The sequence below is a fragment of the Streptomyces sp. SID3212 genome (assembly GCF_009865405.1).
Classification (GTDB): Bacteria; Actinomycetota; Actinomycetes; order Streptomycetales; family Streptomycetaceae; genus Streptomyces.
Genome location: NZ_WWJY01000454.1, coordinates 1 through 57,671, shown reverse-complemented (window position 1 = coordinate 57,671; position 57,671 = coordinate 1). Strand labels below are relative to the sequence as shown.

Annotated in this window: 49 protein-coding genes (1 of these 49 running past the window's edge); 15 read left to right on the top strand and 34 right to left on the bottom strand. The window is 72.2% G+C overall.

Annotated elements, in window-relative coordinates; translation table 11 throughout:
- A protein-coding gene (locus tag GT042_RS13365) for a CoA-transferase (RefSeq protein WP_161308914.1) crosses the window boundary here: on the bottom strand, positions 1-380 show its 5' portion. Its footprint begins 277 nt before the window's first position; the window shows 380 of its 657 coding nt (coding positions 1-380); its start codon is at positions 378-380; the stop codon falls past the left edge of the window.
- Positions 381-484: 104 nt separating this feature from the next.
- Here GT042_RS13365 and GT042_RS13360 point away from each other — a divergent pair, with 104 nt between their 5' ends.
- Entirely contained in the window at positions 485-1,063 is a 579-nt protein-coding gene (locus tag GT042_RS13360) for a hypothetical protein (protein WP_161308913.1), read from the top strand.
- 98 nt (positions 1,064-1,161) lie between these two features.
- On the opposite strand, the gene GT042_RS13355 is transcribed toward GT042_RS13360, so the two are convergent.
- From GT042_RS13355 to GT042_RS13340, 4 genes are all read right to left on the bottom strand, one after another.
- Entirely contained in the window at positions 1,162-1,581 is a 420-nt protein-coding gene (locus GT042_RS13355) for a peptidase inhibitor family I36 protein (protein ID WP_161308912.1), read from the bottom strand.
- A 94-nt stretch (positions 1,582-1,675) separates the two neighbouring features.
- Complete coding sequence (locus GT042_RS13350) at positions 1,676-2,980, bottom strand: MFS transporter (RefSeq protein ID WP_161308911.1); 1,305 nt, start codon at positions 2,978-2,980, stop codon at positions 1,676-1,678.
- 92 nt (positions 2,981-3,072) lie between these two features.
- Complete coding sequence (locus GT042_RS13345; RefSeq protein WP_161308910.1) at positions 3,073-4,257, bottom strand: glycosyltransferase; 1,185 nt, start codon at positions 4,255-4,257, stop codon at positions 3,073-3,075.
- 122 nt (positions 4,258-4,379) lie between these two features.
- Complete coding sequence (locus tag GT042_RS13340) at positions 4,380-5,297, bottom strand: aminoglycoside phosphotransferase family protein (protein ID WP_345943762.1); 918 nt, start codon at positions 5,295-5,297, stop codon at positions 4,380-4,382.
- A gap of 176 nt (positions 5,298-5,473) precedes the next feature.
- Here GT042_RS13340 and GT042_RS13335 point away from each other — a divergent pair, with 176 nt between their 5' ends.
- From GT042_RS13335 to GT042_RS13325, 3 genes are all read left to right on the top strand, one after another.
- Positions 5,474-8,665, top strand: coding sequence for a non-ribosomal peptide synthetase (locus tag GT042_RS13335; RefSeq protein ID WP_161308909.1), 3,192 nt, complete (start codon positions 5,474-5,476; stop codon positions 8,663-8,665).
- A gap of 126 nt (positions 8,666-8,791) precedes the next feature.
- A complete protein-coding gene (locus tag GT042_RS13330) occupies positions 8,792-9,217 on the top strand; it encodes a RidA family protein (protein ID WP_161308908.1) in 426 nt (141 codons plus the stop codon).
- A gap of 44 nt (positions 9,218-9,261) precedes the next feature.
- Positions 9,262-10,269 carry an alpha/beta hydrolase fold domain-containing protein gene (locus GT042_RS13325; protein WP_161308907.1) on the top strand — a complete coding sequence of 336 codons (1,008 nt, stop codon included), beginning with the start codon at positions 9,262-9,264 and terminating at the stop codon, positions 10,267-10,269.
- A gap of 101 nt (positions 10,270-10,370) precedes the next feature.
- Here GT042_RS13325 and GT042_RS13320 read toward each other — a convergent pair whose 3' ends face one another.
- Positions 10,371-11,606 (bottom strand): helix-turn-helix domain-containing protein, encoded by a 1,236-nt coding sequence (locus GT042_RS13320; protein WP_237530769.1) that lies wholly within the window; start codon positions 11,604-11,606, stop codon positions 10,371-10,373.
- A gap of 324 nt (positions 11,607-11,930) precedes the next feature.
- On the opposite strand from GT042_RS13320, the gene GT042_RS13315 reads away from it, so the two are divergent.
- The 5 genes from GT042_RS13315 to GT042_RS13295 all read left to right on the top strand — a co-directional run bounded on the left by GT042_RS13315 (position 11,931) and on the right by GT042_RS13295 (position 16,955).
- The gene (locus tag GT042_RS13315) at positions 11,931-12,173 is read left to right on the top strand and encodes a hypothetical protein (RefSeq protein WP_161308906.1); all 243 of its coding nucleotides are present in this window, start codon (positions 11,931-11,933) and stop codon (positions 12,171-12,173) included.
- Between the two features lie 262 nt (positions 12,174-12,435).
- Complete coding sequence (locus GT042_RS13310; RefSeq protein WP_161308905.1) at positions 12,436-13,500, top strand: glycosyltransferase family 2 protein; 1,065 nt, start codon at positions 12,436-12,438, stop codon at positions 13,498-13,500.
- A gap of 121 nt (positions 13,501-13,621) precedes the next feature.
- The gene (locus GT042_RS13305; protein ID WP_161308904.1) at positions 13,622-14,425 is read left to right on the top strand and encodes a phytanoyl-CoA dioxygenase family protein; all 804 of its coding nucleotides are present in this window, start codon (positions 13,622-13,624) and stop codon (positions 14,423-14,425) included.
- A 25-nt stretch (positions 14,426-14,450) separates the two neighbouring features.
- Entirely contained in the window at positions 14,451-15,485 is a 1,035-nt protein-coding gene (locus tag GT042_RS13300; RefSeq protein WP_161308903.1) for a polysaccharide deacetylase family protein, read from the top strand.
- A 186-nt stretch (positions 15,486-15,671) separates the two neighbouring features.
- Positions 15,672-16,955 (top strand): D-arabinono-1,4-lactone oxidase, encoded by a 1,284-nt coding sequence (locus GT042_RS13295; RefSeq protein WP_161308902.1) that lies wholly within the window; start codon positions 15,672-15,674, stop codon positions 16,953-16,955.
- 26 nt (positions 16,956-16,981) lie between these two features.
- Here the strand turns inward: GT042_RS13295 and GT042_RS13290 are convergent, their stop codons facing one another.
- The 10 genes from GT042_RS13290 to GT042_RS13245 form a co-directional block, all read right to left on the bottom strand.
- Complete coding sequence (locus tag GT042_RS13290; RefSeq protein ID WP_161308901.1) at positions 16,982-17,773, bottom strand: SDR family NAD(P)-dependent oxidoreductase; 792 nt, start codon at positions 17,771-17,773, stop codon at positions 16,982-16,984.
- 221 nt (positions 17,774-17,994) lie between these two features.
- Positions 17,995-19,161: an MFS transporter gene (locus tag GT042_RS13285; protein ID WP_161308922.1), complete on the bottom strand. Its 1,167-nt coding sequence runs from the start codon at positions 19,159-19,161 to the stop codon at positions 17,995-17,997.
- Between the two features lie 64 nt (positions 19,162-19,225).
- Complete coding sequence (locus GT042_RS13280; protein WP_161308900.1) at positions 19,226-20,728, bottom strand: FAD-dependent oxidoreductase; 1,503 nt, start codon at positions 20,726-20,728, stop codon at positions 19,226-19,228.
- Positions 20,725-21,162, bottom strand: coding sequence for a hypothetical protein (locus GT042_RS13275; protein ID WP_161308899.1), 438 nt, complete (start codon positions 21,160-21,162; stop codon positions 20,725-20,727). The genes GT042_RS13280 and GT042_RS13275 overlap by 4 nt, the downstream gene beginning before the upstream one ends.
- Entirely contained in the window at positions 21,162-22,598 is a 1,437-nt protein-coding gene (locus GT042_RS13270; protein ID WP_161308898.1) for an aminotransferase class III-fold pyridoxal phosphate-dependent enzyme, read from the bottom strand. Before GT042_RS13270 ends, GT042_RS13275 begins: the two co-directional genes overlap by 1 nt.
- The gene (locus GT042_RS13265) at positions 22,591-24,033 is read right to left on the bottom strand and encodes an NAD(P)/FAD-dependent oxidoreductase (RefSeq protein WP_202532715.1); all 1,443 of its coding nucleotides are present in this window, start codon (positions 24,031-24,033) and stop codon (positions 22,591-22,593) included. Before GT042_RS13265 ends, GT042_RS13270 begins: the two co-directional genes overlap by 8 nt.
- Positions 24,030-25,004, bottom strand: a complete 975-nt coding sequence (locus GT042_RS13260) for a glycosyltransferase family 2 protein (RefSeq protein ID WP_161308897.1) — start codon at positions 25,002-25,004, stop codon at positions 24,030-24,032. The genes GT042_RS13265 and GT042_RS13260 overlap by 4 nt, the downstream gene beginning before the upstream one ends.
- A gap of 23 nt (positions 25,005-25,027) precedes the next feature.
- The gene (locus tag GT042_RS13255) at positions 25,028-25,783 is read right to left on the bottom strand and encodes an alpha/beta fold hydrolase (protein WP_161308896.1); all 756 of its coding nucleotides are present in this window, start codon (positions 25,781-25,783) and stop codon (positions 25,028-25,030) included.
- Entirely contained in the window at positions 25,780-27,840 is a 2,061-nt protein-coding gene (locus GT042_RS13250; RefSeq protein WP_161308895.1) for a non-ribosomal peptide synthetase, read from the bottom strand. The genes GT042_RS13255 and GT042_RS13250 overlap by 4 nt, the downstream gene beginning before the upstream one ends.
- Positions 27,841-27,969: 129 nt before the next feature.
- On the bottom strand, positions 27,970-29,235 hold the full coding sequence (locus tag GT042_RS13245; RefSeq protein ID WP_161308894.1) for an MFS transporter: 1,266 nt from the start codon (positions 29,233-29,235) through the stop codon (positions 27,970-27,972).
- A gap of 128 nt (positions 29,236-29,363) precedes the next feature.
- Here GT042_RS13245 and GT042_RS13240 point away from each other — a divergent pair, with 128 nt between their 5' ends.
- A complete protein-coding gene (locus GT042_RS13240) occupies positions 29,364-30,104 on the top strand; it encodes an SDR family oxidoreductase (RefSeq protein ID WP_161308893.1) in 741 nt (246 codons plus the stop codon).
- 95 nt (positions 30,105-30,199) lie between these two features.
- Positions 30,200-31,579: an aspartate aminotransferase family protein gene (locus tag GT042_RS13235; RefSeq protein WP_161308892.1), complete on the top strand. Its 1,380-nt coding sequence runs from the start codon at positions 30,200-30,202 to the stop codon at positions 31,577-31,579.
- 93 nt (positions 31,580-31,672) lie between these two features.
- On the opposite strand, the gene GT042_RS13230 is transcribed toward GT042_RS13235, so the two are convergent.
- The 3 genes from GT042_RS13230 to GT042_RS13220 all read right to left on the bottom strand — a co-directional run bounded on the left by GT042_RS13230 (position 31,673) and on the right by GT042_RS13220 (position 34,160).
- Complete coding sequence (locus GT042_RS13230) at positions 31,673-32,122, bottom strand: hypothetical protein (protein ID WP_345943761.1); 450 nt, start codon at positions 32,120-32,122, stop codon at positions 31,673-31,675.
- Positions 32,123-32,291: 169 nt separating this feature from the next.
- A complete protein-coding gene (locus GT042_RS13225) occupies positions 32,292-33,200 on the bottom strand; it encodes a UTP--glucose-1-phosphate uridylyltransferase (RefSeq protein ID WP_161308890.1) in 909 nt (302 codons plus the stop codon).
- Positions 33,201-33,269: 69 nt separating this feature from the next.
- Entirely contained in the window at positions 33,270-34,160 is an 891-nt protein-coding gene (locus tag GT042_RS13220) for a TauD/TfdA family dioxygenase (RefSeq protein ID WP_161308920.1), read from the bottom strand.
- 204 nt (positions 34,161-34,364) lie between these two features.
- Here GT042_RS13220 and GT042_RS13215 point away from each other — a divergent pair, with 204 nt between their 5' ends.
- A complete protein-coding gene (locus tag GT042_RS13215; protein ID WP_161308889.1) occupies positions 34,365-35,204 on the top strand; it encodes a glycosyltransferase family 8 protein in 840 nt (279 codons plus the stop codon).
- Positions 35,201-36,091: a glycosyltransferase family 2 protein gene (locus GT042_RS13210; RefSeq protein ID WP_161308888.1), complete on the top strand. Its 891-nt coding sequence runs from the start codon at positions 35,201-35,203 to the stop codon at positions 36,089-36,091. The genes GT042_RS13215 and GT042_RS13210 overlap by 4 nt, the downstream gene beginning before the upstream one ends.
- 146 nt (positions 36,092-36,237) lie before the next feature.
- Here GT042_RS13210 and GT042_RS13205 read toward each other — a convergent pair whose 3' ends face one another.
- The 3 genes from GT042_RS13205 to GT042_RS13195 all read right to left on the bottom strand — a co-directional run bounded on the left by GT042_RS13205 (position 36,238) and on the right by GT042_RS13195 (position 40,006).
- Positions 36,238-37,491: an ATP-grasp domain-containing protein gene (locus tag GT042_RS13205; protein ID WP_161308887.1), complete on the bottom strand. Its 1,254-nt coding sequence runs from the start codon at positions 37,489-37,491 to the stop codon at positions 36,238-36,240.
- A 63-nt stretch (positions 37,492-37,554) separates the two neighbouring features.
- Positions 37,555-38,766: a hypothetical protein gene (locus GT042_RS13200; protein ID WP_161308886.1), complete on the bottom strand. Its 1,212-nt coding sequence runs from the start codon at positions 38,764-38,766 to the stop codon at positions 37,555-37,557.
- A 55-nt stretch (positions 38,767-38,821) separates the two neighbouring features.
- Positions 38,822-40,006 carry a cytochrome P450 gene (locus tag GT042_RS13195; RefSeq protein ID WP_161308885.1) on the bottom strand — a complete coding sequence of 395 codons (1,185 nt, stop codon included), beginning with the start codon at positions 40,004-40,006 and terminating at the stop codon, positions 38,822-38,824.
- A gap of 151 nt (positions 40,007-40,157) precedes the next feature.
- On the opposite strand from GT042_RS13195, the gene GT042_RS13190 reads away from it, so the two are divergent.
- Entirely contained in the window at positions 40,158-43,124 is a 2,967-nt protein-coding gene (locus GT042_RS13190; RefSeq protein WP_161308884.1) for a type I polyketide synthase, read from the top strand.
- A 159-nt stretch (positions 43,125-43,283) separates the two neighbouring features.
- Here GT042_RS13190 and GT042_RS13185 read toward each other — a convergent pair whose 3' ends face one another.
- A complete protein-coding gene (locus GT042_RS13185) occupies positions 43,284-43,520 on the bottom strand; it encodes a hypothetical protein (protein WP_161308883.1) in 237 nt (78 codons plus the stop codon).
- Between the two features lie 31 nt (positions 43,521-43,551).
- Entirely contained in the window at positions 43,552-44,805 is a 1,254-nt protein-coding gene (locus GT042_RS13180; RefSeq protein ID WP_161308882.1) for an MFS transporter, read from the bottom strand.
- A gap of 137 nt (positions 44,806-44,942) precedes the next feature.
- On the opposite strand from GT042_RS13180, the gene GT042_RS13175 reads away from it, so the two are divergent.
- Positions 44,943-46,913 (top strand): prolyl oligopeptidase family serine peptidase, encoded by a 1,971-nt coding sequence (locus GT042_RS13175; RefSeq protein ID WP_161308881.1) that lies wholly within the window; start codon positions 44,943-44,945, stop codon positions 46,911-46,913.
- A gap of 40 nt (positions 46,914-46,953) precedes the next feature.
- On the opposite strand, the gene GT042_RS13170 is transcribed toward GT042_RS13175, so the two are convergent.
- The 10 genes from GT042_RS13170 to GT042_RS13125 all read right to left on the bottom strand — a co-directional run.
- Positions 46,954-47,775: an HAD family hydrolase gene (locus GT042_RS13170; RefSeq protein WP_161308919.1), complete on the bottom strand. Its 822-nt coding sequence runs from the start codon at positions 47,773-47,775 to the stop codon at positions 46,954-46,956.
- Positions 47,776-47,818: 43 nt separating this feature from the next.
- Positions 47,819-48,724, bottom strand: a complete 906-nt coding sequence (locus GT042_RS13165) for an ABC-2 family transporter protein (protein ID WP_161308880.1) — start codon at positions 48,722-48,724, stop codon at positions 47,819-47,821.
- 3 nt (positions 48,725-48,727) lie between these two features.
- Positions 48,728-49,609 (bottom strand): ABC-2 family transporter protein, encoded by an 882-nt coding sequence (locus tag GT042_RS13160; protein ID WP_161308879.1) that lies wholly within the window; start codon positions 49,607-49,609, stop codon positions 48,728-48,730.
- On the bottom strand, positions 49,606-50,610 hold the full coding sequence (locus GT042_RS13155; RefSeq protein ID WP_161308878.1) for an ATP-binding cassette domain-containing protein: 1,005 nt from the start codon (positions 50,608-50,610) through the stop codon (positions 49,606-49,608). Before GT042_RS13155 ends, GT042_RS13160 begins: the two co-directional genes overlap by 4 nt.
- A gap of 46 nt (positions 50,611-50,656) precedes the next feature.
- Positions 50,657-51,922 carry an FAD-dependent oxidoreductase gene (locus tag GT042_RS13150; protein WP_161308877.1) on the bottom strand — a complete coding sequence of 422 codons (1,266 nt, stop codon included), beginning with the start codon at positions 51,920-51,922 and terminating at the stop codon, positions 50,657-50,659.
- 54 nt (positions 51,923-51,976) lie between these two features.
- Positions 51,977-52,258: a hypothetical protein gene (locus tag GT042_RS13145; protein WP_161308876.1), complete on the bottom strand. Its 282-nt coding sequence runs from the start codon at positions 52,256-52,258 to the stop codon at positions 51,977-51,979.
- Complete coding sequence (locus GT042_RS13140) at positions 52,248-52,781, bottom strand: NUDIX hydrolase (protein ID WP_161308875.1); 534 nt, start codon at positions 52,779-52,781, stop codon at positions 52,248-52,250. The genes GT042_RS13145 and GT042_RS13140 overlap by 11 nt, the downstream gene beginning before the upstream one ends.
- 13 nt (positions 52,782-52,794) lie before the next feature.
- On the bottom strand, positions 52,795-53,691 hold the full coding sequence (locus GT042_RS13135; RefSeq protein WP_161308874.1) for an aminotransferase class IV: 897 nt from the start codon (positions 53,689-53,691) through the stop codon (positions 52,795-52,797).
- Between the two features lie 95 nt (positions 53,692-53,786).
- Positions 53,787-56,327, bottom strand: coding sequence for a glycoside hydrolase family 3 protein (locus GT042_RS13130; RefSeq protein WP_202532714.1), 2,541 nt, complete (start codon positions 56,325-56,327; stop codon positions 53,787-53,789).
- Between the two features lie 253 nt (positions 56,328-56,580).
- Positions 56,581-57,671, bottom strand: a 1,091-nt coding sequence (locus GT042_RS13125) for a glycoside hydrolase family 3 C-terminal domain-containing protein (protein ID WP_202532713.1), incomplete at its 5' end; no start/stop codon positions are given.

Below are 57,671 nucleotides of genomic sequence, written 5' to 3'. Positions count from 1 at the left end.
TCGTCGTCGGTGCCGCCCGTGCCGTCCGGGGCGATCGGGGCGAGAAAGGCGGGGATGCTGGCGTCCGCCGCCTCCAGCCGCTCGTTCAGGTCCGCCGGAGGCAGCCACCGTACGGTGATCTCCCCCGTGAGCCCTCCCGCCCGCCCGCCGTCCCCGGCGCAGGTCAGGCGGGCCACGCCACCGGCCGCCAGCAGGGTGCGTACGGGTTCGCTGAGCAGCACGGCCTCGGAACACACCACGTGCAGACCGCTCAGCCCGGCCTCCCGGACCGCGTCGACCAGCGCCCACGGCAGGGTCTCGGCGTCCTCGCCGCCGATCGCCACCGCGGAGCCATGGGCGATGCCCGCGACCGCGGCGGCACCGGAAGCAGCTCTTTCCATGGATCCAGTACACCACCGCCGGTCCCGCGCCACCTGGGGAGCGGGGCCGCGGGTGGCCGGCGGCGGAACGGGGTGATTTCCGGCTCCCTGTACACTCCGCGATCATGGTAGGCGAGAATTATCACGATTTCTTCCTCGGTTCGGCGAGTGCCGTCGGGGCATTGATCGGCCTGTTGTTCGTCGCGATCTCCGTGACCCCGAAGGCGGTCACCGGCAAGTCGGAGCACCACAAGGAACGGCTCAAGGCGGCCACCGCGATGTCGGCCTTCCTGGACGCGCTCGTGGTGTCCATGGTGGCGCTGATGCCCGGCGACAACCTCGGTACGGGCTCGTCGATCATGGCGGTCGCGGGGATCCTGTCGACCGCCGCGCTCGCGGTGACCGGGCTGCGGGCGGGGGTCCTGCGGGACCCGGCCCACCCCCTGTTCCGCTGGGCGCTGCTGATCAGCGCTTTCCTCGCCCTCTACACGATCCAGCTGGTGAGCGCCCTCCAGATCAACGGCACCGCGTCCGACGCCACGCACGTGAAGACCCACGCCATTCTGGTGATCTTCATGTTCATCATGGGGATCAGCAGGGCGTGGGAGCTGGTGGGAGGCAGTTCGCCGCGGCTGATCGCCACCTTCAGCCATCCCGGCGCCTCGGAGCCGCCCCGCGCGGACGAGCAGGGCGACACGGCGTGAAGGACGTGCGCGGGCCACGGTCCGGGCCGAGCCGGACCGTGGCCCGCACCGTATTCAGGCGACGGGGATCCAGGTAACGGAGATTCAGGTGACGGGGGTCAGTAGACCCGTACGCTCACCGCGCTGACCGTGAGGGGGCTGAGGCTTCCCGCGACGTTGAGCGAGGCGCCCGTGCAGTTCTCGCCCGCGTAGAGCGTCGCGGCCCGGGAGTTGGTGTTCACGGCCGAGAAGGCGCGGCCGGCCCAGCCGTGTTCCGCGAGGCTCACGCAGGCGCTCGTCGCCGGGGGGAGAGCCTGGACCGTGAACCGGGCACCGGCGTAGCCGGCCCCCTCGAACAGGCAGAGCGTGTTGCTGAACTCGCAGGAGCCGGCCAGGGCCGCCCCCTGGCCCGCCGGGGCCGCCTGGACCGTACCGGCACCCGCCGCGAGGAGGAGGGCGGCGGCGGCCGTGGCGGTCAGGGCGCCGGACCGGCCGGGACGCCGGGTGCCGAGGCGGGTGAGAGCGCTGAAAGAAAGCATGGTGGTGCCCTTCTGTGAGGAGTGTGTCGGTGTGATCGGTGTGATCGTGCGGAGGTACGGAGGTACAGGGGTACGGAGGTGTCGCGCGCGACCGTCAGTCGGTGGGCCCGGTCCCGCCCGCGCCGGCGGCGAGGAGCACCGCGGCCAGTCCGGTCAGGGCGGCGCAGACCCAGAAGACCTGGGTGTACCCCGTCCAGGTGGCCACCGTCCCGGTGACCAGGCCGCCGAGCAGGGTGCCGGTCTTGAACGCGCTGGAGTAGAGGGACGAGGCCACGCCCAGCCGGGAGGGCAGGCGGTCCTGGAGGATGACGACGGGGATGCTCAGGACCACGGCGGTCCAGAGCGCGTTGGGGACCTGGAGCAGGAGCAGGGCGGTCCGGCCTGACGCGAGGGGCAGCAGGCAGAAGAAGACGGTGGCCAGCGCCGAGGCCGCGACGACCAGGCGGCGCTTGCCGAGCTTCTCGGACCGGGCCCCCACCCACACCAGGGCGGGGATCTCCAGCGCGGCGCTCAGCCCGAGGAGCCATCCGACGAAGCCCTGGCCGAGGCCGAGGTCGCGGGTGACAAAGAGGGCCAGGTTGATCTGGTACATCATGTTGGCCGTCAGCAGCAGCACAACGGCCGTGAGGAGGGCCGCCGTTCCCCGGTCGAGTCCGGCGAACGGGTTACGGGTGGAAGGGGCGTTCGCGGCGGACCCACCGCCGGTCGTGCTGTCGGTCGTGCCGCCGGTCGTGCTGTCGGCCGGCGCCGGCCGCGAGGCCGACGGCAGGCCCCACCGGCTCAGCGCCGAGGCGACCAGCGACAGCGCGGCGGCGGCCAGGTACATCGCGGTGAAGCCCTGCCGGGCGATCAGGGTGAAGGCGAGCGGGGGCCCGATCACCCAGGACAGCGAGGTGATCGAGCGGAGGAAGCCGGTGAAGAAGGCCGCGCCCTGGCCGCGCGAGTCGGCCAGTTGCCTGCTGTACGCGAAGAGTTGGGCGAAGCTCGTACTGCCGATGCCGAAGCAGCACACCCCGGCTGCCAGCAGCAGGTAGTAGTCGCGCAGACCGGCGTAGGACAGCCCCCCGATCGCGAAGAGGAGGGTGCACAGGGCCAGCAGGCGCCTGCGGTCCCGTACCCGGTCGGAGAGCACACCGATCACGAGGTCGACGCCGATCTCACCGACGGCCCGTCCGGCGAAGAACAGACCGATCATCAGCGGGGTCGCCCCCACCTCGTCGGCGAGGAAGAGACTGGCCGAGGTCGAGACCATCGCGCCCGACACCCCGACGGCTCCGGTGACCCCAACGAGCCGGCCGATCGCGCCTTCGCGGAGGAAGGACAGACGGGTGCCCTTCGCTGTGGGGGACGCGGGCGAGGCGGCGGAGACGTCGGGGGTCGGTTCGGGTTCGGCGGTCATAACCGGCTCTTCCTTGGTCCGGCCGCCGGGGGCGGCAGCGGGAGACGCGACAGCGGGACCCACGATCCCACTCCGGCAACGGTGCGCTCCGGTCAGCCCCGTTCGCCGCCCGCCGGGGTGAGGACCTTGTGCGCGACGCGCTCGGCCTCGCGGAGGACGGCCTCCCGGTACCGCTCGCTCAATGTGGTGACCGCCGGCAGGACGCGGCACTCCTCGACGCTCTTGTCGCCGTAGGGCAGGGCGAATCCGGCCAGCGGCACCACGTCGAGCGGCGAGCGCGGGTCGAACAGCGCGTCGGTCTCCGGGGAGGGCCGGAGCGACCCGCCCTCCGTCACGGCACCGACCACCAGGCCGGTCCTGCCGTTGATCGTGCCCCGTACGACTCCGAGCGCGCGCCCTTCGCCCCCGGCGGCGGCGGCGAGTTCGCGCTCCACCTCCGGGTAGATCCGGTCGGTCTCCAACCAGCCGAAGACGAGGGCCAGTTCGAGGTCGAGACGGGGCCACTTGCCGAGGTAGTACCGGTTGTTGACGTGGGCCGTGGCGCCGTTGGCGGAGAGGTCCCGCGCGTGGGGCAGGTGCAGTCCCACGACGTCCTCGCGCAGCACGATCGGGGTCCCGGTCGAGGCGACCCGGAATCCCCATTCCTGGTCCTCGGGCCCCCATCCGTCGAAGCCCTCGTCGAAGAGGAGCCCGTGGCGGTGGAGCGTATCGGCGGACAGGGCGAGGAAGCCGCCCCGGGCGAACACCCAGGGGAAGCGGGCGATCGCCGACTCGTAGGCGGGCGACCAGCGTTCGTCCAGGACATCCGTCGTTCCCGCGTCGAGTACGGCGAGCGCCTCGCGGTAATGGCTGAACGGCAGCGCCTCGACCGCGTCCACCTGGCTGTCGACCACCTCGTCGTAGCCGATCATCTGGCCCACGACGCAGATGCTCTGACCGTGCGCGTAGTGACGGTCGTACAAGTTGCGCAGGCAGTTGGGGGGCAGCACCATGTCCGCGTCGAGGAACACGTACACCTGCCCCGTGGCCTGCTTGATCGCCAGGTTCCTGGCGCGGCTCAGGTTCCACTTCTCGTCCGACATGACCGTGACGATGTCGAGCCGGTCCATGAACTCCCGGCAGGTGGCGACGTACTCCCGCGAGTACTCCAGCGCGCCGACGACGACCTGGAACTCGGAGCGGTCCATGGTCTGTTCCGCCAGCGCGGCGAACACCAGCCTGATGTTGTCCAGGCGTTGTTTGTAAGGGATCACGACACTGAACTTGGGGCGACCCATCTCTGCTCCTCGCGTGGCTGCCGGAGATCTCCCGTGGGGAGGCGGGACCAGCTTGGCACAATATTGCCAAGCTAGGCAAGCGTGAGGCAATGATCAGGGTCGCCCACCCCGTCGAGACGTATCTACCCGAGGTCCGCGATCAGTTGGTCCAGGACGTGCAGCGCCGAGGCGGCCCGTACCGGGTCCTGGTAGTACGGGTCGTCGGGGACGGGCAGTGAGCCGGCCAGCGCCCAGCCCCGCCCGCGCGCCCAGGTCGCGTCGTCCACGCCGAGCGCCTCGCGGTAGACACCGCGCACCTCGTCGGGCAGGAAGTTCCAGGCGGGCAGCAGGTCCACGGCCGGATCGCCGGCGGCCAGCGTCCCGAAGTCGATGACCGCGTTCAGCCGGCCGTCGGCCAGCAGGATGTTCCCGGTCCCGAGGTCGCCGTGGATCCAGACCGGCGGCCCGGCCCAGGCGGGAGCCGTCAGCGCCGCCTGCCACACAGCGGCGAGCGCGTCGGTGTCGACCAGGCCCTTCATGGCCTCGATCTTGGGCAGGACACGCGCCTCGGAGGCCAGGGAGTCCCGCTCGTCCCCCATCGGCACACCACGGAACGCGTTGCTCCACTGCGGTCCCGGGGCGCCCGTGGCGTCGACCGCCTGGAGGGCGGAGACGAAGCCGGCCAGCTCGGTGGCGGCGCCTGCCGGGTCCACGAGGGCGGCGCCCGACGCGTTCTCCCCGGGCAGCCACCGGTAGACCGACCAGGAGAAGGGATAGCCCTCGGCCGGTTTGCCCATGGCCAGCGGCTCGGAGACGGGCAGCGGGAGGTGCGGCGCGATGCGCGGGAGCCACTCGTGCTCGCGCTCCACCTGTCCCGCCCAGCGCGGGAAGCGCGGCAGCCGTACGGACATGCCGTCGCCCAGCCGGAACGTCGCGTTGTCCATGCCGGGCACGGGGATGGTCGCCAGGGGCAGGTCGGCCCACTGCGGGAACTGGGCCGCGAGCAGGCGGCGCACGAGAGCCGCGTCGACGGGCACTTCGTCCGTACTGGTCGATGACACGCGTATCTCCTCGGTAGGGGCGGGGTGGACGGCCTCATCCTGCCGGGACAGGACGCCACCCTCCGACGACGGACATTGCCAAGCTAGGCAACATTGTGACAACCTATCACCTCACCCATCGACACCCGTACGGCCTCCCGGCCGTGCGCCGCCAGCATCCAGGGGAGTGGGACGGCGTGCAACCAGACCCGAAATGGACCGCGGGACGCCCCGGTGCCACCTCCGACGAAGGCCTGCACGAGACGTTCGCACGGACGGCGCGGGCCCGCCCGGACGCCGTCGCCCTGGCGGGAGACCGCCGGAGCATGACGTACGGGGAGTTGGACCGTACCGCCGACGCCTGGGCGGCCGAGCTGGTGGCCGCCGGGGTCGCGCCGGGCGCGTTCGTACCCGTTCTGCTGCCCAGGGGGCCGGAGTTGGTGGTCGCGCTGCTCGCGGTCCTCAAGGCGGGCGCGGCCTACGCCCCACTGGACCCGGAGTGGCCCGCGCGCCGTCTGCGCGAGGCGATGGCCGATCTGGCGGCGCCCCTCGTGGTGGCCCGGTCCGCCGCCGGGACCCCCGAGGGTCACGGCCTGCCGGTGTGGACACCACCCACCCGGCCGGTGGAGGCGCCGCCGGGTTTCCGGGCCGCCGAGGTCGCGGGCACCGACCCCGCGTGTGTCTTCTTCACGTCGGGGACGACCGGCCGGCCCAAGGGAGTGGTGACGCCCCACCGCGCGACGGCCCGCCTCTTCGCGCCGGACACCTTCGCGCACTTCGGCGCCAGTACGGTGACGCCCCTCGCGGCCCCGCCGCCGTGGGACGCGTTCTCGCTGGAGCTGTGGTCCGCCCTGCTCAACGGGGGCCGATCGGTGGTCGTCGAGGACCCGTACCTCTCCCCCGCCGCCCTGCGGGCCGGGGTGTCGGTCCACGGGACGGACACGGTCTGGCTCACCAGCAGCCTCTTCAACATGATCACCGACGAGGACCCGGCGGCCTTCGAGGGCGTGCGCCAGGTCATGATCGGCGGCGAGCGGCTCTCCACCGCGCACGTCAGGCGCTTCCTGCTGAGGCACCCGGGGATCGTGCTGCTCAACGGCTACGGGCCGGTCGAGAGCACGGTGTTCGCCACGACCCACCGCATCACACCGGCCGACTGCGACCTGCCCGGCGGAATTCCCCTGGGCCGCCCGGTCCCCGGCACGGGGGTCCATGTGCTGGACGGCACCCGGGTGTGCGCCGTGGGCGAGACGGGCGAGATCTGTGTCGCGGGGGAAGGCCTCGCGCTGCGCTACCTCGGCGATCCGGCCCTCACCGAGGCCGCGTTCACCCGGGTGACGATCGACGGCGAGGCCCTGCGCGTCTACCGGACGGGGGACCTGGGGGTGTGGGGCGCGGACGGGCTGCTGCACTTCCGGGGGCGGGCCGACCGGCAGGTGAAGATCCGGGGTCACCGGGTGGAGCCCGCCGAGGTCGAGCGCCAGGTGGAGCGGTGCCTGCCGGCCGTACGGGCGTGTCGCGTCCTGGCCAGGAAGGACGCCTCGGGAACGGCGCAGGAGTTGGTGGCGTTCTGTGTGCCCGTCGAGCCGGGGGATCCGCTGGAGGGCGCGACGGCCGCCTTGGCCGGGGCTCTTGTCTCGTACCAACGGCCGTCCCGGGTGGTCACGGTGGACGCCTTTCCGCTGACGGCCCGGGGGAAGCTGGACGAACGGGCACTGCTGCGGCTGGTGCCGGACGCGGGCGAGGGCGGCGAGGGGATCGTACGTACGGAGGACACGGGCCGCGCGGCCGGTACCGCCGACTTCACCGATCTCACTGATGCCGCTGACTTCGCCGATCCCGCCGATCCCGCCGATCCCGCCGATCTCGCCGATCCGACCGTACGCGCGGTCGCCGAGACGTTCGCCGCCGTGCTCGGGCGGGCGGATGTCCCGCTCGGCACACCCTTCGTCGCGCTGGGCGGCACCTCGCTCGGCGCCGGCCGGGTCTGTGCCCGGCTGGCCGCGCGGCTCCGCCGCCCCGTCCCGGTCGCCACGCTCTACGAGCGGCCGACCGTCGCCGCGCTCGCCCACTGGCTCCGCACGACCCCGCCGCCCGACCACCTGCCGGAGGCACCGCCGGAGAGCGGCGACACCCCTCTCACCTCCCTGCAAACCGTCTATCTGACACGGCAGTTGCTCGCCCCCTCGGACCTGACGGCACACTGCGTGCTGGCCTGGCTCGTGGAGGGGGACCTGGACACGGCGGCCCTGGAGACGGCGGTCGCCGAGACCCACCGGCGCCACGAGTCCCTGAGTGCCGCGTACGTCCTGGACCCCGCGCCGTACGCGCTGCTCGTGGACGCTCCCCCGCCCCCCGTCGAGATCCTGCCGCCCGCGCACACCGTCGACAGCGCCGTCTCGGCGGTGCGTGCCACGCTCTCCGGTGAACTGGACCCGGAGCAGGGCGTGTTGTGGCGCACCGTGCTGGTCCCGGTGGCCGGGGGGCGGTCCTCGGTGTTCGGGGTCGTGGTGCACCACATCGCCTTCGACGGCTGGTCGGAGTCCGTCCTCGCGCGCGACCTCGCGGCGGCGTACGACGCGGCGAAAGGCGGCGGGCGGACGGCCGAGCCCCCGCCTCCCTCGCTGGCGGAGGTCCACCAGGAACGCGCGCGCTACCGGCGGCAGACCGCGTCGGCCGCCCATGAGGAGTACGTACGGGGCGAGTTGACCGGCGTACCGGATCTCCGGTGGCCGGCCGCGCCTCCGGAGCCGGCGACCGGAGTGCCTGGCCGCGTCGACATGCCGCTGTCGTCCGCCGTACTGGCCGGCGTGGACGACCTGGCCGGGGAGGCGGGCGTCACCCGCTTCGCGGTGCTGTTGTCGAACTGGGCCGCGGCCCTGGCGGAGGTGACCGGCCGGCGCGACTTCGCCGTCGGCGTGCCCGTGGCGCGGCGCGACGGCGCGCGGCTCGACGGTGTGGTCGGCTGCCACATCATCATGCTGTGCCTGCGGTTGCGTGGTGCCGCCCTGGGCGGTGGTACGGACGCCGCGCGCGAGACCTCTCGTATCACCGCGCGTGCCGTCGCCGCGCAGGACGTCTCCCTCGGGGAGATCCTCAGCCTGACGGGCCGGCCCCGCACCGGCCGGCCGCCGCTCTACCAGGCGCTGTTCGCGCTCCAGGACAACGCGGTCCCCCGGCTCGAACTGGCCGGCGTACGGACCGAGTTCCTGCGTCAGCCGTATCTGGACCTCCCGCTCGAACTGCACACCGAACTGTGGCCCGACGAGCGCGGCGGGCTGCGGGTGGAGGTCTCCTTCCGCCCGGAGGCGGTCGCGGAGACCACCGCGCAGGAGATCGCCAAGCGCTTCACGGACCGGCTGCGGAGCCTGTCGCCGGGCGTGGTGTGACGGTACGGAACGGTACGGAGTCCAAGGGTGACGTGGACATGGCACAGCCCAGCACTGCCCGGCACGGCCCGGCACAACAGGCCCCGGGAACAGGTCAGGAACAACGGAAGGGTGAAGGACATGGTCATGAAACAGCGGCGGCTCACGCACATCTCGGCCCCGGAGGGCGTCGAGCCGAGTTCCGGCTACACCCACGTGGTGACGGGACCGGGGAGGCTGGCCGCACTCGCCGGTCAGATGCCGTTCGACGAGAAGGGCACGCTCGTCGGCGAGGGCGACCCGGCCGCCCAGGCCCGGCAGGTCTTCACCAACATGCGGGCCTGTCTGGCCGCCACGGGGGCCACCTTCGACGACGTCATCAAGCTGACGTACTACGTCACCGACGTGGCGTTCGTACCGGCCGTCCTCGCCGTACGCGACGAGTTCATCGACACCGCGCGCCCGCCGGCCAGCACCGTGGTGCAGGTCGTGGCGCTGTTCCGGCCCGAACTGCTGCTCGAAGTGGACGCGTTCGCGCTGGTCGGTGACACCGACGGCGCCGACGCCCGCTGATCCGGGAAACCACCCACGCGACGACCCCAGGAGCACCGACGACCATGACCGCGACCACGACCTCACTGCGACCACACCCGTGCACCGGGCAAATACCCCCGTTCGACGTCGAGTTGGGGGCGCCACTGCGCGCCATCCTCGCGGAGCTGCCCATGCCGCTGACTCCCGCGCTCGTCGCCGACCGGCGGCGCAGGAGCCTGCGCGGCCGGCTCTCCGACGACGCGATCCGCCGGGACGGGGCGTTCACGATCGAGGAGCTTGCCGTGCCCGCGACGGCCGGCCGGCCCGAGATCCCCCTGCTGCTCTGCCGGCCGGCCGGGACGGAGGCGCCGCGCGGTGTCATCTACCACACGCACGGCGGTGGCATGGTGGCCGGCAGCCACCGTAGTACGGAGCTGACGGGCGAGCTCAACCGCGCCGAGGAGCTTCGGCTCGCCGTGCTGTCGGTGGACTACCGGCTCGCCCCGGAGCACCCGGACCCGGCCCCGGTGGAGGACTGTTACGCCGGTCTGCTCTGGCTGGCGGAGAACGCCGGGCGGCTCGGGCTGCCCGCGGACCGTACCGTCGTCAGCGGCAACAGCGCGGGCGGCGCCCTCGCCGCCGGGCTCGCCCTGCTGGCCCGGGACCGCCAGGGGCCGCCGCTGCTGGGGCAGTTCCTCCAGTTCCCGATGCTCGACGACCGGTGCGACAGCTTCTCGGCACGGCAGATGGGCCGGGTGGGGCTCTGGGACGGGGAGTCCGACGCCGCGGGGTGGGCGGCGCTGCTCGGCAACCGGCGGGGCACCGACGACGTCTCCTGCTACGCCGCGCCCGCCCGGGCGGACGACGTCTCGGGGCTTCCGCCGGCCTGGATCGAGGTCGGGTCGGTGGAGGCGCTGCGCGACACGGCCGTCGCCTACGCGTCCCGGCTCTGGCAGGCCGGCGGGGAGGCGGAACTGCACGTGTGGGCGGGCGCCTTCCACAGCTTCGACGAGTGGGTCCCCGACGCGGTCGTCTCCCGGACGGCGCATCACGCGCGGGTCGGCTGGCTGAGGCGCGTACTGGCCCTCTGAACACACTCATCCCCTCGTCCCCCACCCTGATGTTTCCGGTGGGGGACGAGGGGATCCGTACGTACCGGCGACGTATCGGCGGCCTGGGGGCCGCGCCGCTCTCAGCCCTCGGCCGCCGACCTCCGCCGGCGGGACGTCTCCAGCGCGCCCGCGAGGATGCGCCAGATGTCCGCCGCGAGGTCGATGTTCGACGCCTGCCTCGCCTGCTCGCCCAGCTCCCTGAGCTGCCCCAGGCCGCGCTCCTCGTCGCCCTCCAGAAGCAGCAGCTGGCTGTCGAGGATGCTGAGCCTGATCCGGTCACGGTAGGTCATGCGCATGTCGTCGCAGTTGAGTTCGTCGTGCGCGGCGCGGGCGTCCTCGTACCGGCCCTCGTGGAAGGCGAGATACGCCTGGAGCATCAGCAGCTCCTGCCGCATCACCGACGTACCGACGAGGGCGAGCGCGCCCTCCACCTCCTGGAGGTACGCGCGCCCGAGCGTGGTGAGCGGCGGCTCGGTCTGGAGGCAGAGCGAGGCGGTGGCCAGCCGGAGCCGTACCCAGAGAGTGAGGTCGACCCGGCTGTCCAGCTCGTTCATCGCGCGTTCGAGGAACTCCCGGGCCCGCTCGTGGTCGCCCTGCCGGAAACGCACCGTGGCCGCCGACCAGAGCGCCTCGGTCCGCATGACCTCCGAGCCGCCGTTCTCGACCAGGGCGACCAGTTCGTCCACGTGGGCCCTGGCGTCGGGCAGCCGGCCCGCCTCGGCCTCGGCCGCGACGAGCGTCTGCAACGCCGTCCCGACGTCGGAGACGGACAGTTTGCCCTGCGTGGCCAACTGATAGGCGTGGGTGGCCATGTCGATGGCGCGGGTCACCTCGCCCGTCGCCCTCAGCAACCGGGCGAGCTGGGACTGGGCCCTGCACTGCAACTCGGGCAGCGCCAGTTCGTCGGCGATCCTGACCAGTTCCTCCAGGGCTTCCCGCTCCTCGGCGTGTTCGCCGCGGCGCTGCCAGTGCCGGGAGATGATCCACAGGGCCTGCCAGCGCAGCAGGAGATCCTCGTCCTCCGCCTGGTCCAGCGCGATGATCAGGCGCTCGACCGTCTCGTCGCTGTCGGAGGAGGTCGCGAGGGAGAGGGCCTGGGCCAGCGAACCACCGCTCGGCGGCACGTCGAACGCCGACCGCTCCACGGCAAGTTTCTTGACAAGGTATGTGACAACCCGCTCGGTGGGTTGTCGGGCACCGGACTCCAGTCGTGACAGGTACCCGGTGGAGATTTCCTCACCCGCCAGAGCGGCCTGGGAGAGCCGGCGCGCCCTCCTCAGCTCTTTGAGGCGACGACCGAAATAGGGCTGTTCCATCATGGCGGTCCCACTATTCACGGGGATCCAGATACACACGGATCCAGTTTTCGGCCGACGGTCGACCTCCTGCCTCAGCGTCTCAGACACCTCAGAAGAGTCCCCATTATGCCTGACGGTCACTGTAGCGGCCACACTGCGTGCTGACAAAGTTCCGGACCTGTTGGCAATTGATCTCCCCGGGCCGGGATCACCCTGAGTCACACTTTGGCAGATCCTAGGCAAGTACTTGCCAAACAGCTTTTCCAGTTACTAGCTTTATTCCTCGTCAGCACCCGGCGTCGCAGCGCCGCCCGAACCGTCAACGGATCCACTGGAGTTCCCATGCGCAAGTTCACCGGCACCTCGTCCACCTCGGCCGTCGCGGCGTTTTTACTGACACTGCCGGCCGCCACCGCTCTCCTGGCACTTCCGCTCGCCGCCGCGGTGGCTGACATCGACTGGCCGGGGAACAACCTCACGGTTTCCTCCGCCTTCGACACGACAGGCAGCATCGACTGGCCGGGGCCGAACCCCGTGGTCAGCCCGGCCGGCGCCCCCGGCACGGACGACATCGACTGGCCGTAGGGCCCCTCCGGGAGACGGGACCCCCGCCCGTTTCCCTCGCTCTCCCCGTACCACTCGCACCACCCGGCTCCCCCAGTGCCGACCCGTTGAGGACTCTCCGGCGTCGCCGCCCCTGTCTCCCGGTGTGCCGTGCCGACCGCGCACACCGACCCGGCCGTACGAGGCCATCGCGGCGCACTGCCCTCTCTTCCCCTCTGTTCTCCTCTCTTCTCCCCGACCCACCTTTCCTCCCTTCACCCGGCCCATCCATCAAGGAGCATCGATGTCAGCTGAGCAGCAACTCCCGGTGAACACCCCCACCGTCGCGGTGATCATCCCGGCCCGTAACGGCGCCGCGTACATCGACCGCGCGCTGGCCTCCCTCGTGACCCAGACGGTCACCCCGAACGAGGTCGTCGTCGTCGACGACGGCTCGGACGACGACACCTACCACCGGGCGCGCCGGTGGGTCGACCTGCTGCCCCTCAAGGTCATCCGGTCCGAACCGCGGGGCACGTGGCACGCCCGCCACACCGCGATCGAGGCCACCAGCTCGGAGTTCATCCTCCAGCTCGACGCGGACGACACCCTGCTGCCCGGCGCGGTGGCCGGCATGACCCAGGCGTACGCGCGGCAGCCCGGCCTCATCGCGCCCCGGCGGTTCCTGCTGGTGGAGGGCGAGACCGAGAACATCCCGCGCCCGGTGGTCGAGCGGCTGCCGGAGTCCAAGGACCAGTACGTCTACATGCTGGTGCGCAACTACATCGGCGTCGGCTGCCTGTACAGCAGGAAGGACTACGAGGCGGTCGGCGGCTACCGGTCGTGCCGTTACGCCGAGGACTGGGACCTGTGGCTGCGGTTCGCCGCCGCCGGCATCCCGATCTCGCTGCCGACGGAAGCCACGTACGTCTACAACATGCACAGCAAGAACATCTCCACGAACATCGACATCGGCGCCACCGACCTGGAGATCCTGCGGCGCTTCCTCGACGCGGGGACGGAGACCCACCGCCGTACCGCCAAGCTGGCGTTCCTCCAGCGCGCGGGCATCGACTACGTCGAGGAACTCGACAAGGCCACCGTCGCCGAGGCCTCGGTGGACCTGGCCGCGCTCGGCCTGATCGAGGACGAGCACCTCCAGGTGCGCAAGGAGACCGACCTCGGGCACGTCCTCGTCGGCAGCTCGACGGCCGGGGACGGGCAGCGGCTCGTCGTCGTGTCGCCCGACGGGAGCGAGACACGGCTCCGTTCCCTCGTGGCGGCCGGCGGAATCCTGGAGGCCAACGAGACCGACCAGCCGTCCCTGCGCTGGGAGGGCTGCGACCTGACCTGGTTCGGCTGGCACTGAGCCGGTCCTGCGGGCACTGCCCCGGTCCGGCGGGCACCGACCCGGTCCAGCAGGCACTGACCTGGCCCGAATCCGACCACCACGCACCACAACAGATCACGACAGAGCGGAGTCCGACCTCATGACGCTAGAGACACTGACCCTCGCCGCGCCGGCTCTGGACGGCGCCGACCTCGACCGCTTCGAGCGGCTGGGCTACCTGGTCCTCCCCGGTTTCCTCCCCACCGAACTGGTGTCCAAGGTCAAACCCGAAGTCGACAGCTGGGTGGACGACGGCCTGCGGACCCGGTCCATCGCCTCGGCGACCCACCCGGAGATCCACGGCGTGCCCCCGGTCATGGAGCTGGAACTCCCCAGCCACGGTGAGCTGATCAATCACCGGCCCCTGCTGTCGCTGCTCACGCAGTTGATGGGTCCCTCGTTCGTCTTCCACCACCTGCACAGCGACCGCCAGGCCCCCGGCATCGCCGGAAAGCCCTGGCACCACGACTACGAGCAGACACCGCAGACCGACCGCGCCCACAGCATGATCCACACACTGCACTACCTCGACGGGCTCTCCCCCGACACCTCCTCGCTGGTCGTGCTGCCCGGCTCGCACCACGAGGTGGCGGAGAAGACGGCCCGTGGTCACCTGGGGACGCGGGAGCTGCCCGGTGAGGTGGTCATCGACCGGCTGCCCAGCGGGTCGACGGTCGTCCTGCACTCGGCGCTGTTCCACGCCCGCCGTCCCCGGCCCGACAGCCCCGGGAAGCCCCGCTACTTCGTCGACGCCTCCTACTGCCAGACCGGGACCCTCTGGCCGCCGGTGAAGCCGTACTGGCGCCACATGCTGCGCCGGGCCCAGGAGTTGGGGCTCGACGGCGGCGGCTGGCCCGAGCTGTTCGCCGAGCGGCACTTCACCGAATACGTCAAGCCCGTCTGAGCGGATGACATCGAGGGGGAACAGCATGCTGTACGCGGGAGTCGCCTGGAGCGCCGCCGGCTACGAGGTCGAGACGGTCGACGGGGACGGCCGGCGGATGACGTCCCCGGTGTCGTTCGACGCCCGGCGCACCGATGAACTCATCGGCCACCTACGGGGAATGGACCACCGGCTCGTCACCGTGGTGGACAGTACGAACGGGATACTCGACGGCCGGATGATGGCCGCGGGGCTGGACGTGTACCGCGCGGACCCCCATCTCCTGCCGCCGCGGCCGGTGTTCGGCTCGGTCGGCGCCGGGGAGCTGGCGCGGACGGCGGCACGGCGCGGGACGGCCTCCCTCGCCAGGCTGGAGAGAGGCCGCGGTACGCAGACCGGCCGGGAGGACCTGCTCGCGGAGTGGATCGCCTCGGCGGAGACCGAGTTGGCCGCCATGACCACGGCGGGCCTCTGTCTGAGCCACGGCCGGCGCGACCGGCGCGAGGTCGCCCTGACCTTCGACGACGGTCCGCTGCCCCCGTACACCGGGCGGATACTCGACGTCCTCGAACGGTACGGCGTACCCGCGACGTTCTTCTGTGTCGGGATGAACGCCCGCGCGTACGGCGAGGAGATCGTCCGGATGCGTGAGCAGGGGCACGGGGTCGCCAATCACACCTGGTCGCACCCGTTCCTGCCCGATCTGACCCGGGCGCAGCTCGTGGAGCAGATCGACCGGACCGGGGAGGGGATCGCCGAGGCGGGGGGCGGTGCCGTGCCGACCCTGTTCCGGCCGCCGTACGGGTCGCGTACGCCGGAGGTGATGGGGTGGCTGGCCGGGACCGACGCGAGGACCGTCCTGTGGGACGTCGCGCCGGACGACTGGGCCATGCCCGGCGCTGACTTCATCGCCACGACGATCCTCGACCAGGCGCGTCCCGGATCGGTGGTTCTCCTGCACGACGGGGGCGGCGACCGGTCGCAGACCGTGGACGCGCTGCCCGCCGTCATCGAGGGCCTCCTGGAACGGGGTTTCCGCTTCGTCCTGGTCGACGAGATGGTGCCGGCCGCGGTGGTGTGACCACCGTCCCCGGCAGTGGTACGACCGCCCGTGGTGTGCGTGCGCACGACCGCCACGGGCGTGTTCCTGGTGTCATCCGCGTCCCGCCGGCCCGGTGCTCCGTACCGGGCCGGCGGGCGCGGGCCTTTTCCCGATGCGGCGCCACGCGCCCCGGCGCCGTCCGTCCCGCTCATTGGAGTCGAAGCGATGACACAGCTCGAAGCCACCACAGACCTGCCGCGGACGAACTGGGCCGGCAACGTGTCCTACGACCCCGGCCGGGTCCACCGGCCGCGCACGCTGGACGAGTTGCGGCGGCTCGTCGCGGAGCGCACGAGGATACGGGCGCTCGGCAGCGGTCACTCCTTCAGCGCCGTCGCCGAGGCGCCGGGGGACCGCGTCCTGCTGGACGGCCTGCCGCGCACCGTCCGACTCGACCGGCAGGAGGCGACGGTCACGGTCGCCGCCGGTACGCGCTACGCGGACCTGGCGTTCGGGTTGCAGCGGGCCGGGCTCGCCCTGGCCAACCTGGCGTCGCTGCCGCACATCTCGGTCGCCGGTTCGTGCGCGACCGGTACGCACGGTTCGGGCGACGGTCAGCGCTGTCTCGCGTCCTCGGTGGCCGGGCTCCGGCTCGTGGGCCCGGAGGGTGATCTGGTGGAGCTGCGCCGGGACACCGACCGGGACACCTTCGCGGGGTCGGTGGTCGCGCTCGGCGCGCTGGGTGTGGTCACCGAGGTCACCCTGGACGTGGAGCCGACGTACGACATGACACAGCGGGTCCGCGTCCGGGCGCCGCTGACGGAGGTCGCGGAGCGGTTCGACGACGTGTTCTCCGCCGCGTACAGCGTCAGTGTGTTCACGGACTGGCTCGGTGACGGGACCCAGGTGTGGCTCAAGGACCGGCTCGACCGGGGCGGGAACGGAAAGAACGGTGGCTGGGCGGGCGGAGAGCCCGCGCGCGTACCCCTGAATCCCGTGCCCGGCATGCCGCCGGAGTTCAGTACGGAGCAACTGGGCACCGCGGGGCCCTGGTTCGAGCGGCTGCCGCACTTCAGGCCCGAGCTGACGCCGGGTGCCGGTGAGGAGTTCCAGTCCGAGTACTACCTCCCCCGCGAGGCGGCTCCCGCCGCCTTCGCGGCCCTGCGCGGCATCGGGCATCTGCTGGCACCCGCGCTGCACATCGCGGAGGTCCGTACGGTCCGGGCGGACGACCTGTGGCTCAGCCCCGCGTACGGCAGGGACTCGGTCACGTTCCACTTCACCTGGATCAAGGACGCGGCGGCCATCACGCCGCTGATCGACGCGGTCGAGGAGCTGCTTGTGCCGTTGGGGGCCCGTCCCCACTGGGGCAAGCTGACCTCCCTGGGTGCGTCCGAGATCGCCGCCGGGTACGAACGGGCCGTGGAATTCGGGCGGTTGGCGCGGAAGTACGACCCGGAGGGGAAGTTCTCCAACGGCTTCCTGGATGCGCTGTTCCCCGAGGGGTAGCGCCCTGGGCCCCGTGGGCCGTCCGCTCACCGGGACGCCCGTTGTGCCTCGACGATCCGGTCGACGGCGGGGTTCGCCCCGCCGCGGCCGGCCGACCTCTCCGCGTAACCGGGGAACTGGCCGGCCACGGCGCAGCGCAGCCGCAGTTTGGCCGGCGCGACGTTGACCTCGCACCGGTTCTCCTCGATCGCGCGCAGGACGGCGTCCGCCACCTGGTCGGGGCTGACCGTGCCGACCCCGCTCGGCACCTCGGCCCCGGTCGCGGCGAACATCCCGGCCTCGCGCACAAAACCCGGCTGGATGAGCGACACACCGACGCCGGTGCCGTGCAGATCCTGCCGGAGGCTGTGGGAGAAGCCGCGCAGGCCGAACTTGGTCGCGGTGTAGAGGGAGGAGTACGGGGTCGCGGCCTTGCCGGACAGCGAGCCGACGAAGGCGAGGTGCCCGCTGCCCGCGCTCACCATGCGCGGGGCCAGGAACCGCGCGAGCAGGATGGGCGAGCTGAGGTTGACGGTGAGGGCGCGCTCGATCTGAGCGGGGGTGTAGTCGAGCAGGTCGCCGCTGGCGGGCAGGGCCGCGTTGGCGAGGAGGATGTCGACGTCCGCGCACTGCTCGGCGAGAGCGGTGACCTGCTCGGGGTCCGCGAGGTCGGCGACCACGGGACGGGCGCCGAGCTGGGCCGCGAGAGGGGCCAGGGTCTCGGCGTGACGGCCCGTCACCACCAGGCGCGTGCCCCGGCCGGACAGTTTCAGCGCGAGGGCGCGGCCTATGCCGCCCGTCACACCGGTGAGCAGAACAGTTGCGCCAGCGATACGCATCAGGGCGACCTCCCGGTCCGTGCTTCGGGCCTCTGCCGACGCACAGAACGATACGCACCTGGCAACTCCACGTCCATCATCTTGCCAAAACTCCCCCGGAGTTGGGCAGCGTACGCCCAGCTCCAGCACTCGACCCCGGTACGTGGATCGGGGGCGCCGGACTTCATTTGCCAGATGCCCGGCACCCCTTGGCAAGGAAAAGGAGGCTCAGGGGAAGCAGGTCAGAGGGCCGCCTTCGTACGGCCGGTCGCGCGGTGGATCCACACGACGAGCGCCAGGCAGACGAGCGCGGTCGCGCACAGCAGCACCGGCACCATCCGTGGCCCCGACCACTCGATCACCCCGCCGAACGCCGGTCCCGCCGCGACGCCCCCGATCATCGACGCGGCGATGACGTACGCGCCGGCGCGCCGTGCCGTGGGCACGGTCCGGTTCAGCCAGGTCAGGCCGGTGGGGAAGATGGGGGCGATGAACAGGCCGACCCCCGCGTACGCGTAGGGCGCGGCGGCCGGGACGGTCGCCAGCGCCAGGCAGCCGACCATGCCCACGCAGCTGACGCCCACGATCACGGGCTCCGACAGGCGCAGGGTGAGGGGCACCACCAGGAAGCGGCCCACCGTCATCATGAACCAGTAGACGGAGGTGGCGGAGGCCGCGAAGGCCGAGCCGTACCCGACGGTCTCCAGGTGGGTGGGCTCCCAGCCGCCCACTCCGGCCTCGACGGCCACGTGCAGGACGTACAGCGCGACAAACGCGGCGAGAATGCCGCCCATGCTGCGGCGCAGCACCGCCGTGCCCGTGGCGTCCGCCGCCGCGTCCGCCGTGACAGGTGCGACGGGCGAGCCGCCCTTGTCACTGACGCCCCGGAGCGAGAACAGCAGCAGCGCCGAGACGACGCCGAAGGCGGCGAACACCATCATGTACCGGTCGGGGCCCAGCAGTCCGATGAGCGCGGGGCCCGCGACGGCGCCGATGCCGAAATGCGCGTTGAGTACGTTGAGCATGGCGGCGCCCCGGTTCCCGAAGCCCACCGCGAACAGCTGGTTGAGGCCGTAGTCGATCCCGCCGAAGCCGAGTCCGGAGACGAGCGCGGCGATCAGCGCGGCCGGCCAGGACGGGGCGAGGGCGAAGCCCAGGCTGCCGAGTGCCATCAGCGCGTACGAGGTCCCGAGCAGGGAGCGGTTGCCCACCCTCCCGTGCACCCGGTTGAAGACGAGGACACCGGCGACCCCGCCGGTGAAGTGGGCGCTCAGGGCGAGCCCGGCGGCCGAGGGTGTCAGCCCGTACTCCTGGCGCAGCGCGGGAATGGCGGGCCCGTACAGCGACTGGAGCGCCCCGATCAGGGCGAAGCCGACGCACGAGGCGATCAGGGCCGCGGTGCTGAACATCCTTGCCCCTGGCGCCTCTTGGGGCCGGTCGGCCTCGGGTGCCGTACGGCTCGTGAGCGGCGGCTCAGTCATGGTTCCTCCCTGACGACTCGGCGTAGCGGGCGGCGATCTCGTGGGCGAAGGCCATGATCGTGCCCTGCGGGCTGATGCCCGTGACCCCCGGCAGCACACTGGCGTCGCAGATCCGCAGCCCGGTGGAGCCGTAGGGGCGGCCGTCGGTGTCACACACCCCGCCTCGGTCGGCGGCGCCCATCCGCGCGGACGCCATGCCGTGCACCGACACCAGCTCCCAGTCGGCCGGCCGCACGCGGTCGCAGAAGGTGTCGGCGGCGGCCGGGGTACGGAGGGGTGGTGCCGACGACACCGGCGGCAGCAACTCGGTGGCGCCGGCGGCGAACAGCACTTTCGCCGTGGCGCGGAAGGCGTCGCGCAGGGCGGTGTGGTCGCCGGTGGTCATGCCGTGGCGCAGCAGCACTCCCCCGCCCGGCATGGCTCTCACGCGTGCGGTGCCGGCCAGGCGTACCTGGGTGGTGTACACACCGAGGCGGCCGAAGTCGGCGAGCAGGCGTTCGGTGTCCGCCGGGCCGCGTGCCGCCACGGCGGCGGCCAGGGAGCCCCGGGACACGTTGGACGGCATGATCAGCACGCCCCGGTCGTCGAACTCCTGGACCTGGGCGGTGAAGAGGGTGCCGCGCTCGGCGCGGACCTCCTCGGGGAACCGCGCCACGGTCCGCAGATTGACGTGGAGGGCCAACTCCCGTCCCGCCAGGCGCCGGTGGATGTGGCTGCGTTGCAGGAGGGCGGGGGTGCCCAGCGGGCCCGCGGCGAGGAACACCGCGCGGGCCCGGTGGACCGTACGTCTGCCGTCCGCGTCCACGGCCAGCACCCCCCGGACGGAGCCGCCGTCGTGCAGGACGCGCAGGACGCGGGTGCCGGGCCGTACGGTGGCGCCTCGCGCCTCGGCCAGGGGCAGGTAGCTGACGGCCATGCTCTGTTTGGCGCCGCTCGGGCAGCCGGTGGTGCAGCGGTTGCTGTGCAGGCAGCCACGCACCGCCCGCCGGGCGTGCTTCCAGCGCCAGCCGAGCCGGTCGGCGCCCTCCGTGAGGAGCGAGGAGTCGCGGTTGCCGTCGCCGTGCCGCTGGACGGCGACGCCGAGGCGCTCGGTGACGGTCCGCAGGTGGGCCGCCAGGTCGGCGGCGCGGTAGCCGTCGATGCCGGAACGTTCGGCCCAGCGCAGGAGCAGCGGGGGCGGGGGTTCCCACAGCAGGCCGCCGTTGACGACGGTGGTGCCGCCCACGCAGCGTCCTTCGCCGTACGGGAAGGTCGGTTCGCCGAGGACGGGGATCAGCCCGCCGTGGCGGTACAGCGCGCGCATGTTCTCGGCGGGTCCGGCGGCGGCGATGCGGGCGGTGCCGACCCTCGGGCCCTCCTCCAGGACCGTCACCTCCAGCCCGGCGGCGGCCAGTTCGAGGGCGGCGACGCTTCCCCCGGCGCCCGAGCCGACGACCACGACGTCCGTGTCGACGGTACGGGCCCCGCGTACGCCGCCGCGGCCTGTCGCTCTCATACCGGTCCCCTTCCGCTACCACCGCTCCTGCTCCTGCTCCTGCCACTGCCACTGCCACTGCTCCTGCCACTGCCGTCCGTACGCCGGTCGAGCGCGCCGAGCAGCGCCAGCGCCGTACTCGACCGGACCACCTCGGTGAATCCGGGCAGCGCCGTGAGGGCGGCCATGCCCCGGCACGCCTGGTCCGGGGAGGCGCGGCGCAGGGAGCGTCCGGTCCTGAGCCGGTACGCCACGGGCAGGGCGCGCAGGGCGACGGCGTATCCGGCGCGGTAGGGCAGGGGCAGGGTCCTGAGGGTGCCGAGGACGTGGTCCTCGGCCGCCGCCCGGGCGCCGGGTTCGCGCAGGCAGGGGTAGTTCCTGACCCAGTAGGTACGGAGCCCGCTCGCCCGGAGTGCGCCGCGCATCGGTGTGCCGGACATCGGTGTGCCGGGCATCAACGTGCCTTCCCGGCGGCCGGTGCGAAGCGTTCCACCACGAAGTCCGTGAGGAGCCGCAGCGCGCCCCTGGCCAGTACGGCGTCCAGGGCCCGCAGGAAGAGCGCGACTTCCTCCTCCCCCGCCACCAGCGGGGGCGAGACCATCAGCGCGATCCGCCGGTTGGAGCCGAAGAAGGTGAGCACGCCGTGGTCCCGGTAGAGCGCGGCGATGACCGCGCCGGTGAGCAGCTTGGCGAAGATCTGGGGGTCCCCGGCCAGCGGCCCCGGCAGGATCTCCCGTACCGCGGCCGGCAGTTGGGGGCCCTGCCGTAGATACACGCCGTGCAGCGCCCCCCGTCCCGCCGTCCCGGTGATCAGTGCGGGGTATCTGGCCGCCAGGTCCGCGAGACCCGCCGACAGGAGGTCGCCCAACTTGCGCGCCCGGCCCGGGAAGTCCTCCTCGACCGCGACCGCCACGGCCTCCAGCGCCGTCGCGGTCTCCTCGCCGAAGCCGTAGTAGGTGGTGCTGTGCAGGGTGGCGTCGCCGAGGTTGTCGTAGGCGGCGCGGAAGACCGGCTCGCGGGTGACGTACCCCGAGATGGAGGCCTTGCCGCCGCCGAACGACTTCGACATGGTCACGACGTCGGGGACCAGTCCGGGGTGGCGCATGAAGTGGAACAGCTCGCCGGTCTTGCCCCAGCCGGTGTACACCTCGTCGAAGATCAGGACGATGTCCCGCTCGGTGCAGATACGACGCACCTCCCGCAGGAACCCGGCGGAGCATTCGCGCAGGCTGGAGGCGCTGAACGGTTCGAGGACCACCGCGTAGACGTCGCTGTCACCGCGGGTGCCGGTGTGCCGCTCCAGGGCCAGTGCGAAGGAGGCGAGGTCGTCGTAGGCGAAGGAGTCGGTCCCGGGGATCCCGGGGAAGTCGAAGTGGATCTCCGGGGAGGCGGTCAGGCTGCCCGCGCCGAGCAGTTTGCCGTGGAAGGCGATGTCCGTGTGCAGGACGGTGCCCCGGCGTCCGCGATGGTATTTGTACGCGAGTTTCAGGGCGCCCTCGACCGCCTCCGCACCGGAGTTGGGGAAGTAGGAGATGTTCAGGTCGCCGGGGAGGAGGGCGGCGAGGTTGTGGCTGAGGGCCGCGACGTACGGCGAGAAGTAGTTCTTGTGCACCTCCATCCGGTGCCGCCGGCGGAACCGGTCGCGGGCGGCGAGGACGCGGGGGTGGTTGTGCCCGTGGTTGAGTACGCCCACCCCGCCGGTGAAGTCGAGGACGCGCCGCCCGTCCTTGAGCCGGATCCAGCAGCCCTCGGCGCTCTCGGCGAGGTCCTTGCCGAAGCCGAACGCGCCGATCAGGGAGACCTGGCTGCGGCTGACGTACCGGCCGTAGAGGTCGTGGACCTCGCCGATGGAGAGGTCTTCGGCCTGGTCGAGGGTGAGCAGCTCAGTCACGGGAGGCCTCCGTGGCACGGGCGGCGGGCAGGGTGCGCAGGCGGTCGGCCATCAGCCGGCCGGCCGACCGGCCTTCCCGTACGGCGTAGTTGGTGCCGCGGTCCTCGGGGAACACCTGGGCCATGCTCGCCAGGTAGAGGCCGGGGAGCCGGGTCTCCAGCGGGGGCATGTCCTCGCGGTAGCCGGGGGTGATCACGGGCTGCGCGTGCTCGGCCCGCCACACGTGGTAGTCGTCCACCCAGGAGCGGTCGAAGCGCGGGAACATCCGCCGCAGGTGCGGAAGGCTGTGGTCAAAGACCTCCTCGTCGCTCATCCGGTACAGCTCGGCGTCGGCCGGGAGGTATTTGGAGAGGTAGACCACGTGTTTGCCGCCGTACCTGCCGGGGTCGTCCATGTTGGTGTGCTCGATCACCCCGACGTACGGGAACGACGGGTCGTTGACGTTGAGCCAGTAGGTGTCGGAGAGGCGGCGGTTGTTCTCCAGGACGAGGCACACGTTCGCCAGGTACGGGACACGGCGCAGCTGCCGGAGCAGCGCGGGGGCGGCGGGGTGGGGTTCGTCGCCGGACGGTCCTGACTCCAGCAGGGCGGCGGCCTGTTCGGGGGCCACGGTGAGCAACACCTGTCGCGCGGGCAGGAGTTCGCCCGCCACGGTCCGTACGCCGCTGACCCGGCCGTCCTGGAAGGTGACGGAGCCGACGGGCGTGTCGGTGAGCACGTCGACGCCGAGCGCGGTCAGCCGTTTGTGCAGGGCGGTGAGGAGGGTCTCGCTGCCGCCGCGCAGGTAGTACAGGGTCTCGCTGCCCGACTTGGTGCGGCTGCCGCCGCGCAGGTGCAGCTTGGTCCACATCCAGGTGGCGCCGACCTGGTCCGCGTAGTGGCCGAACTTCCCTTCGAGGAGCGGGCGCCACACCACGTCGTACACCCGGCGTCCGCCCAGCGAGACGAGCCATTCCTCGGCGGTACGGTGCTCCAGCTCGCGCCAGTCCTTGACGCGCTGGGCGCGCAGCGCCAGGAGGCCGAGCCGCAGCCGGTCGCGGAGCGGGAGCGGGGCGAAGCGCAGGAGATCGGTGGGCCGGGAGAGGCGGTAGATGGAGTTGGCGTAGAACATGCCGGTCCGGGTGACGTGCGCCTCGACGGCGTCGGACACCCCCAACTCCGCGCAGAGGCGGAGGATTTCCTCGTCGGAGGCGAACCAGTGGTGGTAGAAGCGCTCGATGCGCCGGCCGCCGCCGACGTCGAAGCTGCCGGCCAGGCCGCCGATCTCGGGGTCCCGCTCGACGATCCGTACGCGGTGGCCCCGCGTGGCCAGTTCGAGGGCGGCGGACAGGCCGGTGAAGCCCGCGCCGACGACGATGACGTCCGCGGTGAGATCCGCGGTGCCGTCCGGGCCGGCGTCCTGGATGGGTGCGGGATTCCTCAATTCGCCGTTCACACGAACTCCTTGATGGGTCGTCGCGGTTCGCTGCCGTTCGCCGTACGCGGCTCGGGGGTCCGCCGGGCGACCAGATAGGGCGGTCGGCCCTGGACCTGCTGGAAGGCCGCGAGAAGGTACTCGCCGAGCACTCCGCTCGCCAGGGACTGGAGCCCGAACACCCCCAGGGGCACGGCCCGCCGGACGCTCCGGCGGGCCGCCGCCACGCCCGCCGCGCCCAGCAGCGACGCGGCGCCGATGTACGTCGGCAGGCGCAGGGGCAGCGCGCTGCCGCTGGCGAGCAGACCGCTGCGGGAGAGGGCGAGCATCTTGCGCGGGGTGTACTTCGTCCCGCCCGCGAGCCGGGCGTCACGTTCGTACTCGATGCTGGTCTCGGCGAAGCCCGACCAGCTGATCGCCCCGCGCAGGAAGAGCGCGCGCTCGCCCGACAGGCCGGTGAGGAAGTCGACCACCTGCCGGTCGAGCAGCCGGAAGTCCCCGGTGTCCAGGGCGACCGGGCGTTCGGAGAGCCCGGCCAGGATCCGGTAGTACGCGTACGCCGTGGCCTTCTTGAGGTGGCTCTCGCCGTGACGCGCGGTCCGGCGCGCGGAGACCACGGACCAGCCGTCGAGCCACGCGCGCGCCATGCGCGGGATGAGTTCGGGCGGGTCCTGGAGGTCGGCGTCCATCAGGACCACCGCGTCCCCGGCGGCCTCCGCGAGGCCGGCCAGGCACGCGGCCTGGTGTCCGAAGTTCCGGCTGAACCGGACGGCCCGCACGGTGGAGTCCTGGGCGGCGAACCCCTCGATGAGGGACCAGGTGGAGTCGGAGCTGCCGTCGTCCACGTAGATGATCTCGTGCGGCAGGTCCCGTACGGCCTCGGTGACACGTCGGTGGGTCCGGTCGAGCACCTCCTCCTCGTTGTAGCAGGGCAGGACGATGCTGATGAGGTGGTCGTGGGGCCGGTCGGGGTTCCGTTCGTCGGTGGTCATGGTGCCCTCCGGGATGGGGCCGCTCAGTGCTCGGCGGGGGCTGCGACGGAGTTGAGGACCAGGGCGTACGGGGGCTCGGGGACCAGGTAGAAGTGGTCGCCGGGCACCCGCTGTTCGCGGAATCCGCCGCCGGTCAGTTCGCTCCACGGGCGCCGGTCGGCGTCGGGGTCGTCGTCGCCGACGATCGTGGTGACCGGGCAGCGCAGAAGGGGTTCCGGGCGGGGGAGGTAGGAGTGGAACATGTGGCTGTCGCCCCGGATGTACGGCAGGACCAGCTCCTGGAAGACGGGGTCGGCGGCCAGTTCGGGGTCGGTGCCGCCGAGGGTGATCAGCCGGGTGACGACCTCGTCGTCCTCGTCGATCTCGGTGGCGGGCTCGGGGGGCGGGTAGGCGGCGTCGCGGGAGCCGGAGGCGATGAGGTGGGCGGGGGTGATGCCACGCGCCTCCAGGGCCCGCGCCGTCTCCAGGGCCACGGCGGCGCCCATGCTGTGCCCGAACAGCACGAGTGGCAGATCGGGCACGCCCGGGAGAGCGGCCACGGCGTCGGCGGTGGCGCGGGCGAGTTCCCGCAGGTCGGTGGGGACGGGCTCGGCGAGACGCTCGGCGCGCCCCGGGTAGCGGACGGCGTGGACGCGGACGCCGGGCAGGTGGTGGCCCCAGTCGCGGAAGAACGAGGCCGAACCGCCCGCGTGGGGGAAGCAGACGAGCTGCCACCGGGGGTCCGCCACCGGGACGGCGCACTGCAACCAGGTCGAGGGATGGTGCGTTGCTTCGCTCACTTGACTGTCTCCTGTTCCGTACGCTGCCGCTGGGCCCGCAGGACGCGGGCGCGCCGGGCGGTGGCCTGCCGGGAGGCCGTGAGGACCGCGTCCGACTCCGTACCGCTGTCGCGGATCAGCGCGACCTGGGCCAGGACGGTGGTGTGCCGGAAGAGCGCGACGACCGAGGGCCGCTTTCCGGTGTGGCGTTCCAGGGCCTCCTGGAGCTGGAACATGGCGAGGGAGTGGCCGCCCATGTCGAAGAAGTTGACGTCCGTGGGGACGGAGGTGCTCTGGAGCACCTCGGCCCAGGCGGCGGAGACGCGGGCGGCCAGATCGGTGTCGGTGTGCTGGGCGGTGTCCGTATCCGGGTGCGGCGCGGTGCCGGCGCCGGTGTGCTGGCCGGTGTCCGTGTCGGTGTGCTCGGCCGCGTCCGTGTCGGTGTGACGTCGGTCGGCGGCAGCGGTGCGGGTGCCTTCCGCCGCCCGCAGCGCCAGTGCCGTACGGTCCGCCTTGCCGTTGACCGTACGGGGAAGGTCGTCCAGCACCGTGACCCGGGCCGGGACCATCACGGCGGGCAGCCTCAGCGCCAGCTCTTCCCGCAGCGCCGCGCCCTCGGGACCCGACGGCGCGAGCACGAACGCGGCCAGGCCCGTGTCCCCGCCGACCGGTACGACCACCGCCTCGCGCACTCCGGGGAGCGCGCACAACTGGGCCTCGACAAAGCCGAGTTCGACGCGCTGGCCACGGATCTTCACCTGATGGTCGCGGCGGCCGACGAAGTCGAGCGTCCCCGCGTCGTTCCAGCGGACGAAGTCGCCCGTACGGTACATGCGCGCGCCCGGCGCACCCGCGAACGGATCGCCGACGAAGGCGCGGGCGGTGGTGTCGGGACGGCCGAAGTAGCCGCGTGCCACGCCTGCGCCGCCGACGTACAACTCCCCCTCGGCGCCTCGCGGCACCGGCCGCATCAGCTCGTCCAGTACGTAGAGCCGGGCCCCCGGCACCGGGCGTCCGACGGACACCGGGCCCGCGCTGTCGAAGCGGTGGTAACTGGCCCACACGGTCGCCTCGGTGGGGCCGTACTCGTTGACGAGCGACACCGGGTCGCCGTGTGCCGCGAAATGGCGCGTGACCAGCTCGGCGGGGAGCGGCTCGCCCGCCACGATCACGGTACGGAGCGAGCGGAGCCGTCGCGCGCCCAGCCGTTCGGCGGCGTCGAGCACCACCCGGTAGAGCGAGGGGACGCACAACATCTGTGTCACCTGGTGCCGTTCGACCAGTTCCACGAGCCGCTCGGGGTCACGGACCTCGTCCGCCGTGGCCACCACCAGACGGCCGCCCGCCGTGAGGGTGCCCCACAGGCCGGCCACCGAGGAGTCGAAGGCCAGGGGCGAGACCAGGAGGAAGACGGGCTCGCCCGGGTAGACCGTACGGCGGGCGAGGGTCGAGGCCGCCAGCTGGCCGTGCTCGACCAGGACGCCCTTGGGCTCGCCCGTGCTCCCGGAGGTGTAGATGAGATACGCCGGGTCCTGCGGGCCGACCCGGTTCTTGGGCGGGTCCACCGTGTGGGCCCCGGGCCGGGCAGCCTCACCCTCCGCGTCCACGAGCGGCAGCCCGAGCCCCGCCAGGCGCGCGCCGGCCTCCGAGGTGACGACGACGGCGCCCACCCGGGCGTCGGCCAGGATGTCGGCGACACGCCGGTCGGGGTGGGACGGATCCACCGGGACGTACGCCGCCCCGGACCGCAGGATGCCCAGTACGGAGGCGATCATGGCCGTCGACGGCTCGGCGACCACGCCGACCCGGGAGCCCAGGCCGACGCCGTGCGCGGCGAGTCGGGCCGCGATCCGGCCGGCCCACGCGTCCAGGGCGCGGTAGCTGAGGGCGGTGTCGCCGCTGTGCACGGCGGTACGGGCCGGTTCCGTACGGGCGTAGTGCGCGACGAGCTCGTGCACCGGGGTGCGCCCGGACAGGGGCAGGGGGGCGCCGCGTCCGAGCGCCATCAAAACCTCCTGGTCCCTCGCCCGGGTCTCCGTACGGCTGGGCAGCAGGTCCGTTCCAGGTGAATCCGACATCAGAACTCCTCCGCGGGTCGTCGTTCGGTCGTCGTTCGGTCGTCCATGGCTCGTCGTTCGTTCTTTGTCGTCCGTCGAAAAGGGGTGCCTGAGGCACACTTTTGGCAACTCGGGGCGCGCGCCGGCCGGCTACACGCGCCGCAGTCCCGTACTCACCGTGACGGCCAGCACCACCAGCAGCCCGGCGAGTGTCATGGTCAGCCCGAACCCGTCCGCGAACAGGCCGACCAGCATGGGACCGGCGAGGAACCCGCCGTACGTCAGGGTGTTGACCTTCGCCAGCGCGGCGGTCGCGCTGCCGGTCTCGCCGTCGGCGGCGCCGTGGCCCACCGCGCTGAAGATGATCGGCACGATCACCGACAGCCCCGCGCCGTGCAGCCCGAACCCCACCACCGCGACCGCGGGCGTGGGGCTGAACACCACCACCGTGAGACCGGCCACCGCGATGGCGCCGCCCCACCGGACCAGGACGGAGGGACCGTACTTCTGGTTCAGCCGGTCCCCGACCAGCCGGCCGCCGGTCTGGCAGAAGCTGAACGCGATGTACGCGAGTGACGCCGTGGCGAGGGTCGCGCCGAGTTCGTCGCGCAGGAAGATCCCGCTCCAGTCGCCCACCGCCGACTCGGACACCAGCACGACGGTCCCGGTGAGACCGAGCACCACCACGCGGGGTGTCCAGCCGTCCCGCCAGCCCACGCGTTCGCGCTTGCCGTCCGCCTCCTTCTTGCCCTGGTCGGCGGAGCCCGGCAGCATCGAACGGCCCGCCACCGCCCCGATGACCGCCAGCACCACGCTGACCAGCAGGAAGTGCTGGGTGAAGGAGAGTCCGGTCTTCACGGCGATGCCGCCGAGGACGGCGCCGACCATCGTCCCGATGCTCCAGGCGGCGTGACAGCTGTTCATGATGGGGCGCTCCAGGGCCCGTTCGACGGCGATGGCGTGGGCGTTCATGGAGACGTCCACCAGGCCGTTGACCGCGCCGAACACCAGCAGGGCCGCGCCGAACTGGACCCGGTCGCCGGCGAGCGCGATCCCGGCCAGCGAGAGGGGCAGCGCGACCATGGTCGTCCGCGCGATCGGGCCGCTGCCGAAGCGCGCGACCAGGGCCCCGGCCGTCTGGAGCGTGACCAGGCCGGTGACGACCGGCAGGAGGAGGAAGAGGCCGAGCTGGCCGTTGGAGAGCGCGTACTCCGTCTTCAACGACGGCATCCGCAGGTAGTAGTTGGCGAAGAGCAGCCCGGCGATCAGGAACGGCGCGGGCGCCGCCCAGCGGGCGCGGCCCGGCAGAGCCGCCCCCTTGCCCGGCGCGATCCCGCCGGGATCCACCGGCCCCACCCGGTCCGCCTCGGTCACCGAAGTGGCCCGGTCGGGTACCACGTCCTCAGGCACGGTCATCGCGGGCCCACCTCACTGTCAGCCGAAGCACGGGTGGCTTCAGGCACTTGAAAGCCTGTCAGGATGACAACACCTTGCCCTATAGTTGCCATCTCTGGCAATGTCGTCTCGCGGAAAGGACCTCATCGATGAGGAGTCCGGGTCGGGTGGCCCTGGTGACGGGGGCGAACAAGGGGATCGGCAAGGCGACGGCACGCGCGCTGGCCCGGCGGGGCGTGACGGTCCTGCTCGGCAGCCGCAGTCTCGGCCGGGGCGAGGAGGCCGCACGCGAACTGGCCTGGGAGGGACTGCCCGTGACAGCCCTTCAGCTCGACGTCACGGATCCCGCCGGGGTCGAGGCGGCGGCGGAGCGCGTACGGGACGAACACGGACGGCTCGACGTCCTGGTCAACAACGCGGGCCTGTTCGTCGGTTCGACGGCGGTGGAGACGACCCCGGACCGGATGCGTGACATGTTCGACGTGAACGTCTTCGGCGTCGTGACCGTCACCCACGCCTCGCTGCCCCTGTTACGCCGCTCCTCCGCGCCCCGGATCGTCAACGTGTCCAGCACCACGGCCTCGCTGACCCTCACGGGCGACGGGGCCGAGCTGCCCGGCAACGCGGACCGGCGCTTCGCCTACACCAGCTCCAAGGCCGCGCTCAACATGCTGACCCTCCAGTACGCGAGAGCCTTCGCCCACGACCCCGGCCTGGCCCACCTCAAGATCAACTCGGCGTCGCCCGGCTACACCGCGACGGGCATGAACGACTTCCGAGCGCCGCGCTCCGCCGACGAGGGGGCGCGCGTCATCGTGGACCTGGCCACCCTGCCCGACGACGGGCCGACGGGCGGATTCTTCGACGACCAGGGCCCCGTGGCCTGGTAACACCCGCCACCGATCCCGCCCTTGACCGCACCTACGACCCGGACCCAGAAGGAACGCCCCCACACGCCCCCACATCCCTTGGAGTCAGCAACGCCATGGACGCAACCCGGACCACCCCCGCACCCCGTCAGCACCGCACCGCCGAGTCCCGGCCCGAACAGGCCCGGACGGAAGAGGCCCGCCTCGAACAGGCCCGGGTCGAAGAGGCCCGGGCGCGGGACCGGCGGCACGTGTGGCACACCTGGTCGCCCCTGGCGGCCGACCGTACGGCGCTGATGGTCTCGCACGGCGCCGGCCACCGCGTGTGGGACGTCGACGGCAAGGAGTACCTCGACGCCGCGTCCCTCAACTCCACGTGTGGGTACGCGCGTCCCGAGGTGATCAGGGCCATCGGTGAACAGGCAGCCCGGCTCCACCACTTCGACCTCTCGCTCGCCGGCCAGGAGCCCGCGGGGCTGCTCGCCGAACGCCTGGCCTCCTACCTGCCCCCGGAGTTGTCGAAGACCCTGTTCGTCAACAGCGGCTCCGAGGGCTTCGAGGCGGCCCTCATGATCGCCTCCGCCTACTGGTCGCACCTGGGCCGCCCCCGGTCGAGGGTCGTCGGCTTCGCGCGCGGCTACCAGGGCTCCACCCTGCTCACGCGCAGCATGTCGACCCTGCCGCGCAGCCGGCACCTCCTCCGGTCGCCGGTGGACGCCACCCTGGTGGAACTGCCGCTGCTGCCAAGGGAGTTGCGCCGCCCCGAGTCGGCACCCCTGCTGCTCGCCGCCTTCGAGCGGGCCCTGTACGAGAACCCGGAGGACCCGCCGGCCGCCGTGGTGGTCGAGCCGTTCCTGAACGTCGGCGGCGCCATCGTCCTGCCGCCCGGCTTCCTGCGGGGCCTGCGCGAACTGTGCGACGCCACCGGCACGTTGCTGATCGTGGACGAGGTGTTCACGGCGTACGGCCGCTCCGGGCGGATGTTCGCCTCGCTGCGCGAGGACGTCACGCCGGACATCCTCGTGTCGAGCAAGGGCCTGAGCGGCGGGTACGTACCGATCGCGGCGGTCAACGTCCAGCAGCGCGTCCACGACACGTTCGGCGAGGACCCGGTCATCGGCGGCCTGCGCTACGGCCACACCACCTCCGGGCACTCGGTGGCCTGCGCCGCCGCCCTCGCCACCCTGGACGTGGTCGAGAAGGACGGTCTGGTCGAGCGGGCCGAGCGGCTCGGGGGCGTCATGCTCGACCGGCTGGCCCCGCTGGCGGACGACGAGCACGTGGTCGACGTCCGGGGGCTCGGGCTCATCCTCGTCGTGGAGACCGCGTCGCCGGAGACCGCCGCGAGCGTGGTGGTCCGGGCCAGGGAACAGGGGCTGCTGCTGCGCCAGGCGGGCCCGTCCGTGATGGCCGTACCCCCGCTGGTGATCGACGACGAGGGCGCCCGCGCGGTGGTCGACGGTCTCGCGGGCGCGCTGGCGGACACGGTCGCGTAGCCGGCGGTACGGAAGGGTCGCGCGGAGGCCCCTGGGCGGCGGGTGCCGCACAGGGGCCGACGCACGTGGTCGCGCGGGTCGGTCGGCGGGGTGTCAGATGCCCTGGGACGCCATCTCGATCGCGGACCGGTAGTTCGCCGCACCCGTGACGACACACGCGCGGTAGGTGCGGTTGTCCCGGACCGCCAGGAAGTAGTCCTTGACCTGCTTCCAGTACTGCCGCAGGTAGCTCGGGCCGGGGAAGAACGCGGGCGGCCTCGGCACCAGCGCGAACGCGCGGGAGCATTCGAGGATCTCGTTCGTCACGGTCGAGAGCACGGCCTCGACCTCACTGTTCATGTTCCACCCGGCGGCCAGCTCGGGCGTCCAGATCGTCCCGGCCACCTCCCGCAGGTGCGCCTGCTCCTCGGGGGTCGGCTCGCTCTCGGCCCCGAACGCGGCGGCCGACACGGCGGTCCCGGACGCCGACGGGTGTGCCTGCGCCGTGACCGCCGTACCGACGGACAGCGTCGCCAGGACGGCGACCAGTGTGACAGCGGACACAGAACGCGATCTTTCCGCCTTCATCGTTCTCCCTCGACACGTCGTGCCCGGGGCGCGTCCCCGGGCGGCACCCAAGCTGACATGTACCGATTCGGACGGTCAACGGGGCCGAACGCGCCGGGCCGGAACCGGCCAGTCCCGGGCCCCGCCGCCTGAGACGGACCCGCGCCTAGACGGAACCGCCGGGCTCGCCCAGGTCCCGCGCGAGCCGGCGCAGGTGCGGGCCGTACTCGGGGTCGGCGAGCGCCACCGCGAACTGCGCGGTGAGGTACGCCAGCGGGTTGCCGGTGTCGTACCACGTCCCGCGCATCACCTGCCCGTACGCCGCGTGGCGCCGCGCGTACGCGTTGATGGCGTCGGTCAGGTAGATCTCGCCGGTGCGGTGTTCGTGCCAGCACCGCGTCTGTTCGCGCAGTTCGTCGATGATGGCGGGGGTGATGACGTACCCGCCGATGGCCGCGTACGCGGAGGGCGCGTCCTCGGGCTTGGGCTTCTCGACCAGGCCGGTGATCCGCAGCAGCCCGTCGTCCAGGTCCTCCGCGACCACCGGGACGCCGTAGCGGCGGGAGTCCGCGGGGTCCATCGGGATGAGGGCGAGAACAGGGCTGTTGGTCATCTCGTAGGCCCTGATGAGCTGTTGGGCGCGCGGGACCTCCGCCACGAACACGTCGTCGGGCCACAGGACGAGCATCGGTTCGTCGTCGAAGTTGCGGGCCGCGTTCAGGACGGGGGTGCCGTTGCCGTACGGGCCGTGCTGGTCGAGGTAGGTGATGTGCCCGAGCCGGGACAGCTCGGCGACGTCCTCCACCGCGTCCGCGTACGCCGACTTGCCGTCGACACGCAGCTGTTCGGCCAGTGCCGGGTTGGGCCGGAAGTGCTCCTGGATCATGCCCTTGCCCCCGGAGACCACAATGGTGATGTCCGTGATGCCGGACGCCACCAGCTCTCTGACGGTGTGTTCGATGACGGGCTTGTCACCGATGGGCAGCATCTCCTTCGGTGTCGACTTCGTCAGCGGCAGCAGGCGCGAGCCCAGGCCGGCGGCGGGAATGACAGCCCTGCGGATCGTCGTGGTCATGGGACCCTCTCGGTTCGACGGGCGGAGGCTCGGTTCGAAGGGCGGGCGCCCGGTCCGGCGGGCGGACGCTCAGGCGACACCGGCGCTGTACGTGGAGGTGTCCCCGCTCACGGTCACACTGGGGCGGCCGTCGGTCCCGACCGGGACGGAGCCCACGACCGTGCAGCGCTCGGCGCGGCGGGCCTCGGTGCCGTAGTCGTGGATCGCGTAGTGCTGGGTCGCGCGGTTGTCCCAGATGGCCAGGTCACCGACGCGCCAGGTCCACCGGACGGTGTGCTCGGGCCGGACCACGTACTCCTGGAGGATCCGCATCAGGTCGCGCGAGGCCTGCGGACCGAAGCCCACCGCGCGGCGCGCGAAGCCCCCGAGGAGCAGCGACCGCTCGCCGGTCTCCGGGTGCACGTGGACGGCGGGGTGCTCGGTCTCGTACAGCGTGGAGATGTACTCCGCGCGGGCCGCGACCGTCTCGTCGGTGTAGTCGGAGTCGTTGCTGTGCACGATCCGCAGGCGGTCGGCCAGTGCGCGGAGCGGCTCGGGCAGGCTCTCGTACGCGGCGACGGTGTTCGCCCACATCGTGTCGCCGCCCACCGGCGGGATGACCTTGTTGTGGAGGAAGGCGAGGGCCGGCGGCCGTTCGACGAAGGTGAGGTCGGTGTGCCAGTGGTTGGCGCGGGTGCCCGCGCGGGAGTCGATCTCCCGTACGGCGGGGCGGTCCTGGGGCGCGGCGTAGACGGGGTGACCCAGCGTCAGGTCGCCGAACCGGCGGGCGAACGCCGCCTGGCTGTCGTAGTCCAGCCGCTGGCCGCGCAGGAACACCACCTTGTGGGCGAGGAGGGCGCGGCGCACCTGCGCGACGGTCTCGTCGGCGAGCGGTCCTGCCGAGTCCACACCGGTGAGTTCGGCGCCGATACCGCCGGCCAGCGGGACGATCCCCACGTCGGTCAAGGGCAGTTGGGTCATGGTCACGGTGCACGCCTTTCTGACGGGTTTCGGGAAGGGCGGGCGGGGTGCCCGACGGCAAGTTTGCCAGCCATTGCCCAACGTGGCAACGGTATCGAGCCGTTGGGGTCATCTCATTGTGCCAAGTTGAGGCAGAACATTGCCAGCACATGAGGCGGCTCGTAGAGTGGCGATCACGAACTCCCGAGAAGCCGAGGAGCGGTCATGGGACAGCAGGATCTCCACGTGGTGTTCGCGGTGGACCAGAACTATGTCGACGCCGCCGCGGTGGTGGCCCACTCGATCGGGGCCGGCCTGCGTGACACGAGCAGCCGCCCGGCCTTCCACGTCATCGACTCGGGACTCGGGGCCGACGGCAGGCGGTTCCTCGCCGACGCCCTGGGCCGGGTGGGGGACGTGGACCTCTACACCGTCCCCGACCGGCTGGAGATGGCCACCCCGCGCAAGCACTGGACGGCCGCCACGCTGCACCGGCTGCACATCGGCGACGTCGTGCCCCGCGACATCGGCCGGGTCATCTACCTCGACGTCGACACGCTGGTCCTGGACGACCTGACGGAGCTGTACCGGCACGACCTGGCGGGGAACACCATCGGCGCCGTGATCAACGAGGTGGCGCCGGCCCGGGTGCTGACCCTGGGCGACCGGGCGAGCCTGAGCCAGACCGGCGCCAAGCCGCCCGGCTACTTCAACGCGGGTGTGCTGCTGATCGACATGGACCGGTGGCGGGCCGAGAACACCACGGAACGGTCCCTGGACATCTACCGGACGTACGGGAAGGACATCCCGACGCTCGACCAGGACATCCTCAACTACCTTTACGCGGAACGCTGGACGCCCGTACCCGACAAGTGGAACAAGCTCATCGAGCACCCGGTCCACGGGCGTTTCGGCAGCGGCCGGCTCGACTACCTGACGCGCCGTGAGGGCATCATCCACTTCATCGGCGGGGACAAGCCCTGGGGGGACGTCTTCCCCGACAACGCGCTGCGCCGGCTGTACGAGGAGTACTCCTCCGTGCTCGCCCTGACCGGTTCGTCGTGACCGTCGTCCGCCTGGTGTCGGTCGTGGGCGGGGACACCTCGCTCCTGCCGCACATGCTGGCCCACTACGAAGGGCTCGGCGTCGAGGCGTTCCACGTGATCCGCCATGTGGAGAGCAGGGAGGACCCCACCCTCCCGTCGTCCGTCGAGGTCGTCCGGGACGCGGGGCACGACTTCACCCGGATCAGCGTCGGGCCGTGGCACGAACATCTCAACCCGCGGCTGATCCGGGAAACGATGGCCGAACACCCCGACGACTGGTGGGTGGTGGCCGACCTGGACGAGTTCCAGGTCTACCCGGACTCCCTGAAGGAGACGGTCGCCCACTGCGAGCGGCACGGATTCGACTACGTGGAAGGGGCGTTCCTCGACCGGGTGGCCGCCGACGGCTCCTTCCCCGACCCCGGACCGTTCGGCTCGGCGCCGCTGTGGCGGCAGTACCCCCTCGCCGGGCTGGTGACCCTGCGGCTCATGGGAGCCCGGCCGACGAAGGTGCCGCTGGCACGTGGCCGGATGGAGCTGGGGTACGGGCAGCACAACAGCTGGACCGGCCGGGGCGCCCCGGCCGCGCGGGTGTACGCACAGGTGCACCACTTCAAGTGGACCGCCTCGGCGGGCGAGCGGCTGGCCAAGCGGGTCGCCGCGTACTCCTCCGGGGAGTGGCACATCAACAACGCGAAGATCATCGACGAGTCGCGGGCGTTCCTGGACCATGTGGCGGCCCACAGCGGCCGTCTGGCGGTGGACGACCCCCGACTGGGCTTCCAGCGCTGTGCGTTGGAGTACGGCGACTACGCGGGCTGGGCGGACCTGGCCGAAACGCTGAGCCGGCAGTACGTGGAATTCGACGCGGCCCGGGCGGCGACGGGCCGCCGGGAGGCGGGCTGACCCGGAGGCCCCCGCCCCTGGCCCTGGCCCCTGGCCTCCGCCGAAACGAACCGCCCCGGGCGGTGCGCCTCCGTACGGAACACGGATCGGCGCGCCGCCCGGGGCGGTTCGCGTATGCGGCCGGTGACGTGTGGGTCCCGCCGGTGTCAGTGCGACACCGCCACCGCCGCCGGCTCCACCTCGAACGACAGCAGGGCCGTCACCTCCGCCGCCAGCTCGCGTGCCTCCCGGGGCGTGGCCCCGCCGACCACCACGAATCCGGCCCGGTCGCCGGAGTTCCGTACCGGAGCGATGACGTCCCCCGGCACCACGCCCAACTCCGCCCGCAGGACGGCCGGATGGGCCAGGACCCGCTCCCAGCCGGTCACCTCGACCAGCCGCCCCGGCTCCGGGGCGAGGAAGGCGACGGCGGCGGCGCGGGTCGGGGTGAGGTCCCGGGCGTGGTCGCGTCCCAGCGCGTCGTCGTAGAGCAGGCCGAACAGTTCAAGACCGGGGATGGCGTGGGACAGCAGCAGGTGGAGCCAGTCGCCGCCGGGGCGCGTGTGCACCTCGCCGAGGACGATCCCGGCGTCCGTCACCCACAGTTCGGCGTGGAAGACGCCGAAGCGCAGGTCCAGCGCAGTCAGGGCCCGGACGACCTCGTCCTCCACCTCGCGCCGTACGATGTCGGACAGTTCGGCGGGGAGGACGTGGCCGATCTCCACGAAGTACGGCGGCGGCAGTTTCTCCTTCGCGGTGATCGCGAGCACCTTGGGCCCGTCCTGGAGGAGGACGCCCTCCACACTGAACTCCGGTCCCTCCACGAACTCCTCCACGAGGAACGGCTCGCTGGTGGGGAGTTCCTCCACGGCGCGCGGCAGGTCGGCGGGCCCGGTCACCTTCCGTACCCCGACACTGCCCATGCCGTCCCGTGGCTTCACCACCCAGGGGCCGTACGACTCCGCGAGAAACGCCTCCGCCTGGCCGAGGCCCGCGCACAGCCGCACCCGTGGCTGCCGGAACCCGGCTGCGGCCAGGGCCGCCCGGCAGGCGTCCTTGTCCCGTACGCGCCGGACGGCCTCCGTTGTGTTCCCGGGCGCCCCGGCGACCGCCGCACACCGCGCCACACTGAGCTGTACGGGGTCCCGCAGCCCGAGGACCAGGTCGAAGGAGTCCCCGGCCGCGAGGCGTCGGCGCGCCCAGGCCTCGGACAGCACCGGATCGTCGGGGTCGACCGGCGAGACCTCGTCGGCCAGTTCGGTGACGGCGGGGGTCGCGGCGAGTACCTCGCTCCTGCCGGTCACATGGGTACGGATGCCCCGGGCGCGCGCCTGGGTCAGCGCGGCGGTGACGATGTCCAGGCTGGACGCGAGCGGGCTGGCCCCGCCGACGAAGAGCAGGTGGGGAGGGAGAGGGGTCACAGATGCTCCTGAATGAGGGCCGGACGGAATCAAGTCTGCTGTGGACAAGGGCAGTCGGGCCTCTCAGGGCGAGGTGAGCACGCTCTGTTCCGCGAACCAGCCCGCCAGTCGGCGGATGCGGTCGGCCGTGTGCGCCTCGTCCTTGCCCTCGACCACCGCCGTCCCGGCGAAGACGCTCGACGCCTGCGCCGCGTCCGCCAGCAGGTCCCCGGGCCGGGCCTGGAGCGACACGTACCGTACGCCGTCCCGGGCCGCCACCTCGTCGTCGGCCGGGCGGGACACGAGCCGGCCCGGGGCGGTGGCGAGGAAGACGTCACCGAACCAGGTGGCGGCGGTCGTCGGGGTCGCAACCGACGGGAGGCCGAGCACCGACCTGGCCCACTCGTCGTGCAGGTCGACGCCGTGCTGGAGGCGGATCATCTCGTCGAAGGACCCGCCCGGAATCCGGCCGCCGCACTCCCCGAAGACGAGGGTGTCGCCCTGCTCGAAGACCTCCAGGTGGAACACGCCGTCGTGGTGTCCCAGCGCCGTCATCACCCGCCCGGCGACCGCGTGCGCTCGGGCGTAGAGGTCCGGGCACTCCTCGGGGTGCTGCATCACGGACGCCACGATCCCGCCCTCGCGGATCGCGATGACGTTCTGGAGGTAGCGCCCCACGGACGTGAAGACCACCTCGCCACCGCGCACCACGCCGTCGATGTGCAGTTCGCCGCCGTCCACCCACTCCTCGGCGAGCCAGGGCGCGCCGACGCTGTCCTGCTCCAACTGCCGTGCGATCTCCTCGCGTTCGGGGTGGCTGTTCCAGGTCCTTACGCCCCGGGTGGAGGAGTCGGCGAGCGGCTTGAGCACGCCGCGTACGGAGGGGAAGCCGGCCAGGTCGCGGGGGGGGACGATCACCCGCGAGTCGGCGACGGGGATGCCGGCGGCCCGGATGCGGCGCTTCTGGATGTCCTTGTCGCGCAGGGCCAGGGCCTCCACGGGTGTCATCGGGCTGCGGGCGCCGCCGAGCACGGCCGCGTTGACCAGGGTGAACTCGAACTGGCTGGTGACGACGTCGAACCGGTCGGCGTCCAGCCCGTGGCGGACCAGCCCCGCGAGGGTCGACTCGGTGTCGGACGGGTCGTGCACGGCGACGGTGTGCACGTCGTCCAACAGGTCGCCGCGGCGGTCGAGTTCGGCCGCCGTGAGAACACAGGTCACCTCGGCGCCGAGGCGGTGGAGGGCGGTCACCGCGTCGGGCCGCCAGCCGATCAGGAGTACGTGCGGGTGGGCCATCTGAGCTTCTCCTGGGGAGGGTTGAGGGTCTGCCGGTATCAGTTGGAAGGGGTGGTCAGCGCCCCGCGAGGGACAGCGGGATGCTCTCGGGACCGGCGACATGGATCGAACGCAGCCGTACGACCGGGCCGTTCAGCTCGATACGGCCCACGGTGTCGAGGATCTCGGTGAGCAGGATCCGCATCTCGGCGCGGGCCAGGGTGCTGCCGATGCAGAAGTGCTCCCCGGCGGCGAGGGCGATGTGCCGGTTCGGCGCGCGCCCGATGTCGAAGCGGTCCGCGTGGTCGAAGATCTCCTCGTCGCGGTTGCCCGACGGCACCCAGACGACCACCCGCTCGCCCGCCTCGATCCGCTGTCCCCGGACGACGGTGGGCGTGGTGACGGTACGCATGCTGTGGGTCGCGCTGGAGGTCCAGCGCAGGATCTCCTCCCCGGCGCCCGGCAGCAGGCTCCGGTCCTCGCGCAACCGGCGCAGTTCGCCGGGGTGTTCGAGGAGGGCGAGCATGCCGCCCGCGAGGGCCAGCCGGCCGTTCTCCGTGGCGCCGACCAGGTTCTCGCAGTTGAGGAGGATCTCCTCCTCGGTCAGCGGCTCGCCGTCGATCGTGCCGTGGACCAGGGAGGTGACCAGGTCGTCGGTGGGGTGCTCCAGCCGCTGGTCCATGAGGTCGACGAAGTACGCCATGAAGCGGTGGTGCGCGGCCAGGGACGTATGGGCGAGGAACGCCTCGTTCGTCCACCGGAACAGGTCCTCGTGGTCCTTCGGCGGGACGCCGAGGATGCGGCCGATGACGTACAGCGAGATCCGGCCCGCGATGTCGTGGACGAAGTCGCAGGTGCCCTGCTCGACCGCGCGGGCCAGGACGGCGCGGATCGCGTCCCGCATGTACCCCTCCAGCTCGCGGACGGCCCGCGTGCTGAACCAGTCGGCCATGAGTCCGCGCAGCGCCTTGTGGCGAGGGGGGTCGGTGAGCGCCAGGGTCGTACCGCCGCCGGGATCCTCGCCCATGGCCACGGGCCGCAGCAGGACACCGCGCGCGGAGCTGAACGTACCGGGGTCGCGGTAGACGGACCTGATGTCGGTGTACCGCGTCAGCGACCAGAACGCGGGCAGATCCCCTGCCTCGTGGTGGTGCACGGGCGCGTGCGCGCGCATCCAGCGCCACACCTCGTGGGGGTCGCCGGTGGCGTGCAGTCCGGGGTCGACGAGCTGTTCTGGCCTCAGGCCAACGGTGACCGTCATGACAGGGCTCCTGGGGACGCGTGGTACGTACGGTCCAATGTGAGGCAATAGGTTGCCACATGAGTCACAGTCAAGGCAATCTGTTGCCAACAGAGTGCTGTCAGGACACGCCCCGGCGCGGACGGCACCGCCCAGCGACCGAAGGGGAAGCATGTCCCGTGACCGTTCTCTCGACATCGCCGTCACCGGCCTCGCCGCACGGTTTCCCGGCGCGACGGACCTCGCGGAGTGGTGGTCCGCCCTGGTGGCGGGACGCGTCCTGACGCGGCGGCACACCCGTGGCGAACTGCTCGACGCCGGGATGCCGCGGAGCCTCCTGGACGACCCGGACTTCGTCCCCGTACACGGCCATCTGGACGACGCGGACCGCTTCGAGAACACGCTCTTCCGGGTCAGCCCCCGGGAGGCGGAGATGATGGACCCGCAGCACCGCCTGATGCTGGAGGTCGCGTGGGGGGCGCTGGAGGACGCCGGGTGCCGGCCCGGGGACACCTCGGTCACCGGGGTCTTCGCGTCCGCGAGCAGCAGCGGCTACCTGCGCGCCATGGTGGCGGGCGGCGGGCTCGACCCGCTCACCCTGGAAGACGCGCTGCACGGCACCGAGCCGGACTTCATGGCGAGCCTCCTCTCGTACAAACTCGGCCTGACCGGGCCCGCGGTGGCCGTGCAGACCGCGTGCTCCTCCTCGCTGGTCGCCGTCCACCTCGCCGTACAGGCCCTGTTGAACGGGGACTGCGACCAGGCGCTCGTGGTCGGGGCGGGCATCGCGCACCCGCAGGGCGGCCATCTCCACGTGCCGGGCGGCATCCACTCGGCGGCCGGCGCCTGCCGCCCCTTCGACGAGAGCGCCGACGGGGTGGTGGCCGGTTCCGGGGTCGCCTGTGTGGTCCTGCGTCGTCTGGACGACGCCTTGGCGGACGGGCCTGAGCCGTACGGCGTGGTGCTCGGGACGGCGATCAACAACGACGGCGCGTCGAAGGCCGGTTACTACGCGCCGTCCGTGGACGGCCAGGAGGCCGTCATCCGGGCGGCGTTGGCGGCGGCGGACGTGGACGGCGGGTCACTCGGATACCTGGAGGCGCACGCCACCGGGACGCGCGTGGGCGACCCGATCGAGTGGACCGCCGCGTCTGCGGCACTCGGTGGTACGGGGGCGGGCCCGGGCACGATCGCGGTCGGCGCCCTCAAGGCCAACACCGGCCACCTGGACAACGCGGCCGGGGTCGCCTCGCTCATCAAGGCCCTGCTGGTGGTCAAGGAGGGGGTGGTACCGCCGGTGGCGGGCTTCACCCGGCTCAACCCGCTGCTGGAGACGGAGGATTCACCGCTGTACGTGCCCGCCGAGGCGCGGGAGTGGCGGGGGCCGCTGCCGCGCAGGGCCGGGATCAGCTCGTTCGGCGTCGGCGGGACGAACGCGCATGTGGTCATCGAGCAGGCGCCGCCGGTACGGGCCGCGGAGACCGGCGGCGAGGAGGAGTCAGGTCGTCTCTTCCTGCTGTCCGCCGCCGATCCCGAGGCCCTCGCGCGCTCCGCCCGGCGCCTCGGCACCCATCTGCGACGCGAGGAACCGGCCCTGGCCGACGCGGCGTTCACCCTCGCCGCCGCGCGTGCCGAACTGCCCGTACGGCTGGCGGTGGCGGGGCGCACCGGCGCGGAGATCGCCGAGCGCCTCGCGTCCGGTGAGGGGGTCGTACGGGACGAGGTCACGACGGGTGGCCTGCCGGCCCCGGCGCTGTTCCTCTTCCCGGGGCAGGGGTCCCAATACCCCGGCATGGCACGGCCGTTCGCCGAGGCGCTGCCCGGCTTCGAGGACGCCCTGCGGGACTGCCTCGGCGCGTTCGACCCCGTGACGGCCGGAGTCGTACGCCGGGCGCTGCTGGACGAGTCGTTCCCGGCGGCGGAACTGGAGGCCACCGAGCTGGCCCAACCCGCGCTGTTCGCCGTGGAGTACGCGGCCTCGGTCGCGCTGCGCGCCCTCGGTGTCACCCCGGCCGCCGTGGCGGGTCACAGCCTCGGCGAGATCACGGCGGCCTGTGTCGCGGGCGCGCTCGACCTGGCCGACGCGGCCCGTCTACTGACGGTACGCGGCCGGGCCATGGCCGACTGCCCGCCGGGCGCGATGCTCGCGGTGGGCTGCGACGAGGCGTCGCTCCGTACGCTGCTCGCGGAGAGCGGGCCGGAGCTCGAACTCGCCGCGCACAACGCACCGGAGAGCTGTGTCGTGGCGGGCACCGAGGACGCCGTCGAGGCGTTCCGTACCCGGCTGGGCGACGGCGTGCCCACCAAGCGGCTGCGGACGAGCCACGCGTTCCACTCGGCGCTCGTCGAGCCGGCGCTGGCCCCGCTGTCGGCTGCGCTCGCGGGGATCACCCTGCGGCGGCCGGTGCTGCCGTTCGCGGCCAACACCACCGGGGAGCTGGTGCCGGCGGGCGCCCGGATCACCGCGGACCGGTTCGTGGCACAGGCGCGGGGGACGGTGCGGTTCGCCGAGGCGATGGAGACCCTGGCGCGGCGCTTCCCGGGTGCGGTCGCCGTCGAGATCGGCCCGGGGCGGGTGTTGTCGGCCCTGGCCGTCGCCGCCGGGCTGACGCCGGTCGCGCTGTCCCCGGCCCGTACCGCCCGGCCGGGCGAGGAGGTACTGACGGCCCTGGGCACGCTCTGGGCGAAGGGGCTGCCGCTCGCGCCGACGGCACTGAGCGGCCCGGGACGCCGCGTACACCTGCCGGGATACGCGTTCGCCGGGCCGCGCTGGACGGCCCCGGAGGCCCTTCCCCGCGAGGCCGCGCCCCCGGGGGCCGCCGGACGGACGCAGGACACGGCGTCGGTGAACGGGCCCTTGCCGGACGTTCCTCCGGCCGAGGAAGCGACAGCCGCGGAGGACCCCGCGACCGTCCTCGCCGGGCTCTGGGCCGACCTCCTCGGCCACACCGGCCTCTCCGCCGACGCGGACTTCTTCGACCTGGGCGGCGACTCGCTGGCGACCACCCATCTGGCGCGCCGGATCAAGGTGCGGCTGGGGGTCTCCGTCTCCCTCCGCGATCTCCTGATCGGCCGCACGCTGGGCCGTCAGACCGAGATCGTCCTCGGCCTCCTCGACCGGCCCGTCGTCCGAAGCTGAACCTGGACCCCGTACCGCACACGCCCCGGGGTCGCGGGCGCGAACGCGGACATGGGCGAGCCGGACCGACGACGCGGAAGCCCCGCCCACCTGTGCTCGGTGGGCGGGGCTCCGTGTGGCCCGTGCGCTGGTCAGGCATGACGGGCGAGGGAGAGGGATTTACTGCCAGAGGTACAGGTCAAAGCGGCCGGCGGAGTTCATGGGGCCCTTGCACTGGCCGAGGTAGCCGGTTGTTTTCTTGATCAGCTCGGCCGCCGCGTCGCAGTCCTTCCGGTTCAGGTACCAGCTGTTGTAGACCCACTGGGCGGGTACGGCGGCCGACACGCCGGCCTGCTGCGGCTGGTGGGCGTCGGGGGCGGCTGAGGCGGGTGCGGCGACGGCGAGCGTGCCCAGCATGGCTGCACCGTTGAAGGGATGCCCCCCCCTGTCAGGTACGGGACGTCCCCGGCCGGACCAGGAACGCCAGCAGCCCCGTGCACACCAGCGTGACCACGCCCAGCACGTCCCAGTACAGCCACGCCTCTCCCGCGTCGTGGAGCATGAGGAACAGCGACCCGCCCGCCAGCGACCCCAGCGCCTCCCCCGTGGACCAGCAGACCTGCCGCAGGTGCATGACCTCCAGGCTGGAGCCCACCCCGAGCCCGGCGAACGCGGTGCTCATCATCGGCGCGAACATCATCTCGGCGAGGGCGAACACCAGGACCGCGACACCCGCTCCGAACAGAGGCGGCAGGCCCACCCCGAGCAGCAGCATGGACACGCCGAAGAGGATGTTGGCGCGGCCGAGGACGGCGAAGGGTGTCTTCCCCGCCGCCATCAGCTTGCTGATCAGCGCCGTGACCGCCGTCTGGAACAGGACGATCGACACGGCGGGCGCGGCGATCAGCACGGAGCGGGCCGCCGCCGACTCGAAGTCCCGGCCCACGGACAGCGCGAACGCCGAGTAGAACTGCGCGTACACGAACGTGCCCAGGGTGCTCACCACCACCAGCCGCAGCATGGCGGGGGTCCGCACGACCCGCAGCAGGACCGCCCTGCTCACCGGCCACGTGCCGGAGGTGGCGGGCGGCCTGCGGCGAGGCGGGATGCCGGGCACCATGACCGCGCCGGCCCCCAGGTAGCAGAGCGCCACGAACCCCATCAGCAGCCGGGGATCGGAGTCCTGGTAGAGCAGGTTGGCGACGAACGGGCCCAGCATCGCACCCGCGTTGACGGCTATCTGGAACAGGGAGAAGATCCGGTTCCGCCCGATGCTGTCGTGCACGACCTCGGCGATGAGCACCCGGGACAGCGTGAAGTGCACGCTCACACCGGTGCCGGCGAGGACGAGCAGCGCGCACAGGGCCCAGGCGGTATTGGCGTACGGCAGCGAGCCGAAGGCGGCGGCGGTGAGCAGGACCCCGCCCACCATCCCGGTGCGGTAACCCACCCGGTGCAGCCACCGGTTGAGGGCCAGCGCGGCGAGTCCGGCGGACGCGGTGTAGCAGAAGAGCCCGGCGCCCACCACGGCGGTCCCGGACCCCGGCGCCCGCGCCGCGAGCAGCAGGCCGAGCACGGGGAAAACGGTGAACAGGCCCAGGCTGCCGAAGAGATGGTCGAGCGAGAGCGCGGAGCGCAGGCGGCGCGGAGCCGGCACCGCGGGCGCGTCGAGGGGGGTGAGGGTCCCCGGCCGGGGGGTCATGGCCGGTCCCCCGCCTTCACCCACCGTACGGAAAGAGCGCGTTCCGCCATGTCGATCAACTCCTTGGAGGCATCGCTTGCCTGAATGCCCGACACAGTGTCAATATCTTGCCAAGCTTGTCAATCGGGAGGCAGGACATGGCACACGGACATCGGACGGCACCGTACGGAAGCTGGCCGTCCCCGCTCGGCGCCGCCGACGTCGCCCGGGGCGAGGCCCAGCTCGACTGGGTGGGCTTCGTCGGGGACGAGGTCTGGTGGACCGAGGCGCTCCCCGAGGAGGGCGGTCGCGCCGCCCTCATGCGCGGTGGTCCCGACGGCCCGGTGGAGGCCCTGCCCGGCGGCGGTTGGGACGTACGGACCCGGGTGATCGAGTACGGGGGCCGGCCCTGGCTCGCGCTCTCCGACCGGGCCGAGGACGGCGTCGTCTTCACCCACGCCGGGGACCAGCGTGCGTACCTCTGGCGCCCGGGGACGGAGCCGGTGCCCCTCAGCCCGCCCGGCGCGTGGCAGGCCGAGCTGCGCCACGCCGACTTCGCGGTGCGCGGCGACGAGGTCTGGTGCCTGCGCGAGCGGGTCGAGGACGAGGAGGGCACCCGGGTCACCCGCCACCTCGTGGCGCTGCCCCTGGACGGCGGCGCGGCCGACGATCCCTCGCGGGTACGGGAGTTGGCGGCCAGTCACCACTTCATGAGCGGCCCCCGCGTCGAGCCGGGCGGCGACCGGGTGGTGTGGCTGGGCTGGAACCACCCCGACATGCCGTGGGACGCCACCGAGCTCGTGGGAGCCGTGATCCGGGCCGACGGCACCCTGAGCGAGCCGGCCGTCCTCGTCGGGGACCGCCTGGCGGTGACGCAGGCGGAGTGGGCCGCCGACGGCTCGGGCACGCTGTACGCGCTCGCCGACCCGGACGGGTGGTGGAACGTCCACGAGGTCGCGCCGGACGGCGGCCTCCTGCGCAACCTGTGCCCGCGCGAGGAGGAGTTCGGCGACGCGCTGTGGCGGATCGGGCTGCGCTGGTGCCTCCCGCTGCGCGACGGCTCGCTCGCCGTCGTGCACGGCACAGGCACCCGCACGCTGGGGATCCTCTCCCCCGACGGCACCCTCACCGACCCGGAGGGCTTCGGCGGGGCGGGCGCGGAGTGGTTCTCCCTGGCGACCGACGGCCGGCGCGTCGCCGCGGTCTGCGCCGGGCCGCGGCAGCGCCGCAGTGTGGTCCTGGCCGACCCGGCGGACGGCAGTGTGCGTGTCGTACGGCCCCCCTCGGGCACCGCGCTCGACGCGTGGGCGACCACCCCGTACCGCCGTGCCTTCCGCGGTGACGACGGCCAGGACGTGTACGCCCACGTGTATCCGCCGTACAGCCCCACCCACACCGGGCCCGCCGGCGAACTCCCGCCGTGGGTGGTCTTCGTGCACGGGGGTCCGACGAGCGGCACGCCGCTGGTGCTCAACCAGGAGATCGGCTTCTTCACCAGCCGGGGCATCGGTGTGGTGGACGTGCAGTACGGCGGCTCCACCGGCTACGGCCGCGCCTACCGGGAGCGGCTGCGCGGCAACTGGGGTGTCACGGACGTGCGGGACTGTGCCGCCGTGGCCCGGGGGCTGGTGGCCGAGGGGCTCGCGGACCCGGCCGGACTCGCCGTCCGGGGCGCGAGCGCGGGCGGTTGGACGGCCGCCGCGTCGCTGTGCGCCGAGCCGGAGCTGTACGCCGCCGCCGGGATCTACTACCCGCTCCTCGACCCGGTGATCTGGAGCGCGGGCGGGACGCACGACTTCGAATCGCGGTACCTGGACGGGCTGATCGGGCCCTGGCCGGAGGCGAAGGACCGGTACGAGCGGCGCTCGCCGCTGGCCGGCGCCGACCGTATCCGCGCGCCGTTCGTCCTGCTCCAGGGGCTGGACGACCGCGTCTGCCCGCCCGCCCAGAGCCTGCGGATGGCGGAGCGGATCGCGGAGACCGGCGGGGAGTGCCGCTACCTCCGCTTCGAGGGTGAGGGGCACGGATTCCGGAAGGCGGGCAACACCATCACCGCGCTCCACGCCGAACTGGAGCTGTACGGGGACGTGTTCGGGTTCACGCCGTCCCTTCCGGCGGCGTCCTCGTAGGCCGGGGGCCGTACGGGGAATCCCGTACGGCCCCCGGTCCTCACCCGCCGAAAAAGCGCTCCAGGACCACCGCGACACCGTCCTCGTCGTTGCCCGGGGCCACCTCGTCGGCCGCCGCCTTCACCTCGGCGGGAGCGGCGGCCATGGCCACCCCGTGCGCCGCCCAGTCGAGCATCGGGATGTCGTTCGCCATGTCCCCGAACGCGATGGTGTCGGCGCCGCTCAGGCCCAGGCGGTGGGCGGCGAAGGCGAGGCCGGTGGCCTTGGTGAGGCCCTTCGGCAGCAGTTCCACCTCGCCGGGACCCGCCTTGACGACCCCGACGAGGTCCCCGGCGACCCGTACCGCGACCGAGGCCAGCTCGTCCTCGGTGAGGGTCGCGTGCTGGACGTAGAACTTGCGGACGGGGTGCGCCCACAGCTCCTCCTCGTCCGCGTCCGGGACGAGCGGGGTCTCCCCGGCGAGGTCGTGCAGGTAGCCGGGCGCGGCCACCACCACCCCGTCCAGTCCCGCCCGGTCGGCGGCCAGGGTCAGCGGCCCTGTCACCGCCTCGATCAGGGCGACCGCCTGTCTGGCCGTCCGCCGGTCCAGCGTGACGGACGTCAACTGCCGGTGCGCGGCGGTGTCGTACACCTGACCGCCCTGCCCGCAGACCGCGAGCCCGGTGTACCCGAGATCCGCGAGGACGTGCCGGGTCCAGGAGACGGACCGGCCGGTGACGACGATGTGCCGCGCCCCCCGCTCGGTGGCGAGGGTCAGGGCGGCCCGGGTCCGCGCGCCGATCGTACGGTCGGAGCGCAGGAGCGTGCCGTCCAGGTCGGTGGCGATCAGGGCGTACGGCAACGGGCTTGGGGCGTCGGCCACTTCGGCCTCCGCCGCTCCGGTACGGGGTCGCGCGTCGGTCACTTCAGCCTCCGTTGCTCTGGTAGTGGCGCAGGTTCCAGTTCCAGAAGCGCTTGGCGACGAGGAACAGCAGGACGCAGACCGCCGGCGACCACTGGGCGAGCCAGGCGAGCGGCCCGTGCTCCGGTTCCTTGTCCAGGAGGACGAGGACGGGGAAGTAGGCGACGAAGGCCAGCGGCAGGACGTACGTGAAGATCCCGCGCAGCACGACGGGCAGGATCGACAGCGGGTAGTTGCCGATCGTCGCCATGATGTCGTCGATCCACTTGCCCACCCCGTGGGCGAACGGCGAGCGCAACAGCAGCGCGGCCAGCGGGAGTTGGACGGCGGCCTCCAGGAAGACCCCGCCGACGATCGCGGCGCCGAGGTAGAGCACGGCTCCCGCGGTCCAGTCGACGGGAGCCTGGGCCACGGCCATGGCGCACACGGTGACGCCGACGAAGAAGTCACCGAGGGCGTTGATGTTGAAGCGGCTGATGAGGATCTGGGTGAGGACGGACATGGGGCGGAGGAAGTAGCCCTCGACCCGGCCCTCCTCGACCAGTTCGAGCAGTTGGTCCGAGAGGTTCCCGAAGACCATGGTGAACAGTCCGTGCGACATGAGCCGCATGCCGACGATCAGCAGGACGCCGCCGTTCGGGAAGTCGCCCAGACCGTCGAAGCGGGTGATGAGGACGGCGGCGAAGGCGAGCGTCGAGGTCTGCCAGAGGATGCCGAAGATGATCTCGAACGCGAAGTCGCCGGGGTATTCGAGGCGTCCCCGGATGTTGACCGCGGTGGTCCGCAGGATGATCCGCAGGACGCGGACCGTCCGGCGGACGCGGACGCGGACGCGGGCACCGGCACCGGCACCGGCGTCCGTGCCGGCACGCGGCCCGGCCGGCCGGGGTGCCTTGACCGTGGTGGTCATGGTTCAGCCTCCCTGTGAGGTGACGCGCCGGGCCGCACGGGACCAGACGAACTTGGTCAGCACGGCCAGAGCGACCACCCAGCACACCTCGCGCAGCAGGTTCTCGGGCGCGTCGGCGAGCGGGATGCGACCGACGTAGATCGAGATGGGCACGTTGATGGTGGCGGCGAACGGGAGCACCGACGCCGTGGTGAGCAGCCAGCCCGGCAGGAACCACAGGGGGACGAAGACCCCGGAGAGGAGGTCCTGGACGAAGCTGTACATGCGGGTCAGGCCGCTGTTGGAGGTCAGCCAGAACGTGGCGAGGTCGACGAGCTGGCCGAGGTAGTAAAGGATCATCTGCCCGAGGACGAGGCTGACCACGAAGACCAGTCCGACGGTGGCGGACGCGGGTGGTCGGATCACGCCGGTCGCGAGGGCGATGAGGTAGCCGATGAGCGCCCACATCGCGCCGTACCCCATGTCGCCCACGGCCCGGTACATGTAGTAGCGGCCGGGTGAGATCGGCCGGAGGAACCAGTAGATGACCGTGCCCTCGCGGGTGCGCTGCGGCAGGTTGTCCTTGGTGACCATCCGGTTGCTCCACCGGATCCGCCCGACGAGGATCGCGAGGGCCGCGTACGTGACGGCCTGGTGGACGTCGAGTCCGGCGACCGACTCCTTGCCCTCGTAGACCGCCGTCCACAGCAGGTAGTACAGGTAGACCTGCACGCCCATCATGAACGGGGCGAGGAAGAACCGGCCCCGGTAGGCGATCGTCTGGTAGAGCGGCACGATCCGCCAGATCCGCCAGGCGCGACCGCCGCCCGGTCTGCCGCCGGGCCTGCCGCCCGGCCTGCCGTCCGCCCGGCCGCTGCTCGCTTCGGTGGTGACCGCGGCGCTCACGGGACGAGGATTTCGTTCTTGGCCTCGTAGGCGTTCCGCATGAGTTCCTCCAGGTCGGTCTCCTCCACGGTCATGCCGACCACGGGGAACCCGGCGATCAGGGCGCGCACCACGTCCTCCGGTGTGTGGCCGTCCTCGGGGGCGAGTGTGGCGCGGGTCCCCTCGTGGGAGAGGACGCGCGCGCCCGCCACCCGTACCTCGGCGACCGGTTCCCCGAAGGTGACGTTGACCGTCCTGCTCGCGCCGTACTGGAGCTTCATCCGGTCGAGGGTCCCGTCGAACACCAGCCTGCCGTGGTTGATCAGCAGGACGCGCTCGCACAGCCGGGCCACGTCGGTCATGTCGTGGGTGGTGAGGACGACCGCCCGGCCGCGCTCGTGGACCTGCTGGAGGAGGAACGCGCGGGTGCGTTCCTTCGCCACCACGTCCATGCCGATCGTGGGCTCGTCGAGGAAGAGGATCGCGGGATCGTGGAGGACGGCGGCGGCCATGTCGCAGCGGACGCGCTGCCCCAGCGACATGAGGCGTACCGGTGTGTCCCAGAACTCGGAGATGCCCAAGACCTGGTCGACGTCGTGGAGTTGACGCTCGTAGTCGCGGGGCGCGATGTCGAAGATGTCCTGGATCAGGCCGAAGGAGTGCCGGGCGGGCAGGTCCCACCAGAGCTGGGTCTTCTGCCCGAACACCGCCCCGATCGACCGCGCGTTGTCCGCCCGGTTCTGGTGGGGGACACGTCCGTCGACGTACACCTCGCCGGACGTCGGTGTCAGGATCCCGGTCAGCATCTTGATGGACGTCGACTTGCCGGCGCCGTTGGGGCCGAGCAGGCCCACCAACTCGCCCCGGCCGACGGTCAGATCAAGATCGGAGACCACGGTGCGCTCGTCCCTCGCAGGGCTCATGAGCGACCTGAACGTGGCGAGGCGCCCGGTGGTCGGGCGCCTCACCTTGTACGTCTTCGTCAGGCCACGCGTCACGATGGCCGCCGATTCGTGCGGCATTACGGTTCCTTTCGGTGGGGGTGGGTGAAGGGGGTGGGGGGACGGTTCAGTGGGCGTAGAGCGAGCTGAGCGCGGCGATGCCCGGGAGGTCACCGACGAGGTCGGGGTCCTTGAGGGCGTGCAGGTCGGTCTCCCACAACTCCCCCGCGGAGGTGACCAGTACGGAGTCGGCGGCGGCCGAGGGCGACGGCGGCGGCGATACGGGCGCCGTCACGCGGTCCCACTCGACACCGGTGAACGGTATCCCCAGCACACCCGACACCGACTTCACCGCGCTCTCCGCCGCCAGGGGCGCGAGGGTCAGTTTCGACGGGCTGACGACCACCGCCCGGCCCCCGAGGAAGTCGTGGCTGAACTCGTCCGCCACCGTGCCGCTGCTCGGCAGCAGCCCGGACTTGACCGCCGCGTACCCGGATATCAGCCGCACGCCCGCCAGCGGGCCCGGCCTGACGACCCCGCGCAGGGTGGACAGGACGCGGTGGGCCCACCACCCGGCCAGCTGTCCCCCGGCGCCCCGCGCGCTGTCGAACGACTGGAAGTCGGAGACGAGCCAGGTCGTCCCGCTCTCGTGCCCCGTCCGGCCGGCGACGAACAGTCCGTGCTCCTCGCGCTCGGGGAAGACGGCGCTCAGGACGGGCAGGTGCCCGCGCAGCACCAGCATGAAGGACTTCCTGCACCGCACGACGGGCGGCAGCCCCGAGCGGGCGAGGATGCCGGGCGCGCCCGCGCCGGCCGCGACGACCACGGCGCGGCTCGCAATCGTCTCCGTGACGCCGTCCGGACGGACCAGCTCGCTGAGCGCACCGCCCGGTTCGTCGGCGGTCCGGCTGATGCTGCCCCGCGCGAGGTCGATGCCGGTGGACGCGGTCAGCTCGCCGAGACGGCGCAGGACGGGGCCGAAGTCGTACGTCTCCTCCTCGCTCCGGAACGACGCGAGAAAACCGTCCCCGAGCCACGGCGGCGGTTCCACGGGGCGGACCGGGAGGCCGGACGCCTGCCAGTGCTCCTGGGCACGGCGTAACGCGTTCGGGTTGGAGAACGACACCACCGAGCCCGCCGTGACGGGCGCCAGACCGGCCGTGAGAGCGCGCCAGTGGTCCCGCGCGCGGTCGAAGAGGAGCGGCAGGCGCGGCTCGTTCGGGCCGAACGCGTAGCCCCGGTGCAGGTATCCGTGCGACTGCCCCGACTGGCCCCCGCCGAGCCGCCGTTCCTCGACCAGCAGCACTCGGGCGCCGCGTGCGGTCAGTCCCAGTGCCGTGAGTATTCCCGCCATGCCCGCACCCGCGACCACGACGTCATAGCTGCGTGTCACTGTTGTCCCTGTCCTGGATTCGGGCACCGACCTGTCCCGGGCGTGTCCGCCTGTCTAGGCCGTGTCCGCGAACGGGTTGACGTGTTCGACCGAGGCGACGAGCCCGGACGCCTCCGAGAGGCCCACCAGCCACTGCTCGCCCCGGGCGGTCTCCAGCAGCAGACCGGTGTTGCCGCGTCGCGACACGGAGCGCAGCGGACCGAGCCCCGCCAGCAGCAGCCGGTCCTGCGCGTCCGACGACGCGCCGGGGTGCCGGGCCACCACGTTCCCGCTGACGAGGCTGATCCGTACGTCGATGAAGAGCGAGACGGCGATCTCCATGGTGTCAACGGTCATCGTTCAGCACCTCGGCCAGGGCCAGCGCGGCGAGTGTGGCGGAGTCCTGGATGCCGCCGTCGCGGGCCAGTTGGCGCAGCTCCGGCCACGACAGGGTCCGTACCGTCATGCTCTCCTCGAACGGATCCCGGTCCGTGGCGCCGGCCTCCGCCACGGCACGCGCGCTGTACGCGTGGCAGGAGGTCGTCGAGAAGCCGCTGCTCTCGGCGAAGGTCCCGAGGTGCCGCAGGTCCGTCACCCGCAGGCCGGTCTCCTCCAGCACCTCGCGCCGTGCGGCGGACTCGGGTGACTCCCCCGCCTCGATGCCCCCTTGGGGGAATTCGACGCTGCGCGCGCCGCCGAAGGTCTGCCGGGGCAGGTCCACGACGACGAAGCGGTCCTCGTGCCGTACGACCACCAGGACGGAGTCCGGCTTGCTGACCATGAAGTACGCGTGCCGGTCCCCCAGGCCGTCCTCGTACCGCTTGCGCAGGACGGAGAACCAGGGATTGCGGTGGACCGTCTCGCTTCCGATCTCACGCATGGCCGCCACCGGCTCAGGCCGGCGAGGTCAGATAGGTCTTGGACAGGGGATGGCCGCCCCGGCACAGGTCGTCGTAGGCGGCGGCCAGTTCGCGGGCCCGGTCGGTCGCCCTCGGGTCGCGGGGAGCGACGCCGTCCGTGCTGTCGACCAGGCGGATCCCCAGCAGCGTCCCGGCGAGGAGGACCTGCCCGTCGTACAACTCCTCGCGCAGGACGCGGCGTTCGGTCACCTGGTGGCCGAGGTCGCGCGCGATGTCGAGGAGGATGCGCTTGGTGATGGAGTCCAGGACGCCGGTGTCCACGGAGGGGACGATGATCTCCTGGTCGCGGACGATCAGGATGGCGGCGCCGTCCGCCTCGGCGACGTGGCCGTCCTCGTTGAGGATGAAGATGTGCTCGGCGCCCCGCTCGGTCCTCTCCCGCTCGAACACCCGGAAGTCCAGGTACGATCCGCCGGACTTGGCGAGGGGACCGATGGGTCCGCCGAAGCGGCGGTGGGCGCTGACCACGGCACGTACCCGCGGCGGCGCCACCGGGGCGAACTCGAATCCGCCGATGTACATGGCCCCTTCGCTCTCGGGCGCCAGGGTCGACCGGCCGCGTGCGGCGTAGAACGTCGGACGCAGGTAGACGTCCTTCCCGGGGTGGTGGGAGGCGACCTCGGCCAGCGCGGCGAAGACCTCGTCCCGGGTCTCCGGCGCCGGGATGTCCGCGATGCGGGCGGAGTTGAAGAGGCGGTCCACGTGCTGCTCGGCGGCGAGCATCAGGTGGTGGTCCCGGGCCGCGTCCCAGAACGCGGTCATTCCTTCGAAGACGTTGGCGCCGCGCAGCGCCAGCTCGTCCCAGACATGGACCCGTGCGTCCTCCCAGGGCACGACGGATCCGTTGAACCACATGACTCTGTCACCCATGACTTCCCCCAGCCGTTCGGTAGTTCAGTCGTTCGGTCGTTCGGCAGTACAGTCGTTCGGAATTCAGGCGTTCAGGCGCTCAGGCGCTCAGGCGCTCAGGCGTTCCGCGGCCCGGCCGCCAGCTCTATCCCGCTGATCTCCAGGCGTGCCTTGCCTTCCGTACAGACCAGGAAGGGCACGTCGACATGAGCGAAGTCGACACCCGCGTCCGCCAGTTCGGACAGCGGCACGGAGATCCGTGTCCACTCCCCGGCGGGCAGGGCGGTCAGCCGGGCGGAGATGTCGAGTGCGGGCTGCCGCGGGTAGTCGTTGTGGCAGGCCAGGTGGAAGGGATCGGTCGGCGGCTCGACCACGCGTACGTCGAACGACAGCGTCCCGTCCCGCGCCACCAGATCCCGCAGGTCGACCGGCCGGCCGCCGTGCGCCTGCGCGTACACGAACGTCCTGGTGCCCTTGAAGGTCAGGGACACCCCGTCCCGCCCGCCCGGCGTCCCGACCGGTTCCGTCGTGATGAAGACGGTCTCGTGCCGGCCGTCCGAGGGGATCGGCTGCGGTCCGTTGGCGGTGGCGCTGACCTCGAAGAGGTACGCGGGGTCGCCCGGCCCGACCACCAGCGTGTCGCCGGTGAACAGCTCGGCCGGCGGGGCGTCGTCGCCCTCGTCCAGCGGCAGCGGGTACGGCCCCGGGCCGTCCGTCGCGGCAGGGCCGTACAGGGTCAGCCCCGACCCGTACGGGAAGAGCGGCGCGTGCTTGCCGACGGGCTCCTCCTCGCCGGGCGGCACCTGGTAGTCCGGGATGTGGGGCGGGACGCGGTGCGAGGTCGTCGTACGCCGGCCGCGCGGCCAGCTGAAGCTCAACCGTCCCTGGAAGTCGTACGGTTGCTCCCCCTCGGCGGGGGCGAAGAGGAGGTCGGTGATGCCCTGCGCGGCGGGTCCGGGAAGCCACGCGGCCACAAACGCGTCGGAGAGGTTGATCTCCTCCGTCACGTAGAGCGGACGGCCACTGAACAGGACCGTGACCACCGTCGCGCCGGCGGCGCGCAGTTCGCGCAGGATCTCCAGGTCGCGGGCGTAGGACGGCTTGAGCGCGGCGTACTCGACGGTGTGCCACGGGCTGATGGACCCGAGCATCTCCGCGTAGGTGTCCTCGCCGATGCCGACCACGACGACGTCGTGCTCGGACACGTCCGCGTGTTCCAGGAGGGGGTCGACCGTGCACCGGCCGTCGCCCACGACCTCGGCGACGGCACCCGCCAGTGTGGCCCCGCCGGGGAAGTCGTCCAGCGTGACGTCGTCGCCCTGCCAGGTGACGGTGAAGCCGCCCGTCTGCTTCGTGATGGCGTCGGCGGCGCTCCCGGTGACCAGGACCTTCGCGTTGCGGGCGAGGGGCAGTACGGCGTTCTCGTGCTTGAGCAGCACGAGTGACTTCCGTACGGACTCACGGGCCAGCGCCCGGTGTTCGGGGGCTCCGAGGATCTCCTGACGCCCCGCCAGGGAGCGGTCCTGGGGCCTGGGCTTGTCCCACAGCCCGCCCCGCATCTTGACCCGCAGGACGCGCAGTACGGCGTCGTCGATGCGGGACATCGGGATGTCGCCGGAGTTCACGCGCGCCAGCGCGTCGCGGTAGACGGCCTGCCACTTCTCGCGGGACGAGATCATGAGGATGTCGACCCCGGCCTTGATCACGTTCCCGGCGTCGCCCTGGGTACAGCCCTCCACGTAGGGGTGGGCGTCCCAGTCGCCGACGACGATGCCGTCGAACCCGAGCGCGTTCTTGAGGACGTCGGTGATCAGGTAGGCGCTGCCGTGGGCGCGCTCCTCGGACCGGTCCTCGCTCTCCCAGCCGCTGTAGGAGACCATCACGGACTGGGAACCGGCCTCGATGCCGGAGAAGAAGCCCATGGCGTGGATGTTGCGCAGGAGGTCCTCGCTGCACCGCGCGATGCCCCGGTCCTCACCCCCGAAGGTGCCGCCGTCGCCCACCCAGTGCTTGACGCAGGAGATGACCCGGGAGTCGGTACGCAGCCCCTCGGCGTCGCCCTGGAGGCCTTCGACCATCGCACGCGCGTAGACATGCACGATCTCGGGGTCTTCGGAATAGCCCTCGTAGCAGCGGCCCCAGCGCAGGTCCCTCGGGGTGGCGACCGTCGGGGCGAAGGTCCAGTCGATGCCGGTGGCCGCGATCTCGCGCGCGGTGACCGCGCCGACGCGCCGGATCAGGTCCGCGTCATGTGCCGCGCCGAGACCGATGTTGTGGGGGAAGATCGTCGCCCCGTGCACGTTGTTGTGGCCGTGCACCGCGTCGCTCGCCCACATGAAGGGGATGGTGAACGGCCGGTCCTTGTACGCCTCTTGTGCGGCTTCCCAGAAGCCGCCGACCGTCTCGGCCCAGGCCTCGGCGCCCGCCCGCCGGTCCCCGCCGGGCCAGCGCCCCGCGCCGTTCAGCGCCGAGCCGATCCGGTACGTCCGTACGTCGTCGGCGGTGAGCTCCACCAGGTCGGGCTGGATCATCTGCCCGATCTTCTCCTCGACCGTCATGCGCGCGAGGATGCCGCGGACGGCCTGTTCGAGCGCCGGGTCGGGGGCGATGTCGGACCGTAACGACGGCCACGCCGGGAGATGTGTCAATTGGTTCACGTGCTTCTCCTAAACGTGCGGAAACGCCGTGCGATACCGGGGGCCGCCCGACGGATCGCGGTCCTCGTTGACCGACTCGGGCTCGACGCGGATGAACCCTCGCATTCGACTGATGCCTTGTCAATCTTGTTTGTACAAAGCTCATTTGGGGCATCCACGGCGTTCATCACCGCTCTGACCTGCGGCGGAGCACCGGGCACGCCAAATCGGCGGCCCCCTTCCCGGCGCCGGGAAGGGGGCTGCCGAAAGCGTCTCAGCCTTCCACGGTGAAGCCCGCCCGGAGCAGCGCCTCCTCACGGGAGGAGGGGCCGACGAGCAGCTCGAAGGCGCCCGGTTCGACGATGCGGTCGCCTCCGGCGTCCACGAGGGTGCACGCGGACACCGGCAGTTCGATGAAGACCTCGCGCGACTCGCCCGGTGCGAGGGACACCTGCTGGTACGCCTTCAGTTCCTTCTCCGCCCAGGTGACGGACGTGACGGTGTCGCTGACGTACACCTGGACGGTCTCCAGCGCGGGACGGCTGCCCGTGTTGGTCACCACGACCCGCGCGCGCACCGCGTCGGCCGCCCCGAGGGTGGTCGTGAGCACCTTGAGGTCCGAGTACTCGACGGTCGTGTAGCCGAGGCCCTCGCCGAAGACGAACGCCGGGCTCTGGGTGAGGTCGGCGTACCGGCTGCCGTGCTGGCCGCGCACCTGGTTGTAGTACGTGGGCTGCTGGCCGGCGTGCCGGGCGAAGGAGATCGGCAGGCGCCCCGAGGGCTCGACCAGGCCGAGGAGCACCTCGGCCACCGCGCGGCCCCCGAGCATGCCCGGGTTGAAGGCGTGCAGGATCGCCGCCGCGCCCAGCGCGGAGGGCGGCAGGACGAGCGGCTTCGAGCTGATCACCACGACGACGAGCGGCTTGCCGGTGGCGGCGAGCGCGTCGAGCAACGCGACCTGTCCGCCGATGAGTTCGAGGGTCGCGGTCGACCGGCCCTCGCCGACCAGCTCGATCCGGTCCCCCACCACCGCGACGACGTAGTCGGCGGCCTCGGCCGCGGCGACGGCCTCGGCGATCAGGGCGTCGTCCGGCTCAACGGGGACCACGACGTGCGGCCGGGGCTGCCCGTCGGGGAAGAACTCCCCCTCGGGGTCGGGGCCGACGGTGACGATGTCGGCGCCGCGCGCGTACGACACGGTCCAGTCGGCGGGGACGTGCTCCCGGAATCCGTCCAGGACGGTACGGATCATGTCGCGCGGCTGGCCGTCCGGCAGCCAGTCGGCCTGGCCCGACGACCCGGCCCAGTCGCCGAGTTGGGTCTGCGCGTCGTCGGCGTTGGGCCCGACGACGGCGACCGTACGGG

What these genes read in the sequence shown, in the direction of transcription:
- GT042_RS13360 (WP_161308913.1), top strand. Translation starts at nt 485, where the DNA reads ATGGTAGGCGAGAATTATCACGATTTCTTCCTCGGTTCGGCGAGTGCC.
- GT042_RS13355 (WP_161308912.1), bottom strand. Translation starts at nt 1,581, where the DNA reads ATGCTTTCTTTCAGCGCTCTCACCCGCCTCGGCACCCGGCGTCCCGGC.
- GT042_RS13350 (WP_161308911.1), bottom strand. Translation starts at nt 2,980, where the DNA reads ATGACCGCCGAACCCGAACCGACCCCCGACGTCTCCGCCGCCTCGCCC.
- GT042_RS13345 (WP_161308910.1), bottom strand. Translation starts at nt 4,257, where the DNA reads ATGGGTCGCCCCAAGTTCAGTGTCGTGATCCCTTACAAACAACGCCTG.
- GT042_RS13330 (WP_161308908.1), top strand. Translation starts at nt 8,792, where the DNA reads ATGAAACAGCGGCGGCTCACGCACATCTCGGCCCCGGAGGGCGTCGAG.
- GT042_RS13325 (WP_161308907.1), top strand. Translation starts at nt 9,262, where the DNA reads ATGACCGCGACCACGACCTCACTGCGACCACACCCGTGCACCGGGCAA.
- GT042_RS13320 (WP_237530769.1), bottom strand. Translation starts at nt 11,606, where the DNA reads ATGGAACAGCCCTATTTCGGTCGTCGCCTCAAAGAGCTGAGGAGGGCG.
- GT042_RS13315 (WP_161308906.1), top strand. Translation starts at nt 11,931, where the DNA reads ATGCGCAAGTTCACCGGCACCTCGTCCACCTCGGCCGTCGCGGCGTTT.
- GT042_RS13310 (WP_161308905.1), top strand. Translation starts at nt 12,436, where the DNA reads ATGTCAGCTGAGCAGCAACTCCCGGTGAACACCCCCACCGTCGCGGTG.
- GT042_RS13305 (WP_161308904.1), top strand. Translation starts at nt 13,622, where the DNA reads ATGACGCTAGAGACACTGACCCTCGCCGCGCCGGCTCTGGACGGCGCC.
- GT042_RS13300 (WP_161308903.1), top strand. Translation starts at nt 14,451, where the DNA reads ATGCTGTACGCGGGAGTCGCCTGGAGCGCCGCCGGCTACGAGGTCGAG.
- GT042_RS13295 (WP_161308902.1), top strand. Translation starts at nt 15,672, where the DNA reads ATGACACAGCTCGAAGCCACCACAGACCTGCCGCGGACGAACTGGGCC.
- GT042_RS13290 (WP_161308901.1), bottom strand. Translation starts at nt 17,773, where the DNA reads ATGCGTATCGCTGGCGCAACTGTTCTGCTCACCGGTGTGACGGGCGGC.
- GT042_RS13285 (WP_161308922.1), bottom strand. Translation starts at nt 19,161, where the DNA reads ATGTTCAGCACCGCGGCCCTGATCGCCTCGTGCGTCGGCTTCGCCCTG.
- GT042_RS13280 (WP_161308900.1), bottom strand. Translation starts at nt 20,728, where the DNA reads ATGAGAGCGACAGGCCGCGGCGGCGTACGCGGGGCCCGTACCGTCGAC.
- GT042_RS13275 (WP_161308899.1), bottom strand. Translation starts at nt 21,162, where the DNA reads ATGCCCGGCACACCGATGTCCGGCACACCGATGCGCGGCGCACTCCGG.
- GT042_RS13260 (WP_161308897.1), bottom strand. Translation starts at nt 25,004, where the DNA reads ATGACCACCGACGAACGGAACCCCGACCGGCCCCACGACCACCTCATC.
- GT042_RS13250 (WP_161308895.1), bottom strand. Translation starts at nt 27,840, where the DNA reads ATGTCGGATTCACCTGGAACGGACCTGCTGCCCAGCCGTACGGAGACC.
- GT042_RS13245 (WP_161308894.1), bottom strand. Translation starts at nt 29,235, where the DNA reads ATGACCGTGCCTGAGGACGTGGTACCCGACCGGGCCACTTCGGTGACC.
- GT042_RS13240 (WP_161308893.1), top strand. Translation starts at nt 29,364, where the DNA reads ATGAGGAGTCCGGGTCGGGTGGCCCTGGTGACGGGGGCGAACAAGGGG.
- GT042_RS13235 (WP_161308892.1), top strand. Translation starts at nt 30,200, where the DNA reads ATGGACGCAACCCGGACCACCCCCGCACCCCGTCAGCACCGCACCGCC.
- GT042_RS13225 (WP_161308890.1), bottom strand. Translation starts at nt 33,200, where the DNA reads ATGACCACGACGATCCGCAGGGCTGTCATTCCCGCCGCCGGCCTGGGC.
- GT042_RS13220 (WP_161308920.1), bottom strand. Translation starts at nt 34,160, where the DNA reads ATGACCCAACTGCCCTTGACCGACGTGGGGATCGTCCCGCTGGCCGGC.
- GT042_RS13215 (WP_161308889.1), top strand. Translation starts at nt 34,365, where the DNA reads ATGGGACAGCAGGATCTCCACGTGGTGTTCGCGGTGGACCAGAACTAT.
- GT042_RS13200 (WP_161308886.1), bottom strand. Translation starts at nt 38,766, where the DNA reads ATGGCCCACCCGCACGTACTCCTGATCGGCTGGCGGCCCGACGCGGTG.
- GT042_RS13195 (WP_161308885.1), bottom strand. Translation starts at nt 40,006, where the DNA reads ATGACGGTCACCGTTGGCCTGAGGCCAGAACAGCTCGTCGACCCCGGA.
- GT042_RS13190 (WP_161308884.1), top strand. Translation starts at nt 40,158, where the DNA reads ATGTCCCGTGACCGTTCTCTCGACATCGCCGTCACCGGCCTCGCCGCA.
- GT042_RS13185 (WP_161308883.1), bottom strand. Translation starts at nt 43,520, where the DNA reads ATGCTGGGCACGCTCGCCGTCGCCGCACCCGCCTCAGCCGCCCCCGAC.
- GT042_RS13180 (WP_161308882.1), bottom strand. Translation starts at nt 44,805, where the DNA reads ATGACCCCCCGGCCGGGGACCCTCACCCCCCTCGACGCGCCCGCGGTG.
- GT042_RS13175 (WP_161308881.1), top strand. Translation starts at nt 44,943, where the DNA reads ATGGCACACGGACATCGGACGGCACCGTACGGAAGCTGGCCGTCCCCG.
- GT042_RS13165 (WP_161308880.1), bottom strand. Translation starts at nt 48,724, where the DNA reads ATGACCACCACGGTCAAGGCACCCCGGCCGGCCGGGCCGCGTGCCGGC.
- GT042_RS13155 (WP_161308878.1), bottom strand. Translation starts at nt 50,610, where the DNA reads ATGCCGCACGAATCGGCGGCCATCGTGACGCGTGGCCTGACGAAGACG.
- GT042_RS13145 (WP_161308876.1), bottom strand. Translation starts at nt 52,258, where the DNA reads ATGACCGTTGACACCATGGAGATCGCCGTCTCGCTCTTCATCGACGTA.
- GT042_RS13140 (WP_161308875.1), bottom strand. Translation starts at nt 52,781, where the DNA reads ATGCGTGAGATCGGAAGCGAGACGGTCCACCGCAATCCCTGGTTCTCC.
- GT042_RS13135 (WP_161308874.1), bottom strand. Translation starts at nt 53,691, where the DNA reads ATGGGTGACAGAGTCATGTGGTTCAACGGATCCGTCGTGCCCTGGGAG.